Origin of the sequence: Burkholderia sp. Ax-1719 (assembly GCF_011753055.1) — a bacterium.
GTDB lineage: Bacteria > Pseudomonadota > Gammaproteobacteria > Burkholderiales > Burkholderiaceae > Paraburkholderia.
Genome location: NZ_VWWJ01000009.1, coordinates 1 through 56976, shown reverse-complemented (window position 1 = coordinate 56976; position 56976 = coordinate 1). Strand labels below are relative to the sequence as shown.

General features: G+C 62.7%; 51 protein-coding genes and 1 pseudogene (1 of these 52 only partly in view). 22 read left to right on the top strand and 30 right to left on the bottom strand.

Annotated features, from left to right (window positions below; translation table 11 throughout):
• From F3J17_RS17850 to F3J17_RS17835, 4 genes are all read right to left on the bottom strand, one after another.
• Positions 1–413, bottom strand: partial view of a type VI secretion system tube protein Hcp gene (locus tag F3J17_RS17850; RefSeq protein ID WP_027815282.1) — the 5' portion only. Its footprint begins 91 nt before the window's first position; only the first 413 of its 504 coding nucleotides appear in the window; it begins with the start codon at positions 411–413; the stop codon falls past the left edge of the window.
• A 237-nt stretch (positions 414–650) separates the two neighbouring features.
• Positions 651–2150: a type VI secretion system contractile sheath large subunit gene (gene tssC / locus F3J17_RS17845; RefSeq protein ID WP_167061332.1), complete on the bottom strand. Its 1500-nt coding sequence runs from the start codon at positions 2148–2150 to the stop codon at positions 651–653.
• A 12-nt stretch (positions 2151–2162) separates the two neighbouring features.
• Complete coding sequence (gene tssB, locus F3J17_RS17840; RefSeq protein WP_167061329.1) at positions 2163–2720, bottom strand: type VI secretion system contractile sheath small subunit; 558 nt, start codon at positions 2718–2720, stop codon at positions 2163–2165.
• A gap of 63 nt (positions 2721–2783) precedes the next feature.
• Complete coding sequence (locus tag F3J17_RS17835; RefSeq protein WP_167061326.1) at positions 2784–3464, bottom strand: hypothetical protein; 681 nt, start codon at positions 3462–3464, stop codon at positions 2784–2786.
• A gap of 357 nt (positions 3465–3821) precedes the next feature.
• Here F3J17_RS17835 and tssJ point away from each other — a divergent pair, with 357 nt between their 5' ends.
• The 3 genes from tssJ to icmH all read left to right on the top strand — a co-directional run bounded on the left by tssJ (position 3822) and on the right by icmH (position 6780).
• The gene (gene tssJ, locus F3J17_RS17830) at positions 3822–4448 is read left to right on the top strand and encodes a type VI secretion system lipoprotein TssJ (protein WP_167061323.1); all 627 of its coding nucleotides are present in this window, start codon (positions 3822–3824) and stop codon (positions 4446–4448) included.
• A 203-nt stretch (positions 4449–4651) separates the two neighbouring features.
• Positions 4652–5998: a type VI secretion system baseplate subunit TssK gene (gene tssK / locus F3J17_RS17825; RefSeq protein WP_167061320.1), complete on the top strand. Its 1347-nt coding sequence runs from the start codon at positions 4652–4654 to the stop codon at positions 5996–5998.
• Entirely contained in the window at positions 5995–6780 is a 786-nt protein-coding gene (icmH, locus tag F3J17_RS17820; protein WP_167061317.1) for a type IVB secretion system protein IcmH/DotU, read from the top strand. Before tssK ends, icmH begins: the two co-directional genes overlap by 4 nt.
• 75 nt (positions 6781–6855) lie before the next feature.
• Here icmH and F3J17_RS17815 read toward each other — a convergent pair whose 3' ends face one another.
• Positions 6856–7902, bottom strand: a complete 1047-nt coding sequence (locus F3J17_RS17815) for a diguanylate cyclase (RefSeq protein ID WP_240161042.1) — start codon at positions 7900–7902, stop codon at positions 6856–6858.
• A gap of 379 nt (positions 7903–8281) precedes the next feature.
• On the opposite strand from F3J17_RS17815, the gene F3J17_RS17810 reads away from it, so the two are divergent.
• Positions 8282–8836, top strand: coding sequence for a DUF4142 domain-containing protein (locus F3J17_RS17810; protein ID WP_167061314.1), 555 nt, complete (start codon positions 8282–8284; stop codon positions 8834–8836).
• Positions 8837–8897: 61 nt separating this feature from the next.
• Here F3J17_RS17810 and F3J17_RS17805 read toward each other — a convergent pair whose 3' ends face one another.
• Positions 8898–9497, bottom strand: a complete 600-nt coding sequence (locus F3J17_RS17805) for a TMEM175 family protein (protein WP_167061311.1) — start codon at positions 9495–9497, stop codon at positions 8898–8900.
• A gap of 138 nt (positions 9498–9635) precedes the next feature.
• Between F3J17_RS17805 and F3J17_RS17800 the strand changes: the two genes are divergently transcribed.
• Complete coding sequence (locus F3J17_RS17800) at positions 9636–10334, top strand: cytochrome b/b6 domain-containing protein (RefSeq protein WP_167061308.1); 699 nt, start codon at positions 9636–9638, stop codon at positions 10332–10334.
• Between the two features lie 6 nt (positions 10335–10340).
• Here the strand turns inward: F3J17_RS17800 and F3J17_RS17795 are convergent, their stop codons facing one another.
• Positions 10341–11339, bottom strand: coding sequence for a hypothetical protein (locus F3J17_RS17795; protein ID WP_240161041.1), 999 nt, complete (start codon positions 11337–11339; stop codon positions 10341–10343).
• Between the two features lie 245 nt (positions 11340–11584).
• Between F3J17_RS17795 and F3J17_RS17790 the strand changes: the two genes are divergently transcribed.
• The gene (locus tag F3J17_RS17790) at positions 11585–11839 is read left to right on the top strand and encodes an H-NS family nucleoid-associated regulatory protein (protein ID WP_167061305.1); all 255 of its coding nucleotides are present in this window, start codon (positions 11585–11587) and stop codon (positions 11837–11839) included.
• Positions 11840–11917: 78 nt separating this feature from the next.
• On the opposite strand, the gene kdgD is transcribed toward F3J17_RS17790, so the two are convergent.
• The 4 genes from kdgD to F3J17_RS17770 form a co-directional block, all read right to left on the bottom strand.
• Entirely contained in the window at positions 11918–12835 is a 918-nt protein-coding gene (gene kdgD / locus F3J17_RS17785; RefSeq protein WP_167061301.1) for a 5-dehydro-4-deoxyglucarate dehydratase, read from the bottom strand.
• Between the two features lie 77 nt (positions 12836–12912).
• A complete protein-coding gene (gene gudD / locus F3J17_RS17780; RefSeq protein WP_167061298.1) occupies positions 12913–14262 on the bottom strand; it encodes a glucarate dehydratase in 1350 nt (449 codons plus the stop codon).
• Positions 14263–14328: 66 nt separating this feature from the next.
• Positions 14329–15402 carry a beta-propeller fold lactonase family protein gene (locus tag F3J17_RS17775; protein WP_167061296.1) on the bottom strand — a complete coding sequence of 358 codons (1074 nt, stop codon included), beginning with the start codon at positions 15400–15402 and terminating at the stop codon, positions 14329–14331.
• A gap of 50 nt (positions 15403–15452) precedes the next feature.
• Positions 15453–16790, bottom strand: a complete 1338-nt coding sequence (locus tag F3J17_RS17770) for an MFS transporter (protein ID WP_167061293.1) — start codon at positions 16788–16790, stop codon at positions 15453–15455.
• A 203-nt stretch (positions 16791–16993) separates the two neighbouring features.
• Between F3J17_RS17770 and F3J17_RS17765 the strand changes: the two genes are divergently transcribed.
• Complete coding sequence (locus F3J17_RS17765) at positions 16994–18577, top strand: aldehyde dehydrogenase (NADP(+)) (protein WP_167061290.1); 1584 nt, start codon at positions 16994–16996, stop codon at positions 18575–18577.
• A gap of 98 nt (positions 18578–18675) precedes the next feature.
• Here the strand turns inward: F3J17_RS17765 and F3J17_RS17760 are convergent, their stop codons facing one another.
• Complete coding sequence (locus F3J17_RS17760; RefSeq protein WP_167061287.1) at positions 18676–19425, bottom strand: FadR/GntR family transcriptional regulator; 750 nt, start codon at positions 19423–19425, stop codon at positions 18676–18678.
• 543 nt (positions 19426–19968) lie between these two features.
• Here F3J17_RS17760 and F3J17_RS17755 point away from each other — a divergent pair.
• From F3J17_RS17755 to F3J17_RS17720, 8 genes are all read left to right on the top strand, one after another.
• The gene (locus F3J17_RS17755; RefSeq protein WP_167061829.1) at positions 19969–20574 is read left to right on the top strand and encodes a c-type cytochrome; all 606 of its coding nucleotides are present in this window, start codon (positions 19969–19971) and stop codon (positions 20572–20574) included.
• Between the two features lie 196 nt (positions 20575–20770).
• Complete coding sequence (locus F3J17_RS17750) at positions 20771–21937, top strand: cytochrome c (protein ID WP_205194854.1); 1167 nt, start codon at positions 20771–20773, stop codon at positions 21935–21937.
• A 22-nt stretch (positions 21938–21959) separates the two neighbouring features.
• Positions 21960–22142 (top strand): hypothetical protein, encoded by a 183-nt coding sequence (locus F3J17_RS17745; RefSeq protein ID WP_167061828.1) that lies wholly within the window; start codon positions 21960–21962, stop codon positions 22140–22142.
• A gap of 4 nt (positions 22143–22146) precedes the next feature.
• A complete protein-coding gene (locus F3J17_RS17740) occupies positions 22147–22734 on the top strand; it encodes a cytochrome C oxidase subunit II (protein WP_167061281.1) in 588 nt (195 codons plus the stop codon).
• Positions 22724–24349: a b(o/a)3-type cytochrome-c oxidase subunit 1 gene (locus F3J17_RS17735; RefSeq protein ID WP_167061278.1), complete on the top strand. Its 1626-nt coding sequence runs from the start codon at positions 22724–22726 to the stop codon at positions 24347–24349. The genes F3J17_RS17740 and F3J17_RS17735 overlap by 11 nt, the downstream gene beginning before the upstream one ends.
• Positions 24346–25137, top strand: a complete 792-nt coding sequence (locus tag F3J17_RS17730) for a c-type cytochrome (RefSeq protein ID WP_167061275.1) — start codon at positions 24346–24348, stop codon at positions 25135–25137. Before F3J17_RS17735 ends, F3J17_RS17730 begins: the two co-directional genes overlap by 4 nt.
• 88 nt (positions 25138–25225) lie before the next feature.
• Entirely contained in the window at positions 25226–25657 is a 432-nt protein-coding gene (locus F3J17_RS17725) for an OsmC family protein (RefSeq protein ID WP_167061272.1), read from the top strand.
• 105 nt (positions 25658–25762) lie between these two features.
• Complete coding sequence (locus F3J17_RS17720; protein WP_167061269.1) at positions 25763–26113, top strand: cupin domain-containing protein; 351 nt, start codon at positions 25763–25765, stop codon at positions 26111–26113.
• A gap of 21 nt (positions 26114–26134) precedes the next feature.
• Here the strand turns inward: F3J17_RS17720 and F3J17_RS17715 are convergent, their stop codons facing one another.
• The 6 genes from F3J17_RS17715 to F3J17_RS17690 form a co-directional block, all read right to left on the bottom strand.
• Entirely contained in the window at positions 26135–26596 is a 462-nt protein-coding gene (locus F3J17_RS17715) for a DUF805 domain-containing protein (RefSeq protein WP_345891214.1), read from the bottom strand.
• Between the two features lie 276 nt (positions 26597–26872).
• A complete protein-coding gene (locus F3J17_RS17710) occupies positions 26873–27295 on the bottom strand; it encodes a lytic transglycosylase domain-containing protein (RefSeq protein ID WP_240161047.1) in 423 nt (140 codons plus the stop codon).
• A gap of 94 nt (positions 27296–27389) precedes the next feature.
• Positions 27390–27749 (bottom strand): hypothetical protein, encoded by a 360-nt coding sequence (locus F3J17_RS17705; RefSeq protein WP_167061263.1) that lies wholly within the window; start codon positions 27747–27749, stop codon positions 27390–27392.
• 4 nt (positions 27750–27753) lie between these two features.
• Positions 27754–28095: a hypothetical protein gene (locus tag F3J17_RS17700; protein WP_167061825.1), complete on the bottom strand. Its 342-nt coding sequence runs from the start codon at positions 28093–28095 to the stop codon at positions 27754–27756.
• A gap of 403 nt (positions 28096–28498) precedes the next feature.
• Positions 28499–29926 (bottom strand): cytochrome c peroxidase, encoded by a 1428-nt coding sequence (locus F3J17_RS17695; RefSeq protein ID WP_167061260.1) that lies wholly within the window; start codon positions 29924–29926, stop codon positions 28499–28501.
• 216 nt (positions 29927–30142) lie between these two features.
• Positions 30143–31828 (bottom strand): alkaline phosphatase family protein, encoded by a 1686-nt coding sequence (locus tag F3J17_RS17690; RefSeq protein ID WP_167061822.1) that lies wholly within the window; start codon positions 31826–31828, stop codon positions 30143–30145.
• Between the two features lie 513 nt (positions 31829–32341).
• Here F3J17_RS17690 and F3J17_RS17685 point away from each other — a divergent pair.
• On the top strand, positions 32342–32599 hold the full coding sequence (locus F3J17_RS17685; RefSeq protein WP_167061257.1) for a hypothetical protein: 258 nt from the start codon (positions 32342–32344) through the stop codon (positions 32597–32599).
• 157 nt (positions 32600–32756) lie between these two features.
• On the opposite strand, the gene F3J17_RS17680 is transcribed toward F3J17_RS17685, so the two are convergent.
• The 5 genes from F3J17_RS17680 to gtdA form a co-directional block, all read right to left on the bottom strand.
• Positions 32757–33164, bottom strand: a complete 408-nt coding sequence (locus tag F3J17_RS17680) for a DUF302 domain-containing protein (RefSeq protein WP_167061255.1) — start codon at positions 33162–33164, stop codon at positions 32757–32759.
• A 129-nt stretch (positions 33165–33293) separates the two neighbouring features.
• Positions 33294–34502 carry a 3-hydroxybenzoate 6-monooxygenase gene (locus F3J17_RS17675; RefSeq protein ID WP_167061252.1) on the bottom strand — a complete coding sequence of 403 codons (1209 nt, stop codon included), beginning with the start codon at positions 34500–34502 and terminating at the stop codon, positions 33294–33296.
• Between the two features lie 23 nt (positions 34503–34525).
• On the bottom strand, positions 34526–35182 hold the full coding sequence (gene maiA, locus F3J17_RS17670; protein WP_167061249.1) for a maleylacetoacetate isomerase: 657 nt from the start codon (positions 35180–35182) through the stop codon (positions 34526–34528).
• A 19-nt stretch (positions 35183–35201) separates the two neighbouring features.
• The gene (locus F3J17_RS17665) at positions 35202–35900 is read right to left on the bottom strand and encodes a fumarylacetoacetate hydrolase family protein (RefSeq protein ID WP_167061246.1); all 699 of its coding nucleotides are present in this window, start codon (positions 35898–35900) and stop codon (positions 35202–35204) included.
• 71 nt (positions 35901–35971) lie between these two features.
• Positions 35972–37015, bottom strand: a complete 1044-nt coding sequence (gene gtdA, locus F3J17_RS17660; protein WP_167061243.1) for a gentisate 1,2-dioxygenase — start codon at positions 37013–37015, stop codon at positions 35972–35974.
• Between the two features lie 165 nt (positions 37016–37180).
• On the opposite strand from gtdA, the gene F3J17_RS17655 reads away from it, so the two are divergent.
• Positions 37181–38239, top strand: coding sequence for a LysR substrate-binding domain-containing protein (locus F3J17_RS17655; RefSeq protein WP_167061241.1), 1059 nt, complete (start codon positions 37181–37183; stop codon positions 38237–38239).
• An 18-nt stretch (positions 38240–38257) separates the two neighbouring features.
• Here the strand turns inward: F3J17_RS17655 and F3J17_RS17650 are convergent, their stop codons facing one another.
• A complete protein-coding gene (locus F3J17_RS17650; protein WP_205194844.1) occupies positions 38258–39199 on the bottom strand; it encodes a M23 family metallopeptidase in 942 nt (313 codons plus the stop codon).
• Between the two features lie 323 nt (positions 39200–39522).
• Complete coding sequence (locus F3J17_RS36600; protein WP_167061235.1) at positions 39523–40227, bottom strand: 4'-phosphopantetheinyl transferase superfamily protein; 705 nt, start codon at positions 40225–40227, stop codon at positions 39523–39525.
• A gap of 152 nt (positions 40228–40379) precedes the next feature.
• Here F3J17_RS36600 and F3J17_RS17640 point away from each other — a divergent pair, with 152 nt between their 5' ends.
• The 4 genes and pseudogenes from F3J17_RS17640 to F3J17_RS17625 all read left to right on the top strand — a co-directional run bounded on the left by F3J17_RS17640 (position 40380) and on the right by F3J17_RS17625 (position 47483).
• Complete coding sequence (locus F3J17_RS17640; RefSeq protein WP_167061819.1) at positions 40380–41009, top strand: nitroreductase; 630 nt, start codon at positions 40380–40382, stop codon at positions 41007–41009.
• Between the two features lie 80 nt (positions 41010–41089).
• Positions 41090–41836, top strand: coding sequence for a hypothetical protein (locus F3J17_RS17635; protein ID WP_167061233.1), 747 nt, complete (start codon positions 41090–41092; stop codon positions 41834–41836).
• Between the two features lie 564 nt (positions 41837–42400).
• A pseudogene (gene vgrG, locus F3J17_RS17630) lies at positions 42401–44629 on the top strand (type VI secretion system tip protein VgrG); the annotation flags it as partial.
• A gap of 1435 nt (positions 44630–46064) precedes the next feature.
• Positions 46065–47483 (top strand): hypothetical protein, encoded by a 1419-nt coding sequence (locus tag F3J17_RS17625; RefSeq protein WP_167061230.1) that lies wholly within the window; start codon positions 46065–46067, stop codon positions 47481–47483.
• Positions 47484–47756: 273 nt separating this feature from the next.
• On the opposite strand, the gene F3J17_RS17620 is transcribed toward F3J17_RS17625, so the two are convergent.
• The 5 genes from F3J17_RS17620 to F3J17_RS17600 all read right to left on the bottom strand — a co-directional run bounded on the left by F3J17_RS17620 (position 47757) and on the right by F3J17_RS17600 (position 55704).
• Positions 47757–49481 (bottom strand): cyclic peptide export ABC transporter, encoded by a 1725-nt coding sequence (locus F3J17_RS17620; protein WP_167061227.1) that lies wholly within the window; start codon positions 49479–49481, stop codon positions 47757–47759.
• Positions 49482–49539: 58 nt separating this feature from the next.
• On the bottom strand, positions 49540–51552 hold the full coding sequence (gene fhuB / locus F3J17_RS17615; protein WP_240161040.1) for a Fe(3+)-hydroxamate ABC transporter permease FhuB: 2013 nt from the start codon (positions 51550–51552) through the stop codon (positions 49540–49542).
• A complete protein-coding gene (locus F3J17_RS17610) occupies positions 51545–52459 on the bottom strand; it encodes an ABC transporter substrate-binding protein (protein ID WP_167061224.1) in 915 nt (304 codons plus the stop codon). The genes fhuB and F3J17_RS17610 overlap by 8 nt, the downstream gene beginning before the upstream one ends.
• Before the next feature lie 11 nt (positions 52460–52470).
• Positions 52471–53280, bottom strand: a complete 810-nt coding sequence (locus F3J17_RS17605) for an ATP-binding cassette domain-containing protein (RefSeq protein WP_167061813.1) — start codon at positions 53278–53280, stop codon at positions 52471–52473.
• Positions 53281–53466: 186 nt separating this feature from the next.
• Entirely contained in the window at positions 53467–55704 is a 2238-nt protein-coding gene (locus F3J17_RS17600; protein ID WP_240161039.1) for a TonB-dependent siderophore receptor, read from the bottom strand.
• Positions 55705–55997: 293 nt separating this feature from the next.
• Between F3J17_RS17600 and F3J17_RS17595 the strand changes: the two genes are divergently transcribed.
• Positions 55998–56801, top strand: coding sequence for a helix-turn-helix transcriptional regulator (locus F3J17_RS17595; RefSeq protein ID WP_167061221.1), 804 nt, complete (start codon positions 55998–56000; stop codon positions 56799–56801).
• The last annotated feature ends 175 nt before the right edge of the window (positions 56802–56976 follow it).

The window sequence follows — 56976 nt, the reverse complement described above, 5'->3', positions numbered from 1 at the left end:
TTCCACTGCACGGCAGCATACTTGAGCGAGAACTCTTCGCTCGGCAGGCCTTCGCCCACCACGGACGGCGTGATGCTCGAAATGATCACGTACTTGAGCTTGACTTCGAGGTACTTGATGCGATTGCCTTCACCGTCCGAACGCATGAAGTCGATGGTGACTTCGTCGAACGTCGTGCCGCCCGAAGCGTGCTGATACAGCAGCGGGCTGACAACGTCGATGTCCTTGGTGAAACGCATGTCGGCGTGTTCGCAACGCTCGGACGTGTGGCCGCCGGCCGTCGAAGCCGTTGCCGAACGCGGCTGGAGAATCGAGTGATTCCACGAATCGATTTCGATCCAGTTCGCGTGGTCTTTGTCCTGCGACTCGCCCTTGATCGCAGGATTACCAAATTTTAGGTAGATGTCCTTCATTTCGTATCGCTCCCCATAAAGGTGGTGTGTACGGCGGTGACAGGCGCGATGACTGCCCGCCAGATGGACCGCAACTCAAGTGCCAGGCCCGAATACCGTCGGAGCCCGCACCGGATGCGTCAGGCGGCGTGAGTCACGACGGTTGACCCACGCGGCCTGTCTGTGCAGCTCCAGGGTGTTGCCGTACCACGCAACGCCCCGCTGCAACGAGTTTTTTACGGCGTCATGCCGATGTCTTTACGATCCGGCCTGCTTCGGCAGATCCGCCACGAGACGCAGCGAGATCGACAGTTCGTCGAGCTGGAAGTGCGGGCGCAGGAACGCAACCGAACGGTACGAACCCGGACGACCCGGAATTTCCGCAACCTGAATCGAGGCCTCACGCAGCGGAAACTGCGCTTTCTGTTCCTGGCTCGCGTTATCGTCCAGCAGCACGTATTGCGAGATCCAGCGGTTCAGGAACACCTCGACGTTCTGCGCCGAAGCAAAGCTGCCGATCTTGTCGCGCATCATCGCCTTCAGGTAATGCGCCACGCGCGAAACCGAGAAGATGTACTGCAGTTGCGCGGAAAGCACGGCGTTCGCATTGGCGCTGTCGGTGCTGTATTTCTTGGCCTTTTGCACCGATTGCGCGGCGAAGAACGCGGCGTAGTCGGAATTCTTGCAATGCACGAGCGGAATAAAGCCAAGGTCGCTCAATTCCTTTTCACGCCGATCCGTAATGGCGATTTCGGTCGGGCACTTGAGCGCGATTTCGCCATCGTCGGTCTTGAAGGTGTGCGTCGGCAGATCTTCCACCAGACCACCGCCTTCCACGCCGCGAATCGCTGCGCACCAGCCGAAGTCGTCGAAGGCTGCCGTGAGACGCGCAGCGAAAGCCCATGCAGCATTGCACCAAAGGTACTTGCTGTGATCGGTACCGTCGACGTCTTCGACGAAATTGAAGCTTTCCACCGTCTGGCCGTCTTTCGGATTGAACGGCAGGCGACCGAGGAAGCGCGGCAGCGTGAGGCCCACGTAGCGCGAATCTTCCGAATCGCGGAACGACTTCCACTTCGCGTATTCAACGGTGTCGAACACCTTGCCCAGATCGCGCGGCTTGCCGAGATCGGCGAACGATTCGAGGCCCATCAGTTCCGGCGAAGCCGAAGCGATGAACGGCGCGTGTGCGGCTGCGGCGACATGCGACATCTGTTCGATGAAGTACATGTCTTCGGGCTGACGCGTGATTTCGTAATCGCCGATCAGCGTGCCGAACGGCGCGCCGCCGAAGGTGCCGAATTCTTCTTCATAGACTTTCTTGAAGAGCGCGCTTTGATCAAATTCGACCGCGTTCTTGAAGTCGCGCACGACATCGCGCTTGGGCGCGTGCAGTGCCTTGATCTTGATGGTCTGGCCGGTATTGCTTTCCTTGACCAGATAATCGAGCCCGCGCCAGGTCCCTTCCAGACGCTGGAATTCCGGTGCGTGCATCACCGCGCTGAGCTGGTCCGAGATCAGTCGATCGAGTTCAGCCACACGCGCATCGATGGTGGCGGAAAGATTGTTCGACACGATCACGGTGCCGTCGAGCACCTGATTCACGAGTTCGCCGATCAAATCCTTGGCGCGCGCGTGTTCCGAATCGGATTTCGCGACCTTGCTCTTTTCGACGATATCGTCGAGCAGCGAGGACGAAGCTTCGGTTTGCGTGTCGTCGAACGCCGCGCCGTGCGCGGCTGCAGTTTGCTGGTTCATGTGGTGCCCGCCTCAGTCGCCCTTGGGTTCATCGTCAGACTGATGTGCAGCCGGCGCATCCGCGGACGATTCCGTGCGCGTGCCGCCCGCGAGCGTCTGCAGGTGCTGCGTATTCGACAGCACTTCGCTCAGCAGGTCTTCGAGCTTGTCGTTGCCCGCGAGCTTGTTGCGCAGGTCGGCGAGCTTGGAGCGCGCTTCCAGCAAACGGCGCAGCGGCTCGACCTGAGCCACCACTTCGTCCGGGTTGAAATCGGCCATCGACTTGAAGCGCAGATCGACCGCGAATTTGCCGCCTTCCGGGCTCAGGCGGTTTTCCACCTGAAACGCGGCGCGCGGCTCGATGCCTTTCATCACGTCGTCCAGGTTATCGCGATCGATATTGATGAACTTGCGGTCGCGCAGCTTGGGCTGCTCGATTTCCGATTGACCGGCCAGATCGCCCATCACCCCGACGACGAACGGCAGTTCTTTCACTTCGATCGCATCGCCGCGCTCGACCTCATAGGTCAGCTGGACACGCGGCGGCCGCACTTTCTGCAAGCGCTTCTGGATGCTTTCTTTCTTTGCCATCGTCGGCTCCCTGCTTCTTGTTATCGACTGGTGCTACGTAGCGGTGTGGTTGCTCGCCGCTGTTTAACGCAGCGCGCTGAACGGGTCAGCAGCGTTGCCGGTGGCCTTGCCCGACGTCGCGGTCGCGGTCGATCCCGTCGGCGGCGTAGCCGTGGTCGGCGTCGTTGCCGTGGTTGCTGCGGTATCCGCGGCTTCCTGCGGCTTCGTGGACGACTTCGCGATGCGCTTGATCGGGCGACGCTTGGGCTGCACACGCGCCCTCTGCTCAGGCGGGAACAGCGAATCTTCGCCGAGCGTATCGCGCAGTTGCTTCGCGAGCGTCTGTGCGTCCGACTTGGCATCGCCTTGCAGCGAAGCGTCCTGACGCAGTTCGCCGAGCGATTCCGTCGCTACACGCAGACCCGCCACCGCGAGCACGCTCTTCGCGCCGCGATCGGTCTGGTCGCGCTGCAGCGCTTCCTGCGCTGCGACGATCGCCTGACCATAGTGTTGCTGCTGGAACTGCACCTGCGCGATGCGCGACCACGGTTCTTCACGCGTCGGGTCGGCAGCCGCGAGTTTCTGATAGGCCTCAAGCGCGTCGTTCTGATTACCCGCCTTCGACAGCGCGTCCGCGTCGGCGAGCGCCTTATTGAATGCGTCGGGCGATGCAGCGAGAGGATTGGTCGGGGTCGTGGTACAGCCTGCCATTACGCCGCAAGCGATCGCAGCCCCCGTGAGCATCGAAAAGACCCGCTTTTTCATCGTTCTTTCACCGCCGTTTGATTTTTAATTCAAGGAGAGAAGCCAGAGTTTTACTTATCCCCCAGCGCGCGGGTATAGTACAGGCCAATTTTCTATAATTCAACTGGGTTTGAAAAGACAAAGAAAGAAAAAAGGCGGCTGAGTGGAAGCGTAGAAGCCACAGGCAAGCGTTTGAACGGGAAATAAGGCAATTATTTCCGGAATACCTGATTGAAGCTGCATTCAGAGAAGCAAAGTTTTCCGCATTTTATTAAAGCGAGCTTCACGGGGATAATGCTCACGCAATGCACTTCGCATTACCCGTGACCATGCGTATTTAACAAAGCTGGAGAGTCGGGCTTGAGGCCCGTGATAAAAATGACTGCGCGCATTATTCAAATTGCATCGACCACGGTCACGCTTTGCGTTGCTGCCGTCTTGCTGGGCGGTTGCGCTGCGGCAGTGCCCGCACTCGGCAGCGCGGCATCGGCCGCCCTGCAAGTCGTGGGTATCGGCAAGCCCGATGTACCGGACGCGCAAAAGCCGCCGCGCAATCTGGGCGTCACGCTATACGCCGCACGCAATCTCAACGCCGCCACGGATAACAAGCCGCTCGCATTAGTGGTGCGCCTCTACGCGCTCAAGGACCCAACCTCATTCCAGCAGGCGCCGTTCGACACATTTACGGATCCAGCCAAGGAAAAAACTACGCTGGGTGCAGACCTGCTGAGCGTGCGCGAAATCACCCTGATCCCGGGGCAACGTTATAACGCCACCGAAAAAGTCTCGCGTGAAGCGCAGGCATTCGGTATCGTCGCGCTATTCAGAGACCCGGCAATGCAGCGCTGGAAGTTCGCTTTCGATCCTGCGAAATCGGAGAAATCCGGCATAATGGTTGGGCTGCACAACTGCGCCATGACCGTGACGAGCGGCACGGTGATCCCGGTCGATTCGGCGCAAATGGTACAGCCGCTCAATCTGCTTTCGTCGGTATCGTGCGGGTGAATGGCCCGTCTATGTCCGTGTTCTATCAGGAATATAAAGCGGGCCAGAAGCAACGCAATACAGATGCAATAGAAAGTAAGTAAAGCAGAATCAGGCAGTAAAAAGTCGAAGTAGAAACGGCAGTCAACCGGACCACTTCAACCAACAATCCAGTCCGCCGGCATGCATGGCGAGACACGATCGACGCATAACGCTGAATCATCATGAGCTATTCCTCGAAAGTGCTTTGGGGGGAAGGCCTGTTCCTCAGGCCTCAGCACTTCCAGCGGCAGGACGCCTATCACGAAGCCCGGCTCTTCGAATCGATCCAGGCGATCCAGCCATATAACTGGGGCGTGCGTTCGATCCGCATCGATCACGATTCGCTCGGCAGCAATATCTTGCGCCTGAGCGAACTGTCGCTGGTGTTTCCCGACGGCACGCTCTACTCCGCACCGCAAGCCGACGAACTGCCGCCGCCGGTCGCGCTCGACGCGCTGCCCGAAGGCATCAACGAATTCACGTTCTATCTCGCGCTGCATCAGGTGCGTGAGAGCGGTTCGAATTACGCGGCCGATCGCAACGAAGGCTTCGTTGCGCGCTACGTGAGCGAACAGGCGAGCGTGGCCGACCACTACACGGATGCCGCGCAAGCCGACGTCACGTTCCTCAAGAACAACGTGAAACTGGTGGCGCACACCGAACCGCGCGATCAATTGCTTTCAGTGCCGGTCGTGCGCGTGCGCCGCACCGCGTCCTCGGGTTTCGAGGCCGATGAAAGTTTCGTGCCGCCGAGCCTCGCCATCGAGGCTTCGCCGCTGCTGCACCAGCGCCTGCGCCGCCTGATCGACGCCTTGCAGGCGAAGGTCAACGCGCTCTACGGCTTCCATCGCGAGCCGACCAAGAACATCATCGAATTCCGCTCGGGCGACATCGCCTCGTTCTGGCTGCTGCATACGGCCAGCGGCGCATTCGCAACGCTTGCGCATCTGTATCAGCATTCGGCGCTGCATCCCGAACGCCTCTATCAGGAACTGCTGCGCCTCGCGGGCCAGTTGCTGACGTTCTCGAAGAATCACACGCTCGCCGACCTGCCCGCCTATCGCCATGACGATCCGGGTCCCGGCTTCGCGCGTCTGGACGCCATTCTGCGCGACTTGCTGGAGACGGTGATTTCCACGCAGTACTTCGCGATCGCGCTGGAAGAAGTGCGGGCGTCGTTCCATATTGGCCGGCTCGATTCCGGCAAGATCGACGACAAGACCACCTTCTATCTGGCCGTATCCGCCGACATGCAGGCCGTCGATCTGGTCGAAGCCGTGCCCGCGCGCTTCAAGGTGGGTGCGCCCGACGATGTGGACAAGCTCGTGCTTTCCGCCATGCCGGGCGTGCGCCTCGTCTACACGCCGCAAGTGCCGCCGGCCATTCCGGTGCGTCCTGGCGCGTGCTATTTCGCGCTCGAATCGCGCAGCGCGCTCTACGAGCGCATGATTCAGGCGCAATCGGCGATGGTGTACACGCCCTCGGGCATTAACGATCTCAAACTCGAACTGATTGCGGTGACGTCATGAGCAACGCGCCTTCCCTCTTTGGCGACGCACCGCCGCCTTCCGTCGCGCCGCAGATGCCGGCGAGCGATCCCGCCTATCAGGTGCGTTCGCTGCTCGATCTGCTCTACGACGGCTTCTTCATGCTGTTTTTGTTGAAGAACGGCCGCGAGCCCGGCGAAGCCGCTGAATTCAGCGCACGCGTGCAGCAGTTCCTCGGCGATTTCGAACGCGGCGCGAAGAAGCTCAATGCTTCCGCCGAAGACGTCTATGCGGCGAAGTTCGCGTTTTGCGCGGCGGTGGACGAATCGGTGCTGTCCTCGCAGTTCAAGATCCGCTCGGACTGGGAACGCCGGCCGTTGCAGCTCGCCCTCTTTGGCGAACAACTCGCGGGCGAGAAGTTTTTCCAGTACCTGGAAGATTGCCGCGCACGCGGCGCGGCGCGTCTGCAATCGCTCGAAGTTTTTCACATGTGCCTGTTGCTGGGTTTCCAGGGCAAGTACATGCTCGAAGGACCGGAAAAGCTTGCCTACCTCACGGCGCGCGTGGGCGACGAAATCTCCCATATCAAGGGCAAACGTGCGCCGTTCGCACCGAACTGGCCACTGCCGGATCAGGTCGCACACCGCCTCAAGCGCGAAGTGCCGCTCTGGACCATCGGCGCGGTATTTGCACTGGTGGGCATTCTCGCGTGGACGGGACTCAACGCCTGGCTGCGCGACAGCACGGTGCGCACGCTCGCGCCGTACACGAATATCGTGAAGCTCGGCCCGCAGTCGGCGAACCTCACGATCTCGCTGCCGTAATTGCCGGGCTTGCGCCAATAGTTCGTTAAGCTAATCGATCGGATGAGCGCGTCGTCACGCGTTTTTACTTCGCGCTCATCCTGTCACTACGCGGTCACGCCCCGTCATTTTCGCGCGATACAAACTGGCGTCCGCCAGCTTGAGCCAGGCCGCGTGATCCATCATCGATTCGTCGCATTGCGCTACGCCCACGCTGACCGTGCATGGGCATTGACCGCCCGCTTCCCTGTTTTTCTCCCGCACCGTCGCGACGAAACGCTCCGCAACCGAACGCGCTTCCGCCAGCGTTGCGCCCGGCAGCACGATGCCGAACTCCTCGCCGCCATACCGCCCGATGCAGTCGCTCACGCGAAAATGCTCGCGTAACAGCATTGCAAATGCGCACAGCACGGCGTCGCCTGCCTGGTGGCCGCGCGTATCGTTGACCACCTTGAAGTGATCCAGATCGACCAGCAGCAACGACGACGCATAGCGCGTCGCACGGCAACGCTCGAATTCGTCAGCGAGCAGGATTTCCCATTGGCGGCGGTTGAGCAGTCCCGTGAGGCCGTCGGTGCGGCTCAGGCCTTCGAGCGTACGCGTCTGTTCCGCCAGCTTCTTTGAAATGCGATACGTGCTCCAGCCAAGCGCAATCGGATAAACGATCAGAAACGGCAGACAGGCGACGAGCGTCGCCATGCGCGTCTCGGGCTCGACTACGAAACCGAGTGTGAGCCAGCCAACCGCCAGCCCGAGAAGGTGCGCCGCCACCCCGCGCGAAAACAGTTTGAGGCCGCCCGCCGCGATGTCGTTCATGCTCAGCATCACGAGGATCAGAACGCTGGGCAGCAGATTGAAACGCATCGCGACGACCCAGAAGCCGCCCATTGCCGCGTCGATCATCAGATTGAAGCGCTCGCCGCGATACGGCACCACGCAGGCGTGCGCCGCGCGCCGCGCCACGTGCGGCCAGATAAAGCCATGAAAGACCAGCAGCGCCCACAGGATCGCACCGCGTTGCTGCTGCAGGAACACCGGCGCGACGCAGAAGAAACCCAACGCCAGCCCGACCATGCGCAAACGCCAGATGCGTTCGACAAAACGCCTGCCTTTGCCGGCCATGGGATGCGTGCTCGGTTTCATTACTCGGATCGAATCCTGCCGGGAAGTTGTTCTGATGCGCCGTAAGGCTTCGTAATGTGTAGTCCTGCTCATCCTGCCGCACCCACTGCGCGGGATGAAGGCGGGAAAGCGGCCATTGTGCCATTGCATGCGCCATGCGTAGAGGCGTTTTCAGACGGTTTTTCGCCGCGTATGACATCGCGATGAAATCGCCCGATTCCGCACGCCATGTCCCGCCTTCTTACCAACCGTTACAGAAGCGACGCCGTCGTTGCACCTGTACGCGCGCTGACTTCCTAGAATTCCTCAGACCGTTGCGCGGCAAACCTGCCGAACGGTCGTGCCGTTGTTGAAACATCGATACCAATCGCGTGGAATATCACGCAGAACAGGAGTTCCTATGATTCGCCTCTCGCTTGCAACGCTTGCCAGTGCATCCGCCGTTGGTCTCCTCGCGCTCTCGATGAGCGCCCAGGCACAAACCACCGCACCGGCTGCCGGCGCATCCTCGCCGGAACTGCACGCCGCCGACAAAACCTTCATCTCGGACGGCACGCAAACCGTCGCGACCCAGCGCGACGCCGCCCGCATCGCCGACTCGCGCTCGACCGACCGCGAAGTAAAGGCCTTCGCGGAACAGCTCGTCGCCGATTATTCGAAGCTTTCTGATTCGATGCGCGCCGCCAGCCCGCGCGGCGTCGACGTGCCGCGCAACGATCCCGACACCGCGGTAATCGACGGCATCAAGAACCTGCGCGGCGCCGATTTCGACAAGGCCTATATCGAACAGGTCGCGCTGGGCGGCCAGCAAAAGACGTTGTCGGCGTTCCAGGCGGAAATCGCTTCGGGCCGCGACGCGGACCTCAAGAAGGCCGCCAGCGCCGGCTTGCCGGTGATCCAGGCCGATATCGCCAAGGCAAAGGAACTGGCCCAGCGCAAGCATCTCGCGGGCTGAATCCAGCGCTAGACCATTCGCGACAGGCGCGGTGCTTTCACAGCCCGCGCCTTTTTCGTGCTTACTCCTCGGTATGCTCCCCGCTCGCAGTGACAAGCCGCTCCATGCGGCGGTCCGGAATCAGCCACAGCAGCGCGACCAGCACGAAGAACAGAGCGCCGATATGCGGCCAGTCCAGCGCCGCCAGCACGATCCCCAACAGATATCCGGCCACCGACGCCTTGCCCTTGATATCGCGCCCCAACGCACGCGCCAGCGGACTTTGCAGCCCGTGATAATGAACCAGCGTCGCCTGCAGCACGACGTACGCGATCGCACAGAGCAGCAGGTTGAAGCCGTACAGCATGGTAGGCCAGCGTCCGAAATGGTTTTCGCCCATCCAGCCCGTGGTAAACGGCAGCAGCGAAAGCCAGAACAGCAGGTGCAGATTGGCCCACAGCACCGACCCGTTGACGCTGCGCGCGGCATGCATCATGTGATGATGGTTGTTCCAGTAAATGCCCACGTAGACGAAGCTGAGCACATAGCTCAGGTAAGTCGGCCACAACGGCGCGAGCGCCGTGATGTCGTCGCCGTGCGGCACCTTGAGTTCCAGCACCATGATAGTGATGATGATGGCGAGCACGCCATCGCTGAATGCTTCGAGCCGGTTCTTGTTCATTTGCTTCGCTTGAGGCAGAGGGTGACGTCCTGACGGCGCCAGGTTCGCGCACGCCAGGAAAGGCAGCCGAAAGTATGGCCGAAAGCGCGCGTGCACGCCATTAAGCGCCGAACGCGCGCACAGGAAAAAAGGAATCGCATGGATATCGAACCATCCTCGCCCGCCCGCTCCGGCCCTGCCGGCGAGTGGCGTCGCGTGCGGGTCTGGGATCTGCCTGTGCGGCTGTTTCACTGGCTCGCGGTCGGGCTGGTGGCGCTTGCGTGGCTCTCGCAGCACATGAACTGGATGCAGCTACATGTCCGCGCGGGCGAAACGCTGCTCGCGCTGGTGCTGTTCCGACTGCTATGGGGTTGCTGCGGCAGCGAGACCGCGCGCTTTTCGCGCTTTCTCGCTTCCCCGGCGGCGGCGTGGCGGCATCTGCGCCAACTGGCGCGCCGCGAACCCGACGCCCAGGTGGGGCACAACGCGGCGGGCGGCTGGATGGTGGCGTTGCTGCTCGCGCTGCTTTTCATCGAAACGCTCAGCGGCCTCTACGTCAACAACGATATCGCCGATGAAGGCCCGCTTTCGGAGATCGTGCCCGCCGTCATTGCCAATGCGATATCGGCCATTCACGCGTATGGCTGGGACGTGCTGGCCGCGGCTGTCGTGCTGCATGTCTGCGCCATCGCGCTTTACGCCTTACTGAAGGGGCACAACCTCGTGCGGCCGATGTTGACGGGTGTGAAGCCCCTGCCCGCCACGGTACGCGCGCCGCGCAGAGCCTCGCTCTGGCTTGCCGCGCTGTTGATGGCGTTTTCCGCGCTGGTGACGGCGCTGCTCGCTTTCTATCTCTAGGCGGCTTTAGCCCGCGGGCACCGTCAGGATCGGCGCCTTCTGGTCCTGGTTGGCCTGCGAGAGCGCGATCAGATTCTGCAGCACCGTGAGCGCGTATTTCGAATCGAAATCGTCGTCGTCGATCCAGTAAGTCGCGCCGTGATAATCGATGCTTGCGTAAGCATCCGCAGGGGCTTTCTTGCCCACGTGCACGACGATGGTGGGCCGCGTCTCACCGCCCACGAGATGCACAGTCGGCATGGTCGCGCCGCGCGAGACGTCGTCTTCGGGCACGGCAATCTGCGCGCCCAGATTGCTCAGAATCCCCATCAGCGAGCGCGTGACCATATTGATCGTGTGGCCGTTGCCGCCCGCAGCCGGACCGTAGACCACCTGATATTCGCGCACCACGGGCGACAGATGCAGCAGGCGGCGCACTTCGGCGAGATCGGCGGATGATTCGGGCGGCGCGCCGTCCGCGCCCAGACTCATCGTCACGTGAGCCTGATGATCTTTCTCGTCCTGCTTGTAGCTGATGGTGAGCTGCCCCGCCAGCTGCAGACGGCGCAACGCGCGCAGCAATTCGAAAAACGCGGGATTGCCATCGCTGGTCGGCCCGCCCAGCGGCGCGGCATTCTGCAGGCCGCCCACCGATTGCACCGAAAGCCGCAGCAGCAAATCGACGGGCACGCCGCTATCCGCAAGCGGCAGCACCAGTTCGGGCGGCAAGGGATGGATATAGCCGGTCGCGAGCGCGTCGCCCGTGGTCGGCGTGAAGGTGAAGGTCGGGTGATTCGAATACGACGCGCCCACGCTCGCCTGGCCGTAGCTCGTGCCCGCGTTGCGCGAACCGCCTTCGGCAAGCGCGGCGGCGTTGGCCTCGAAGGTGTACGAGGCGATGATCTGGCTCACCGCCACGAACGAAGGCGAATCACCGTAACGCAGGCCCACGATGGTCGCGAGCATTTCGCGCTTCTTGGCGTCGCCGAGCGCGCGTTCGTAATCGACCTGATCGGTGCGCAACATATGCGGACCAAACCAGGCACAACCAGACATCATGAGGAGCGGACAGAGCGCGGCGACAATCAGGCGACGACGAGGCAGCAGGCGAAATGAAATCATGGGAGGCCGTGAGGAAGAGTGCGCACAGCCGTCGCATGTAGCAAGTGCTATACCCCGCAATGCCCCGCCATCCCTACCACACCACGCGAGCCGCGCCGCATGGCGTAAAATCGGCGGCTCCCCTTCACTCGACTCGACAAGACGCGCAGATGGCTACCTACCTCGAATTGCTCGCCGAAAAACGCGCCCTCGATGCGCGCATCGAAGCGGCGCGTGCCGAGGCGGCTCAGGAAGCGCTTGCCACGGCCCGCGCCGCCATCGCCGAATTCGGCTTCACGCCGGAGGATCTGTTCGGCAAGCCGCGCCAGGCCAAAGCGATAAAAGGCACGCGAGGCAAGCGCAAGACCGCGCAGGACGCCAACGCCAACGCAGGCAACAGCAATTTCGACCTGTTCGGAAACTGAGCGGAAGCACGCCCCAGGCGCAACAGGCCCGCGAGCCATCCCAGCTCGCGGGCCTGTTGCCTTGTTACCTGCCCTGCCTTACTGCGCGCCCAGCTTCTTGATGAGCGCGTCGAGCTGCGCCAGTTCTTCTTCGTTCAGATCGGTCAGCGGCGCACGCACCGGGCCCGCGTCGTGGCCCACCAGCTTCGCGCCCGCCTTGACGATGCTCACCGCGTAACCGGCGCGACGATTGCGGATCGCCAGATACGGCAGGAAGAATTCGTCGATCAGCTTGCCGACCGTTGCGTGGTCATCGGCGGCAATCGCGCGGTAGAAGTCCATCGCCGTCTTCGGAATGAAGTTGAACACCGCCGACGAGTACACCGGCACGCCCAGCGCCTTGTACGCCGCCGCGTAGACTTCCGCCGTGGGCAGACCGCCCAGGTACGAGAAGCGGTCGCCCAGACGACGGCGGATCGTCACCATCGCTTCGATCTCGCCCACGCCATCCTTGAATCCGATCAGGTTCGGGCAACGGTCGGCGAGCTGTTCGAGCATGTCGGCGTTGAGCTTCGAATTGGCGCGATTGTAGATGATCACGCCCATGTTCGGCACGGCCTTGCAGACCTCTTCCGCGTGCTTCGCGATGCCTTCCTGCGACGCTTCGGTCAGGTAGTGCGGCATCAGCAGAATGCCCTGCGCGCCGTTGCGCTCCGCTTCCTGGGCGTACTCGATGGCCACGCGCGTCGCGCCGCCCGCGCCTGCCAGGATCGGCACCTTGCCCTTGCAGGTTTCCGTCGCGGTCTTGATGACCTGCGAGTATTCACTCTTCGTCAGCGAGAAAAATTCGCCCGTGCCGCCCGCCGCGAACAGCGCGCTCGCGCCGTACGGCGCCAGCCATTCGAGGCGCTCGGCGTAGGTGTCGGCGCGGAAGTTGCCCTGCGCGTCGAAGTCGGTGACGGGAAACGAAAGCAGGCCTTCGGAGACGATTTGCTTGAGTTCTTGCGGAGTGGTCATGGTGGTGATCCTTTGAATCTGTCGATTAATCGGTAAATGTGTTTTGTCGCAACGTTCAGCGCGGACTTAGCGCGCGTTCAACGCACCAGGCACGGACGCTTGTTGTCGAATTTCCAGTCGGGAATCAGGTATTGCATGGCGACGGCGTCGTCGCGCGCGCCCAACCCATGCTGCTGATACAGCGCATGCGCCTTTTCCAGTTCGTCGAGATCGATCTCGATGCCGAGTCCTGGCTTCTGCGGCACCTGCACCTTGCCGCCGACGATCTGCAACGGATCGCGCGTGAGGCGCTGGCCGTCCTGCCAGATCCAGTGCGTGTCGATCGCGGTGATCTTGCCGGGCGCGGCGGCGGCCACATGCGTGAACATCGCCAGCGAAATATCGAAGTGATTATTCGAGTGTGAACCCCACGTGAGGCCCCAGTCGTTGCACATCTGCGCGACGCGCACCGATCCCTGCATGGTCCAGAAGTGCGGGTCCGCCAGCGGAATATCGACCGACTGCAACTGGATCGCGTGACCCATCTGACGCCAGTCGGTGGCGATCATGTTGGTGGCCGTCGGCAGGCCAGTCGCACGGCGGAATTCGGCCATCACTTCGCGGCCCGAGTAGCCGTTTTCCGCGCCGCACGGGTCTTCCGCGTAAGCGAGCACATCGTGCTTGTCGCGGCACAGGCGGATTGCTTCCGCCAGCGACCACGCGCCGTTCGGATCGAGCGTCACGCGCGCTTCCGGGAAACGTTCGGCCAGCGCCGTCGCCGCTTCCATTTCCGCGTCGCCCGCCAGCACGCCGCCCTTGAGCTTGAAATCGTTGAAGCCGTAACGCGCCTTCGCGGCTTCGGCCAGACGAACCACGGCTTCCGGCGTCATCGCCACTTCCGTGCGCAGGCGCTCCCAGTCGTCACGGCCATCGGCGCCGCTCGCGTACTCCAGATCCGTTTTGTTGCGATCACCGATAAAGAACAGATAACCGAGCATCTCCACTTCGCTGCGCTGCTGCCCTTCGCCCAGCAGCGCGGCAACCGGCACGCCCAGATGCTGGCCGAGCAGATCGAGCAGCGCGGCTTCAAGCGCCGTCACCGCGTGAATCGTGGTGCGCAGATCGAAGGTCTGCAGGCCGCGGCCGCCCGAATCGCGGTCCGCGAACTGCTTGCGCACCGTGTTGAGCACCGCCTGGAGATTGCCGATCGACTGGCCGACCACGAACGCTCGCGCGTCGTCGAGCGTCTTGCGGATCGCCTCGCCGCCCGGCACTTCGCCGATGCCCGTATTGCCCGCGCTGTCGCGCAGCAGCACGACGTTGCGCGTGAAGAACGGACCGTGCGCACCGGAGAGGTTCATCAGCATGCTGTCGCGGCCCGCGACGGGCACGACGCGCAGTTCGGTCACGACGGGAGTCGCATTCGGCTGGACGTTTTGTGTGGTCATGAAAGCATTACCTGTCTAAAAGCGGCGCGAGCGAAACACCAGCGCCAGTCGATCAATCGAATCAATTCAAGGTGCGGCGACGATTTCCACCCAGTTCGCGCCATGCCCGCCCGCGCAACGCGCAGCGAGCGTGAGCGCGCCGCTTTGTGCATCGACGCGATACAGCGAGACATGCGGAGACTTCTCCCCGCACGCCACCGCGAAGCGGCCCGACGGGTCGAGGCGGAAACCGCGCGGCTGGGTTTCGGTATCGACAAAACCCGCGTAGTCGAGCGAGCCGTCCGGCTGCACGGCGTAGGTCAGCAGACGGCTGGTGGTGCGCTCCGACGCGTAGACAAAGCGGCCATCGGGCGAGACGTGGATGTCGGCGGCCCAGACCAGCTTTGCCAGTTCGGCGGGATCGGGCTGGACCGGGTCCGACGAACTGGGACGCGCAAAGCCGTCGTTCAGATGCGCGAGGTCGGCGGCACGCGGCGAGACATGTCGCAGCGTGAGTTCGCCGCTTTGCGCGTCGCGCGCCAGCACGACCACGGTCGCGCGGAATTCGCTCAGTACGTAAAGCGTGTTGCCATCGGGCGACAGACACAGATGACGCGGCCCGAAGCCCTTGCCCAGATCCACCGTGCCGATCTCGCGTAGACGTCCTTCGTCTTCCAGCGCGAAGCAGAACACGCGGTCGCTACCCAGCGACGAGGCATAGGCGAAGCGGCCATCGGGCGAGACGATCACGGCGTGCGCGTTCTGGATGCCTTCGACGGTTTGCAGCGGCGCGCCCAGACCGTTTTCAAGGTCCTTCACGCGATACAGACAGACGCGATGCTCGCCATACGACGCGCCCAGCACGAAGCGGCCCAGCGGATCGGCGCACAGATAGGCGAAGCTCGAATCGAGCGGCGCGCGCCCGAGCGTGGTCAGCGTGCCGCTCTGCGCGTCAATGGCGTAGCGATACAGATGCAGATCCGTGCCGCGCGTGACGGCGTAGAGATGCTGGCGATCCGGCGTAAGCGCCATCGGCATGACGGTGGGCGCGATAGCCGTGCGCGCATGCGGCGTGAGCCCGGCGGCGTTGGCGTCCAGATGCAGCACGTCGATCTCGCCGTCATTGGCGTTCGAAACGTAGACGAAGTAGCGGTCTTGCATGAGTCGTGTCCTTTTCAGTTCAGTCGTGGGCCAGATGCAGCATAAAGGCATCAGTGTGCGCCACGATGGACCGATTCCGCTTCGTCGGTGAACGCGCGCCGCGACGGTTTGTTGCGCGCAAGGAAGGCGGCCGCGGCGGCAATCAGCGACGTCACGCCCAACCCATACAGCCCGCCCGTAATCGAACCGGTGTGCTGCTGCAGATAACCGAAAGTGGCCGGTGCGAAGAAACCGCCCAGATTGCCCAGCGAATTGATCAGCGCGATCACGCCAGCGGCGACGCGGGCATCCAGATAGCCCTGCGGCAGCGGCCAGAACAGCGACGAAGCCGCCTTGAAACCGATCGCCGAAAAACAGATCGCGACAAACGAGAACACCGGATCCGCCGAGGTCGACGCAAACAGCCCGCACGCGGCGATCACCAGCGTAAGCGCCAGCCAGCGTTGCTGATGGCGATACTTCGCGGAAAGCAGCGCGAAGCAGTACATCGCAACGATGGCGATCATCCACGGAATCGCGTTGTAGAGGCCCACCTGGAAGTCCGTCAGGCCGCCCATCTTGCGGATGATGGTGGGCAGCCAGAAGGTGGCCGCGTAGATCGTCAGCTGGATCGCAAAATAGAGGAAACAGAACAGCACGATCTGCGGATCGCGCAGCAGACGCATGACCGGCACATGGGCGCCCGTGGCGGCTTCACGCTCGGCCTGCTCGCGGGCCATATAGGTTTCGAGCGCGCCCTGCTCGTCGCCCGTGAGCCAGTGAGCGTCACGGATGCGCGACTTGAGGATCAGCCAGCTCGCCGCACACAGCACGATGGAAAACGCGCCTTCGATCAGGAACATCCACTGCCAGCCAGCGAAACCCAGACCGCGCACCGAAAGCAGCGCGCCCGTGACCGGCCCCGACAGCACCGAGGCGAACGCCGATCCCGCGAGGAACACCGCCACGGCCTTGCCGCGCTCCTTCTGCGGCAGCCACTGCGCGAAGTAATAGACCACGCCCGGAAAGAAGCCCGCTTCCGCAATGCCCAGCAGGAAACGCAGCAGATAGAACGAGGTGTCGTTTCGCACGAAGGCCATGGACGCCGCGACGATGCCCCACGTCCCCATGATCCGGGTGAGCCAGGCGCGCGCGCCGAACTTCTGCATCAGCATGTTCGACGGCACTTCGAACAGCGCGTAACCGATGAAAAACAACCCGCTGCCCAGCCCATACGCCGCCGCCGACAGCCCCAGATCGGCTTCCATGTGGGTATTGGCGAAACCGACGTTCACACGGTCGATATAGTTCGCGATGAACATGATCAGAAACAGCGGCAGGACATGCCGCATGACCTTGGCGCTGGCTGAATCCAGCAGCTCGTCATAGCGGGTGGCGTTAGCGGACATCGAGGTTGTCTCCTGTCGGTGTCGAGCACCGTGGTACGTTGTCTGATGACATCATAGCCAAGCCATCCGACAACTCCAACGTGGTGTTTACCCTTTATTTGCTGATTTTATGCGCCGTACGGGGCTTTCAGGCGTCGAGATTGTATCGCGCCATGCTTATGTTGTACGATGACATAACTCAACTCACTGCGTCAGGAGACGACATGCAGATCACCGGCGAAATGCTTATTGGCGGCCGTGCCGTACGCGGTTCGAACGCGCCCCTGCTGGCCTTCAACCCCGCCACTGGCGAAGACATCGCCAAGCCTTCCTTCGGCGCCGGCAACGCCGACGATGTCGCGCTGGCCTGCGAACTGGCCGCCGCGGCGTTCGACCCGTATCGCAAGCTGCCGCTCGCCACGCGCGCGGCCTTCCTCGAACGCATCGCGGACGGCATTGCCGCGCTCGGCGACGCACTCACCGAGCGCGCGCACGCGGAAACCGGCCTGCCCAAAGCGCGCCTCGAAGGCGAGCGCGGCCGCACCGTCGGTCAGCTGAAACTGTTCGCGCAGGAAGTGCGTCAAGGTCTGTGGCTCACGCCGACGCTCGATTCCGCCCTGCCCGATCGCAAGCCGCTGCCGCGCTCCGATCTGCGTCTGCAAAAGATCGCCGTTGGCCCGGTTGCGGTGTTCGGCGCGAGCAATTTCCCGCTGGCGTTTTCCGTGGCGGGCGGCGATACGGCTGCGGCGCTGGCGGCGGGCTGCCCGGTGGTCGTGAAGGCGCACGGCGCGCATCTGGGTACCTCGGAAATGGTGGGGCGCGTGATCCAGCAGGCCGTCAAGGAGATGCGCCTGCCCGAAGGCGTGTTCTCGCTGATCGTCGGCGCGGGCCGCACCGTGGGCGAAGCGCTGGTTGCGCATCCGGCCATCAAGGCGGTGGGCTTCACAGGCTCGCGCGCGGGCGGCACGGCGCTCATGCGCATTGCCGCGCAGCGCCCCGAGCCCATTCCCGTCTACGCGGAGATGAGCAGCATCAACCCGGTGTTCCTGCTGCCGCAGGCGCTCGCGGCGCGCGGTGCGGCCATCGCGCAAGGTTTCGTCGATTCGCTGGTGCTGGGCGCGGGGCAGTTCTGCACGAATCCCGGTCTCGCGATTGCCATCGACAGCCCGGCGCTCGCGCAATTCGTCGACACGGCAACTGGCGCGCTCGGCGGCAAGCCCGCGCAGACCATGCTCACGGCTGGCATCCACGCGGCGTACGAACAAGGCGCCCAGCGCCTCGCGCGAACGCCCGGTGTGAGCGCGATCGCGCAAGGCCAGCCGGAAAGCGGCCCGAACCAGGCATGCGCCGCCCTGTTCGTCACCGATGCGCAGACCTTCCTCGCCCAGCCCGCGCTCGAAGACGAAGTGTTCGGCCCGGCTTCGACGCTGGTGCGCTGCAAGGACGAAGCGGAACTGCTGGCGGTGGCGGAACACTTCGCGGGCCAGTTGACCGCGACGATCCAGATGGACAACGACGACCTGCCCGTTGCACAGCGCCTCGTTACCATCCTGGAGCGCAAGGCGGGCCGACTGCTCGTCAACGGTTTCCCGACCGGCGTCGAGGTCACGCACGCGATGGTGCACGGCGGGCCGTTCCCGGCAACGTCCGATAGCCGCGCGACCTCGGTCGGCACGAGCGCGATCGAGCGCTTCCTGCGTCCGGTGTGCTATCAGGACTTCCCGGCGGGCCTGCTGCCCGAGGCGCTCGCCGATAGCAATCCGCTTGAACTGTGGCGGCGCAAGAACGGCGAACTCGTGCGCGGCTAAGCCGTCACGCGGCGCGCAAACGAAATCGGCGGCCGGATGCTTACCATCCGGCCGCCGATTTTTTATAGGCGCTTGTGCTTTCTACGCGCTTGTACGCTTCAGGCCGTTTCGCCCGCCGCTGCCGCCGCGCGGCGCAGCCGCTCGCGGCTGCTCGACAGATGCATGCGCATCGCGGCGCGCGCGCCTTCAGGATCCTGACGCGCGATCGCTTCGAAAATGCTCTCGTGCTCGCGATTGACGAGTTCGGCGTAGGCCTTCGGATCGCTGTGCGCAATGCCCGCCGAGTCGATGCGATGACGCGGAATCAGCGCCGCGCCCATTTGCGTGAGGATATCGACGAAATATCGGTTGCCGGTGGCGCGCGCCACGGAAACGTGAAACTGCAGATCCGCACCCGCGCTATCACCACCCGCGCGCGTGGCCGACGAAATCGCGTCGAGCGCCGTGCGGATATTCGCGAGATCGCGCTCGCTCGCGCGCTGCGCGGCAAGCCCCGCGCATTCGGTTTCGAGGCTGATGCGCAATTCGAGCACCGAAAGCAGATCGTTGAGCGTGCTCGCGGGCACGACGTCGAGATCGAGCGGTTCGCGGCGCGGCTCCAGCACGAAGCTGCCGATGCCATGACGCGTCTCAATCACCGACATGGCCTGCAGGCGTGAAATGGCTTCGCGCACGACAGTGCGGCTCACGCCCAGCAAGGTCATGAGCGAGCTTTCGGTCGGCAGCTTGTCGCCGGGTTTGAGTGAGCGCGAAGCGATCTGCTCGTTGACGTAGTTGACGACGTGTTCGGCGAGATTGCGATTGCGGGGTGGACGGTTGAGCATGGGCGCGGCGAGCGGATCGGCCATCGTCCTCTCCTTGGTATGCGGGTTTCGCACCATTATACGTCGTCGGACAACTCCGTGAGCGGGGACGCTGCGGCTGGGTCGTTCAAGGCGAAAGACATCGGACAACTTGCGCTGCGGCCTATGCTGCTGCGAGCGCCTCCTCGCCGCGTCGCTTATCCATCACGGTTCGGTCAGATAATTAGGAATCCATGTCAATCGATATCGATCATCTATCACACATTCAACCTTCGCGTTAGCAAACGTCTATTTTCAAGGGCTAAATGTAAAGAATCGCTCAAACGCCCTTGCACACCTTCGTCTCGACAGATCGTCTTTTTGCCCATAATCTGCCACCAGAGGATGCGCGCCAGGTTCCCCACACCCACCGGACGACGCCTCAACTGATACCGAATCGCATTGCGTTTGTGCCCGCCACATTCCGCCACGAGGGAATCATTGAGAAATCGCATCGTCCGCGTTGTCCTCAGCGCCCTCACCCTGGCGACTGTGCTGCCCGGCGTGGCATCCCATGCCGCGCCGCCCGCCGAGCGCGCGCCCGACACCATGCAGGCCCGCGTGATGGGCTGCGCCGCATGCCACGGCGCACATGGCGAAGGCACCGACAACGACTACTTCCCGCGCCTCTCGGGCAAGCCCGCGGGCTATCTCTACAACCAGCTCATCGCGTTCCGTGACGGCGGCCGCAGCTATCCGCCGATGAACTATCTACTCGCGTATCTGCCCGACGCCTACCTCAAGCAGATCGCCGAATTCTTCGCGCAGCAGCATCCGCCCTATCCGCTGCCCGCCACGCCCAAGGTCGACGCCGCCACGCTCGCGCTCGGCAAATCGCTCGTGACCAACGGCGCGCCCGAGCGCAACGTGCCCGCCTGCGCGGCCTGCCACGGCGCGTCGCTGACCGGCATGCAGCCTGCGATTCCAGGCCTGCTGGGGTTGCACGCGGAGTACATCAGCGCGCAACTGGGCGCATTCCGCTACGGCACGCGCCGCGCCGCCAGCCCGGACTGCATGCACGACATCGCCTCGCATCTGGCCGAGCACGACATCACGGCCATCGCCGCCTGGCTTGCCGCGCAGCCCGCGCCCGCAGATCCGACGCCTGCTGCGCCCGCGCCGCTGCCGCTCGCGTGCGGCAGCGTTCCCCACTAGCCGAGGCCTCGTCGTGCGAAAAGTGCGAAAACTTCGATCCCTCATCGTTTCGCTGATTGCGCCGCTGGCCGTGTGCTTTGCCGTAACGCTGAACGCGCATGCACAAACCGCCGCGCCTACGGCCAACGCCGCCGATGCCGCCAGCGCAGCAGCCGCCGCCGCAACCGCCAACGCCAAACCCACAGCGGCGGGCGCCATGCAGATCGCGCGCGGCGAATACCTCGCACGCGCGGGCGATTGCATCGCTTGCCATACGGTGCCGTCGCAGCAGATGTTCGGCGGCGGGCGGCCGATGGAAACGCCGTTCGGCACGCTCTACACGCCGAATATCTCTTCGGACAAGACCTACGGCATCGGCGCATGGAACGCGGACGAGTTCTTCCGCATGCTGCACGAAGGCAAATCGCGCGACGGCACGCTGCTCTATCCCGCGATGCCGTTCGCCTCGTACACCAAAGTCACGCGCGCCGACTCCGATGCGATCTATGCGTATCTGATGTCCACGCAGCCCGTACATCAGCCCAATCGCGCGCATACGCTGCGCTTTCCATATAACCAGCGTTCGCTGCTGATCGGCTGGCGCGCGCTGTTCTTCCGCGCGGGCGAATTCAAGCCTGATCCGAAACAATCGGTCGAATGGAATCGCGGCGCGTATCTGGTCGAAGGCCTCGGACACTGCACGATGTGCCACACGGAAATCAACGCGCTGGGCGGCAATTCCGCCTCGAAGGAATTCCAGGGCGGCCTGATTCCGCTGCAGAACTGGTACGCGCCCTCGCTCACCTCGAACAAGGAAGCGGGTCTGGGCGACTGGAGCATCGACGATATCGTCGATCTGCTGCACGCGGGTGTGTCGAATCGCGGCGCGGTGTACGGCCCGATGGCCGAAGTGGTCTACGACAGCTTCCAGTACCTCACCGAAGACGACGTGCGCGCGGTAGCCGTCTATCTGAAATCGCTGCCGGGCCATTCGAACGAAGTCGATAAATCGCCCAAGAGCCAGTTCGTCAACGAAGAAGCGAACCGGCTCGCGCCGCTCGGCAAGAAAATTTACGAGGCGCAGTGCGCCGTCTGCCACGCGACCGAAGGTCAGGGCAAGCTGCCGCATTTCCCGCCGCTGGCGAACAACCAGTCGATCCAGATGAATTCGGCGGTCAATCCCATTCGCATGGTGCTCAACGGCGGCTATGCGCCAGGCACCAGAAAGAATCCGATGCCCTACGGCATGCCGCCATTCGCGCAATCGCTCTCGGATGAAGAAGTGGCCGCCGTGGTCACCTATATCCGCACGGCGTGGGGCAATCACGGCGCGCCGGTGTCGGTGAAGGAAGTCAATGCGCTGCGCTCCGCGCCGCTGTTCTGATCTGCATTGAAGCGAGGCCGTGATGATCGAAACCCCCGTTCCCGAGCAGCCCGGTGAGCGCCCGCAACACGAGCAGGTCGACGAGATCGTGCGCCAGGGGCCGAGCGGCGCACTCGCGCTTGCCAGCATCGCCACCGCGATCGTGGCGGCGATCTGGTTTGCGTTCTACTTCCTCGTCTTTCTGCCTCGCGGCGTGATCCAGTAAAGCCATGTCCACGCATCCAACCGATCCCCACGGCAGTCATGCCAGCGCCGAAGTCGCCGCGCGCGTGGAGCGCCGCTGGGCCATGTTCATAGTGGCGCTCGTTCTCGTGCTGGTGGCGATGGTGATTTTCACCGGCCTGCACTGGGCGATGATGCCGCCCTCGCGCGTCGAAACCATCAATCCGGAAACGCTGCACGTCTCGGGCGAATTCGTCGAAACCAATCTGGGCAGCGCGCTCGAACCCGACGGCTCCGTCACGGTGCGCGTGCTCGCGCAGCAGTATTCGTTCACGCCGCAATGCATCGTCGTGCCCGCAGGCGTTCCCATCACCTTCCGCGCCACCAGCGCGGACGTCGTGCACGGTTTTCTCGTCACCGACACCAACCTCAATTCGATGGTCGAACCGGGCTATGTCTCCACCTTCCGCACGACCTTCGCCCAGCCCGGCGATCATCTGATGCCCTGCCACGAGTATTGCGGCGCGGGTCATCAGGGCATGTGGGCGCATGTGAAAGTCGTCGAGCGCGACGCTTTCATGCAGATGGCGGCGCTGCCGGAGAACCATTCGGGGAGACTGAGCTGTGTTAAATAACAAGCGACTCGTGCTCGCCCATTTCTGGCTCGCCTTCATTCTGTTTGGCGTGGCGCTATTGCTGGGCGCATGGCAGATGCTCGTGCGCAGCCCGCTGCATCCGTGGCTTAAGGACCCCGAACTTTATTATCGATCCGTCACGGAACACGGCACGGTAATGGGCTACGCGTTTCCCACGCTGATCGCCATGGGCTTCGGTTATGCGGTGAGCGAACTCGCGCTCAAGCGCGCGCTGGTGGGTGTGCGCTTTGCGTGGCTCGGCTTTGTTCTGCTCGCGCTGGGTGCGGTCACGGCTTCGGTGCCGGTTGCGCTCGGACGCGCGTCGGTGCTCTATACGTTTTATCCGCCGATGATCGGCAACGTGTTTTATTACATCGGCGTGGTGCTGGTGGTGGTGGGGTCGTGGGTGTGGGTCGCGCTGATGAGCGTGAATCTCGCTGCCTGGAAGCGCGAGAATCGCGGCAAGCCCGTGCCACTGGCGATGTTCGCCACCACGGCAGGCGCGTACCTGTGGGGCTGGACCGCGGTAGGCGCAGCCATCGAAGTGCTGTTCCAGATCCTGCCGGTAGCGTTCGGCTGGCGCAACACCATCGACGCGGGCCTCGCACGCGTGTTCTTCTCATGGACGCTGCACGCCATCGTCTACTTCTGGCTGATGCCCGCTTATATCGCCTACTACACCATCATTCCGCGTGCGATTGGCGGGCGGCTCTATAGCGATTCGATGGCGCGCATCTCGTTCATCCTGTTTCTGGTGGTGGCGATGCCGATCGGCCTGCATCACCTGTTCACCGATCCTCAGGTGGGCGCGGGCTTCAAATTCCTGCAATCGGTATTCACGGCGCTGGTGGCGGTGCCTACGCTCCTCACTGTGTTCACCATCTGCGCATCGGTCGAAATCGCGGGGCGGCTGCGCGGCGGCAAGGGCACGTTCGGCTGGATCGCGAAGCTGCCGTGGCACAACCCGCAGATGCTCGCGCTGGCGTTTTCGTTCGTGATGCTGGGCTTCGGCGGCGCGGGCGGCCTCATCAACATGAGTTACCAGCTCGACCAGCCGATTCACAATACGCAGTGGATCACGGGCCATTTCCATCTGATTTATGGCGGCGCGATCGTCATCATGTATTTCGCCATCGCCTACGATCTGTGGCCGCAGCTTACCGGCCGCACACTGGCCAACTGGCGGTTGATGCGCTGGCAGTTGTGGCTGTGGTTTATCGGCATGATCGTGACGACGTTTCCGTGGCATCTGGTCGGTCTGATGGGCATGCCGCGCCGCATGGCGTATTTCGATTACAGCGATCCCGCGCTGGCTGCGCAGGCGAGTCTCGTGACGATCTCGGCGATTGGCGGTTTTATTCTCGTGATTTCGGTGGTGCTGTTTTTTGTGGTGCTTTTACAGGGCCATCGCAGCGCCGCGCAACCCGCCGAAGATTATCGCTTCAGCACGCCGGTGCACGAATCGCCCACGCTGCCCGTGGCGCTCAATAGCTTCGCCCTGTGGATCGTGCTGATGATCGCGCTCACGGTCGCGAACTACGGCTACCCAATCGCGCAACTCCTTGCGACGCCGGATACGGCCGTGCCCGCGATCCCGATCGGAGCACCGCGATGAGCGACGAACGCCTGTTCTCGTTAAGCAACGTCTGGTTCCGCGTCAGTGTGGGCGCGACGATACTCGTGCTGGTGGTGTCGGCGCTGATTGGCTTCGTCTGGCTGCCTTCGGCACAGACCGACCCGCAATTTCAGGGCCTCTGGAACGCGATCTGCAGCGCGGCGGGCGTGCCGCGCCAGTGGTATCAGGCGAGCTCGACCGTGTCGCCCGGCTACAAGGTCAGCACGGTCGAACTCGCGCCACATATGCTCGACGATGCGACGGCGCTCTCGGTCGGACGCGGCGCAACGCTCTCCTTGCGCTGCACGATGTGCCACGGCCCACAGGGCATGAGCGACGCGAATTCGCCGAATCTCGCCGGGCAATATGCGAGCGTGGTCTACAAGGAACTGCTCGACTTCCAGAGCGGCGCGCGCCAGAGCGCCGTGATGTCGCCGATGGCGCAACATCTATCCGATCAGGATATGCGCGATCTGGCGGCTTATTACGCATCGCTCGCGCCGTTTGCTCACCTGCGCGGCGACTCGCCCGCGATCGTCGCGCATGGCGCGCCGCTGCGCAATATTCCCGTCTGCGCGGCCTGCCATGGCGGTGTGGACAGCAAAGTCGGCAGTCCGTGGCTCGACGGCCTGCCGGCCGCTTACACGAAAGCGCAACTCGCAGCATTCGCGAACGGCACGCGTCACAACGACATATCCGGGCAGATGCGCAATATCGCGCGCAACATGACCGCCGAGGAAATCGACGCGGCCGCAGCCTGGTATGCGGGCAACGCGAACTCACAGTAATTCACGCTCGATCCGGCAGACAAAACCCTTTCCTCGCGCGGCACGCGGCTTGCGCGCGCTTTCACTCCACCCATCGCGGAGAGACATCATGCAAAAAACGGCAAGCGCCAAATGGCACGGCGGCATCAAGGACGGCCAGGGCAGCATTTCGACCCAGACAGGCGTGCTGCGCGACGCACCGTATGGATTCGCTTCACGCTTCGAAGGCGGCCCCGGCACCAATCCGGAAGAACTGATCGGCGCCGCGCATGCGGGTTGCTTCACGATGGCGTTTTCGCTGTTCCTCACCGAAGCCGGTTTCAAGGCCGACAGCATCGAAACGAAATCGACGGTCACGCTGGAAAAAGTGGGCGAAGGCTTTTCGATCACCGCCTGCCAGCTCGACATGACCGCGAAGATTCCCGGCATCGATCAAGCGACGTTCGAAAAGCTCGCCACGGGCGCGAAAGAAAATTGCCCGGTTTCGAAGCTGTTTGCGAACAACGCCAAAATCACGCTGAATGCGAAGCTGGCGAGTTAGATTGAATGGATTTGCTGCACATTGCTTTGAGTCGTCAAGCGGCGGACTGGCGCCGATCACCCGCGCCAGTCTGGCCGCTCTGGTGAATTGAGTGGAGAAACCGTCATGGCCATTCCTCATGCCGCACCGGGCGAGGTCTTCGACGTCCGCCCGCTTGGCGCCGCGCTCAAGAACGCGAAAACCATCACCCTGATTCGCGCTTCCCATCTGGAAGTCATGCGTATCGTGCTGCCCGCAGGCAAGCACATTCCGGAGCATCGCGCGCCGGGCGAAATCACGGTTTTATGTGTGGAAGGCGTGATCCGTTTCTTCATCAATGGCGAATCCCGCACGATGCATGCGGGCGACATGCTGCTGCTGAACACGGGCGAGGCGCACGCGCTCGAAGCACTCGACGACGCTTCGATTATCGTGACGATTCACCTCACCCGCGAGCATCCCGTGATAAATCACTAGACCTACAAAAACAGGCACCAATCACAGGTATTTGGGATCTTCGCCGTATTTGTTGGGACCATCATCGCCGTCAAAGCAGAGGAACAGCAGATTGACGAGCGGCAAAAGCAACCACCAGCCGCTGCGCCCCGTGTCGTGCATGCGCCGCACGCCCAGGGCAATGCTCGGCACCAGCACGCCCAGACTGTAGAGATCGCTCAAGATACCCATCTCGCCAAGCGCGAAGTCGATAATGGCGAGACTCATTGCAATCAGCGTGCTAAACAGCGTGAAGTACCAATACTCCTTGCGCCGCGCGCGACCGCTAAACGTCGCGTATTTCTTGAGCGGCTCAAGATACCAGTTCTTCGAAGTCTCGACGCCGCCAGCCGCGGACGCGCTGGAAAGCGCGGGCGCACCCTGCTGAAGCGCGCCGCACCCCGGGCAGCTCGACGCCGTTTTATGCACCTGCTTGCCGCAGCCATAGCAAAAAATCATATCCATCGATTCGCTCCTTGATTTGCTTTCGTTATTTAAGCATTCTGAATACGCTGGTCTCGATACAATTCAAATCGTGCGACATGATGCCTTAATTATTCGATTTATCAAAATCGACTCAATTGGCATTTATTTAATCGACGAGACACGAATTTAAAATCAGACCGCGCAGTACAACGAAGGAAATAACTTGAGGAGAGGTGAACGACGGAGTGTCTTGCGACTATGCGGAAATGAATGATGCGGGAGACGATAGCCAAGATGCGTCTCCCGCGTACCTGATTACTGCCCGGCCTGCAACTGCCCCCAGCTTACGAGAATTTTCTGGATGCTTCGCGCGTAAGAATCGCGCTCGCCCGGCGATTCCGAGTGATATGCGCCGATCGCGCGCCACGTATTGCCGTAACGCACCATCTTTTGCTTCAACAGCCACGCGGCCACGAAAATATTGACGCACGGATCGGTGAGCGCGCGATGCGGAATGCCCTGCCGCGCGAGCTCAGGAAAATGAATCGAATTGATCTGCGCCTGGCCGACGTCGATCGAACCGTTGGTATTGCGATTCACCGCAGCGGCATCGCCTTTCGATTCGCGCCACGCGACTGCACGCAACACAAGCGGATTGACGCCTTGATACGCGCCCGCTTTTTCGAAGCAGTCATTTTCCGATGTTGCGGCCTGGGCCGAAGTCGCGCCAAACGCCATTGCAGCGAAAGCCAGCGCAGCGATTGCGCCGATGCCTGCGCGGCGCGCGCCACGTGAGTTGTATTCAACCATCGATCAATCTCCCGGACCGGCGTCAGCGCGCCAATGCGACGTCGAGCTGGTGCTCGATGTCCTTGAGGTAGGTGCGCGATGTATCGGACACCACGAGACGCGCCGTCGGGCCAACCGGACGCACATCATGCGTGTGCAGCTTCTTCTTGCGCGACGACGTGTGCGGCGCGGGCACGTCATCGTCGTCACTGCCCGCGCTACCCGAGGGCGGCAGCATGGCGAGTGAAGGCAACGGCGGATAAACCTTATCCGTGGCAGGCGAGGCGGAAAACCCCGTCGAGGCCTGCAGGCTCGCGCCGGCTGCATCCGCCTGACCTGCCCAGGCCGCCGTGGCGGCAGTGGAAAGGAGCCACGCGGCTCCTGCGAAAGCGATCATGCGCATGACGTCAGCCTCCCGATTGCAGCGGCTCGATCGACACGCTGTACGTCTGGTTCGCGCCGGCCGTGAGGTTTTCCAGCACCGGCTTGTTGGCCTGATGCACCGGCACGCCGCGCCAGATCGCCTCGTTGATATAGCGCAGGTCCGGGCCGAGCGCGGTCACGCGAATCAGCGCCGGACGCTTTTGCGCAGCGGCCAGCGCCCCTGCCTTGGCGAGCACGGCGCTCAGTTGCGGATCGCGCGCACCGAGCGCGTCAGCGGGAATATCGAAGCGCAGGATTGCATTCGACACGGTGGCTTTGCCAGCCTGCGCCGTATCGGCCGGATGCAACTGCGCGCAGCCAGTCATGGCAATGACGGCGAGTACGGTGAGTAAGAAGACAACGCGCTTCACGTCCCAATCTCCAGAGTTGCATGGCTACATGCGCGTTTTCGGCCATTTTTACGTCGACTTGATAGTCGGACGGCAAACGTTTGGCAAAAAGGGAAAACTCGCTCGCGATGCGCGCGGAGGGGGAAATTTGCTGCGTGGAGAAGGCGGTCCGTGCAGAGAACTGCTTCGTCTATCGGCGGGATGTGACTGTCGCGTGTGAGCGACGCCAGCGCTGAGGCGGTAAAAATGACTTGAACCTGGTGAAGCGGCGTGGTGGGCGACCAAGCCATCTCGCCCCGCACTATTTGTCTAATCAAAACACAACGGCCCGCGTTTTTAAAGCGCGGGCCGTTTTATATAGCGTATCAACCTGTACCGCTTAATTCGATGCCGGCGGTTCGTCGTTGAGCGTCTTCAGGAACGCCTCGATATCGCGGATATCGCTGGCAGTCATCGCGGGTTTGTCGCCAAACTTGCGATCGAACGGTGCATCGGTGATGTCGACGTTCTTCTGGAACTGCGCCGGAATATCGTTGTATTTGTCGATCTTGCCGTTAGCGCCGTGCGGATAGAACTTGCCCGGATCGGTATTGCGCTCGTTATAGAACGCCATCACGTCGTCGAGATTGTGATAAATGCCGTTGTGGAAGAACACCGTGCGCGTGGTCGTGTTGCGCAGCGTCGGCGTCAGGAACATGCCGCAATATTGCGTCTGGTCCTTGAAATCCGCACGGAACGGCCCGCACACGCCCATATCGAAGAACTTCGGATCCTGGTTCTGCGCGAGCTTGGTGTTGCGCGGCACACCCAGCGCCTCGTACTGGTAATCGGTAAACATCGGCGGCAGACCGTCCTTGCCCGGCTTGGACAAGTGGCAACCGGCGCAATTCGCCTTGTCCGGATCGTTGAAGAGACGCAGCCCGTGCAGTTCGGCCTGACTCAAATGCGCCTTACCCTCAAGCCAGCGGTCGTACTTGCTGTTATACGGATGGAACGACGGATCTTCCACTTGATAGCGCGAAATCGCAAACATCGCTTCAGAGACGGCCAGCTTGCGATCGTCGAAAATTCGTGATCCGAACAATTCATTGAAACGCTTCGCGTACGGCGCGTTCTTGAGTTTCTCGGCCACCGTATCGATGTTCGTGTTGGCCATTTCCACCGGATTGAGCAGCGGGCCATAAGCCTGTTGCTGCAGCGTATCGGCGCGGCCATCCCAGAACAGGCCGCCCTGCGGCACCATTTCCACCGAAGTCGAAGGACCGCCCGCCGTCTTCTGTGATTTCACCACGTTGGCCGAGGCGCTCGCCTGCTGCGCAACCGTGGGCGCGTCATCGTTCTCGCCCGCATCCGGGCCGATGCTGAAATTCGGCTGGCGATACAGATACATCAGCGAAGGCGGCGGACGATAACCCTGCTGCGTCATCGCCAGACCGCCCTTCTGCACGTCGAGCCCATTGGGCGGCCCGTAAGCGTGGTCGGGGCTATGACACGAGGCGCACGACTGCTTGCCCGAGGCCGAAAGCGACGGGTCGAAAAAGAGTTGCTTGCCGAGCTGCGCCATCGCCGACAGCGGCGCGACGGCCGGACGCTGCAGCACGACCGGATGCGGATTCGCGCCGGTCAGATTCTCGACGACCTCGCCCACTTTCTCGGGCACATCGGCGGGAAACGCGGCGGCATAGGCACAGAAACCCAGCGCGGCGATCACCACGGCAGCGGCGGCGCGCAGCACGAGGCGCGCGGGCTTCGCGCTCGCGCGCGGCGAGGGAGAAGACGGAGTGGGCGATGCGGAAAGCTCGGACATGAAGCGTTCTTCCTGGCGGGACAAAAATGCCGAAAGCCGTGGGCGCCCGGCGTTGACCGGTGGCGCACGACACGGCGTCGGACTCTACCTGTGCCGGTTCGATTTGCCAGAACCGGCCTGAAAAAACGGCGAAAACCCGGCGCGAGAACCGGGTTCGCACACGCAGCGGATCATGTTGATCGATGCGTGCGCAACCAGTCTCGCGCCGGGCAGCGATTAGTTCGCCGGTGCGGAGCTCACTTGCGTGCCGAGCGTTTCGTCGAGGTACAGCGGCGTGGTGACCGGCGTACCCGTCAGGTTCAGCATGCCGCGCAGATCGCCAGCCGTGGCGTCGAACGAGCCGCCACCCAGACGTGCGCCGCCGAGCCAGTTGTCTTCGATGAAGCGAACCACCGAAGCCTGGTCGATGAACGTGTGATCGACGTAGTTCGTCTTGGCGTACGGCGAGATCACCACAAACGGGATACGCGTGCCCGGACCGCAACGGCCGTTGACCGGCGCGCCCGTCACACCCAGCGGCTGCGTGCCCGAACCGCACACGCCGTTACCGCCGAGCTGGTCAGCTGCAGCCGCCGACGAGCGGACCGGCGCCATGTACTGGTGGTCGTACCAGCCGTCCGAATCGTCATAGGTCACGACGACGAGCGTGTTCTTCCAGTCCGGCTGTTGCATCAGGAAGTTCACGACCTTCGTAACGAAAGCCTGTTCGTCGAGCGGGTCAGAGTAGCCAGCGTGCGCATCCTGAGCAGCCGGAGCCTTCAGGAAGTTCACCGACGGATAGTTGCCGGCCTTCACAGCGGCAAAGAAGTCATCCGTGTCGTACTGGTGGTTCGCCGGCTCAGCCGTCTTGCCGTCGGTTTCGAGGCTCGAACCGATTGCAGCCGTCGAGCTCGGACGCGTGTGCTGCGGGTTCGACGTCGACTTGAAGTACTGGAACCAGTTGTGGTGCGGGATGTAGTCGGCCGTTGCAGCGTTGACCGCCGTTGCCGTCGTGCTGCGCTTGCAACCCGTCGTGCCGTTGGCGTTCACGGTCTGCAGGTTGAAGCCGCCCATGAAGCCGCCCCAGGTGATCTTCTGGCCGTTCAGCAGATCGCCGATGTTGAGCGCGTTGATCATGCCCGAATCGGTCGTGCTGGAGCAGGTGTCGTAGCCCGGATCGACGTCGTTGATCATCGTGAGGCCGCCCGCGCCGTCCTGGATGTAGTAGGACGAGGTCGTGGCCGTAGCCGGCTGCTTCGACGTGTTGACGAGTTCGAGACCGTTGGTCTGACCCGACACCACTTCAAGCGCGCCCGGCGTCGACGGACCGTAGGTCGCCGTCCACGCGTTGTCGCTCATGGCGTACTTTTGCGCGTAGTTCCACAGCGCCGTGACGGTGTTGCCGTCGTAGTAGCCCATCACCTGGCCCTTCGTGCCGAAGGCGCCTGCGCCGCCGCTCGTCGCGCTACCCGTGTACTTCGGGAACAGGTCGAGTGCCCCGTTGTCGCCGGCTTGCTGCTCGGCCGTGTAGGCGTGGTTCTGGTCGGCCGTGGCAGCCTGCGAACGGTCCAGACGGAAGGGATTGGCTGCGCCCGTGCCGTTAGCCGTGTTCGTGAAGTTCGGGTTCGACGTCAGCAGCGAACCCGTCAGGCCGTTGACGCTCGGCGTGCCCGAAGCGGCCGAGAATGCCGGCTCGCCCGACGGGTTCGTCGAGTTCGGGTAGGTGGCGAAGTAGTGGTCGAACGAGACGTTCTCACCGTAGATCACCACGAGATGCTTGATCGGCGTGTTGGTCGTGAGAGCGTCTTGCGCGGACACCGCCGCGGTAGCCGACCCAGGGTTCGAGTTGTTGCTGCTACCGCACGCGAACAGTGCGGCGGCAAGGCCAGCGCACGGCACGGCGAGTAATGCTCGGCGATACATGTTGTTGGGCTCCATCGATTCTTCGAGTTGGTTTTAGAGTCCTGGACGCGTCAAAAAGACGTGTGGGCTGCCTTTCGTATTGAGCGCGCTTCAGGTAATGCGCCAGACATCAGGGCGAGCGAATTACAACATCGCAACATGACTACACGGCGACCATTCCATTTCCTTAAGCTTTCGCTACATTTCAGATTCGAAAGAAATGGGAAGGAATAACAACATGTGGGAAGACGCGTTTTGCACTCGCGTTTCGCGCGAGCTATAACTGGAAATGCAGCGTGGACGTTCTCTGCGCGCCCGCTCCATCCCTTCTTTCTTGCGCCGCGCCTCGCTGCGCCGCCTCCCGATCCGGCGGAGGCGCGCCGACTGTGTAAGGCCTTTGGTAAGGCTTTAACTAACACGTTGAGCGCCGGCATTCCGGCCTTCCTCTCGAACTCGCACGGCGCGGCAACGCGCGCCGTGCGTGCGTCGGGGCGCGTCTTTCGACGGCCCTGGCGTTCAAGAAGGAGTGTGGAGATGAAGATCCGATTGGCGTTTATCGCCGCCTTCGTGACGGTCGCAACCGCAACCGCGCCGGGCACCGCCCAGGCGAAAGACGAGCCCATTTCGCAGGAGCGCGCCCATCAGTCGATGACCAACGATGCGAACGCGTCCGCCCAGGCGGGCACCGATATGTCGTACGGCGGCGTGCCCGATACGGGCAGCGCGTCGGGACACCGCATCGGCAAATCCTGCTGGCCGCGTTCGGACTGCGATATTTATTTCGGGCAGTAAGCGCTATGCGATGAAGGTCCGCCGCGAGAACGCGAAAGGCCTTCAAACAAGGGGTTTTCTCGCCGCACGGGCATGCGGCGAAGAGGGTCGCGCCTTGCTCAAGTCAGGCGCGGGTTGAGTGCGCGCCTTTGATTTCATCGTGATCGTTGGCTCGCGCTCATTGCACCGTGTTCTGCAACAACCCGGCCATCCGTTGCAGCGGCGCGAGCAATTCGGGCGCGATGGCGTAGAGCGGCCCGAGCGTCTGCGACACATCGCGATAATCGACGTGGATGTGGCCGGTGTCGTCCTCCCAGACCACCAGACGCAGCGGCAACTCCAGTGCGGAATGCGGATTGGCCGCCATGATCGGCGTGCCCGCCTTCGGATTGCCGAACAGGATCAGGCGCGTGCGCCGCAGATCGAGGCCTGCGAGCCCGGCGGCCTCGCGCTGGTCCACGTCTGCGAACACGATCGCGCCCACGCCATCCAGCGCGGCTTTGATACGGGTGATGGTCGTGTCGAAGTCGTGGGCGCTCTTGAGCGTCACGACGGATGAGGGGTGTTGCCCGTGCCCGATCGTCATGGCTTGTGCTCCGAAATGGATGTCACGCATGCATGCGTGCTCTCGCACTGTAGTCCATAAAGCGGCGCACTGAAGACCGAAACGGCGCTTTGCCATTGACGACGCGAATCGATTCGCGTCGTCACGGGCTTAAACCGCGCCCTGCAGACAGTTGTCCTCGCGCCAGCCGTAAAGCCACTGCAAGGCGTCGTAGAACTGATCCTGCGTGCGTCCCACCCACAGCGAATTGCGCACTAGCCGCTCGACGCCCTTCGCGTGATAGATGCGGCCCATTTCGCGCGCCGAATACAACACGCGCGCCGCACGCGGAATACGCGCCTTTTCGTAGATCGCGAAAGCCTTTTCGAAGTTGCCGTCAGCCGCTTCGAAGGCAGCGCCCAAGGCCACCGCATCTTCGAGCGCCTGGCAAGCGCCCTGGGCGATGTATTGCGTCATCGGATGCGCGGCGTCGCCCAGCAGCGTGGCGCGGCCGAAGCTCCAGCGCTCGACCGGATCGCGGTCGGCCGTCGCCCAGCGCCGCCACGATGTCGGACGATCGAGCATCTGACGCGGCTTCGCATGCACGCCTTCGAAATAGGACAGCACCTCTTCCTTGCTGCCGTCGCGCACGCCCCACTCCTCCTGTTCGCGGCTATGGAACGTCACGACGAGGTTGTACTGCCGCCCGCCGCGCAGCGGATAGTGCACCAGATGGCAATGCGGGCCGGCCCACACCACCGGCGCGTTGATGCGCAGGTCTTCGGGCATGTTGTCGGTTTCCACCACAGCGCGATAGACCACATGGCCCGTCACGCGCGCGGCGTCGCCAATCAGCTTCGCGCGAATCGCCGATTTCACGCCGTCGCAGCCAATCACCGCATCGGCGCGATAACGCTCGCCGTGCTGGTCCGTGAGCGTCACGCCCTTTTCGTCCTGTTCGAGCGTCTGCACCTGTGTGCTGGTGCGAAACTGGATCAGCGGATTGTTCTGCACTGCTTCGAGAATCGACAGGTGAATATCCGCGCGATGGATCACCGCATACGGATTGCCGAATCGCTCGCGAAAGCGCGTGCCGGTTTCAATGCGCGCGACTTCGCTCGCATCGGTGGCGTCCATCAGATTGAGCCAGTCGGTATAGACGGCACGCCCGCGCGCCGCTTCGCCCGCGCCCAGCGCATCGAGCGCATGAAACGCATTGGGGCCGAGCTGGATACCCGCGCCAATTTCGCCGATCTTCTCTGCCTGCTCCAGCAGCAGCACGCGCACGTTGCGGCGCGCCAGCGCAAGCGCCGCCGCCAGACCGCCAATGCCGCCGCCAACCACGATCACGCGCGGTCCGGTTTGATTCGTTGTACTCATGGTGAATGTCTCCTCTGACCGGATCACGCGATATAGTCGGGTTGCCGTTGCGGCTGTGCTTGAATGAAGGCCGGATGCGTCTGCGCATGTTCGTAGATCGCAAGCGACTTCGGATACGCGCTCAACTCGCAGCCCATACGCAAGGCATTGCCGATCTGCGGAATCAGGCAGCAATCCGCCAGCGTGGGCTGCGCGCCGAAGCACCACGGCCCTTCGCTGCGCGCACGCACGAGCAGGCGCTCGACGCCCGCCATGCCTTCGGCGATCCAGTGGCGATACCAGTCGTCCTTCTGCGCGGGCGTGATCTTCAACACGTCCTGCAAATAGCGCAGCACGCGCAGATTGTTGACCGGGTGAATATCGCAGGCGATCAGATTCGCCAGTTCGAGCACGCGAGCGCGCATCAGCGGCTCGGTGGGAATCAGACGCGGCTCGGGATGCCGTGCGTCGAGCCAGTCGATGATCGCCAGCGACTGGCCGAGCGGGCCGCCGGCGCCCAACGCGTCGTCCGCCAGCGCGGGCACGGCCGCCGAGGCATTCACCTCGCTCACATATTGCGTGCCGCGATGCGCGAGCGTGCGGATATTCACCGGCAACGTGGCGTAGTCGAGTCCCTTGAGTGCGAACGCAATACGCACGCGCCAGGACGTCGAGCTATTGAAAAAACTATAAAGCTCCACGATCGATACTCCTGCGGCCTCAGACCACGCGAACGGTGAGTTCACCCAGACGCTCGACGCCCACTTTCATGGTCTCGCCCGCCTTGACCGGCCCCACACCTTCGGGCGTGCCCGTGAAAATCACGTCGCCCGGTTCGAGGCGGAAGAGTTTCGACAGATACGCCACCGTTTCCGCCACCGACCAGATCAGATGCGAGACATCGCTCTTCTGTTTCGTTGCGCCATCAACGCTCAGCCACAAACCGGCTTTTTCGAAGTGGCCCACATCGCTTGCGCGGTGGATCGGGCCCATCGGCGCGGAACGGTCAAAAGCCTTGCCGATTTCCCACGGACGGCCCATCTCGCGCATTTTCATTTGCAGGTCGCGGCGCGTCATATCGAGGCCAACGGCGTAGCCCCAGACGTAGTCGAGCGCATTGTCGACCGCGATATCCGCACCGCTCTTGCCGATCACCGCCACCAGTTCGGCTTCGTAGTGGTAGTTGGCAGTTTGCGTTGGATACGCGAGTTCAAGCGTTTCGCCATCCGCGACGGGCACAATCGAATCGCCGGGCTTGCAGAAGAAGAACGGCGGTTCGCGGTCAGGATCGAAGCCCATTTCGCGTGCATGGGCGGCGTAATTGCGGCCCACGCAATAGACGCGGCGCACCGCGAACTGATCATTGGAACCGGCAACGGGAACGGCAACAGGTGCTTCGGGAGTAAAGACGAAAGCCATGATTCTTTGAATACTCGTTTAAATTGAGGAAGGGCGCGACGGCGCCTGAACAATGCGAATCTGCCCGCAAATCAAACACGCGCTTCGCGCAGCAGATTCAGCGCCGTCATCACCGGGCGATCCGAATAGCTGAACAGCACGCTGTCGTCATCGGCGTCGAGACGCACCGGGACCCACGAAGGCGCGACGAATACATCGTGCGGCGCGAATTCGAACGCCGTGTCGCCGATATGCGCGGTGCCCCGCCCTTCGACCACGCAATAAACCGTGGCGTCGGTGCTGCGGTACGTGCGGCCGCGAAAGCCTTTCGGCAGGAATTGCATGAAGGTGGCGATGGTCGGCATCGGCCAGCCACCCGTGGCGGGGTTCACGTAGCGCAGCTTCACGCCATCCCAGGCGTCGAGATCGCCGTGACGATAAAGCGTGTCTAGCGCTTCGCGGCTGCGTTCATACGGATAACTAAAGATAGGCGAAGTCGGATCACTCACCTGATGGCGCACCGGCAGCATATTGCTGCCGAAACGCGCAAAGCTGTCGCCTTCAGGGCGCGTGACCGGCTGGGTATCTTCGGGGAAATTTTCGGCGAAGCTGGCGTCCAGATGCGCGACCAGCGGAATATCCAGGCCGTCGAGCCAGATCACCGGTTCGCCGCCCTCGTCGAGCGAAGGATTACCGTGGTCATGCCACGTCCATGACGGCGTGATGATGAAATCGCCCGGATGCATGGTGGTGCGCTCGCCATTCACGGCCGTCCATGCGCCCTTGCCTTCCACGATGAAGCGCAGCGCCGATTGCGTGTGCCGATGGCTCGGCGCGATCTCGCCAGGCAGCATCAACTGCAGGCCAGCGTAAAGATTCGGCGTGACAGCCGATTTGCCGGGCAGGCCCGGGTTCTCCATCACCAGCACGCGGCGCACGGCTTCGGCGGCGCTGATCACGCTGCCCGCCTGCATCACCAGTTCGCGGATCTGCGCGTAGCGCCAATGCGCCGGCTGCGCCTTCGGTTGCGGCAACGCCGAAACGAGCGTGTGCAGCGACTCCCACAGCGGCGAGAGTTGCTGGCGAGCAATACGCTCGTAATAGGCAGCGCGGGATTCGTTTTGAACCGTCGACATCGGTGTCTCCATTTTTTTGGCGGCGCGCGTCGTATGCGCGTCAGCTTCTGCGCGCGGCCGGATTCGATCTGCAACGAGTGAATTTATAGTTCCGCAAGGCATACCCTGTAAAATGACAAATTCATCTCATCCATATACTTCTGGATATACCTCGGAACGCGCGACATGACGGACTGGACCCATAGGCTGCGGCTGCGGCACCTGGAATTGCTGCTCAAGGTTGGCGAAACCGGCAACCTGAGCCAGTCGGCGGCGGCGCTCAACACCACGCAGCCGGCGCTGTCAAAATGGCTCAAGGAACTGGAGGAGGACATCGGCCTGCCGCTGTTCGAGCGGCACGCGCGCGGGCTGCGGCCTACTTCGTACGGCGAGGCGCTGATCGCGCACGCGCGGCGGATCGCCGGGCATCTGGACAGCGCGCGCGACGATCTCGCCGCGCAGCGCGACGGCGGCAGCGGGCTGGTGGCGATTGGGACTTCGGGGGTTTCAGCGGCGGATACGGTGCCGATGGCGGTCGCGCGGCTCGTGAAGGAACTGCCGCGCGCGCAAGTGCGTCTGGTCGAAAGCACCATGAATCTGATGATGCCGCAGCTCGCGCGCGGCGAACTCGATATCGTGGTCGGGCGGACTTCCAGCGAAGAAGTCGATCCGTTGCTGGACGGCGAAGTGCTCTACCGCGAGCGCATCAATTTCGTTTCGGGCCTGGAGCACCCGCTCGCCTCACGCCGCTCGGTCGGCTGGGACGATGCGTTCGCGTATGCGTGGATCATCTGGCCCGAGGGCACGCCGGTGCGCAAGGCGCTGGAAACCGCGCTCGCGGCGGCGGGACGCGGCTTGCCGCGGCATTGCGTGGAATCGAATTCGTCGATCCTCAATGTCACGCTGCTCAACCAGACCGAGCTGCTAGGTGTGGCGTCGCATCGCGCGGCCATGCGCTTCGCGCGGCTCAACGCCCTGCACGTGCTGCCGATGAGGCTGACGGGATTTGGATCGGTATCGATGTACTGGCGCGCGGACAGCGTGAATCGCGTCGCCGTGGCGCTTGCGCTGGAGCATTTGCGTGCGTGTGCACGCATCGGCGCGGCGGATCCGGACGGCGATGGGGATATCGATGACGAAGAGGAAGAAGGCGCGCGCATTGCACCGCGCCCGAAGCGAACCCGCCAGCAAACGGCGCAAAAGCCGCCAGCAGGCCGACGCGCGCGACCAGCCGATCAGCGCTGACGCGCTCGCCCTGGCTGCTTAAAGCATCGGCGCGAGTTGCTGGACCTGCTGCGCAAAATGCTGCTTGTCGTCGCCGTCCAGCGCGGTGCGCACGGGCAGATCGACGGTTAGCGGGTCTTGCGGCACGTTGTCCACGTGCACCTCGTAATGCAGGTGCGGGCCGGTCGCCCAGCCGGTCTTGCCGACATAGCCGATCACCTGGCCCTGCTTCACCTGCTGCCCCGCGCGCAGCGACTTCGCGAAACGCGAAAGATGCGCGAAGGTCGTCGAATAGTCGCCGAAATTCTTGATCTTGATCACGCGTCCGTAGCCGATTTCCCAGCCTGCGAACGTGACCGTGCCCTCCGCGCTCGCGTGCACGGGCGTGCCGATCGGCGCGGCCAGATCGACGCCTTCATGCGCCTGCCAGCGATGCGTGACGGGGTCCAGGCGCAGCGGCGAAAACTCCGACGACACGCGCGTGAAGTTCACCGGATAGCGCAGGAAGGTCGGCGCGGCGGGCGTGCCGTCGGCGCTGTAGTAGAAGGCCTTGCCGTCGAGCTTGCGGAACAGGAACAGGTCGTGCGATTCCTTGCCCGTGGAGATGCGCATCGCGACTGGCGTGGCGCTGGCGTCCGGGGCGGCCGCAGACGCCGCCGATGCCGATGCCGCTGTCGTCGCGTTGCCTGCCTTGTCGCGGAACACGAAGCGCACTTCGCTGCCCGGGCGCAGATCGCGGCGGAAATCCAGCCGCCCTTCCAGCGCGTGAGCGAGCTTCGCGGTGATCGCGGCGTCGATACCCAACTGGTCGGCGGCTTCCGAGAAGCTGTGCGTGACCTTCACGGTCTCCACATGGTAGACGGGCGCGGCAGGCACGGGCGCGGGAACAGAAGCGGCTACGGGTGCTGAGGCACGGCGCGCCAGTTGTTCGGGCATGTCGTCGGATGCGTGCAGCGAGACATCGACGGACTGGCTCGGCATCTGGTGCGAAAGCCATGCTGTGCAGGCCGTGCTGAGAGCGGCGACGATGAACGCTTTGCCCGCGACTCCCGAAGATGTCGTCGATACGAGCTTGGGCATCTACTGGGTACGGATTACTTGGCAGAAAGCCGCGCGCGACGCGCCGCTTTCAAAGAGACACCGACGCCATTGCAGCGTCGATGAGCGAAGGCACCGAGACTAAAGGACGATTCTTAAGCGAATCTTAAAAAAACGTCAAAAATGTTGAATCCCTGTTTTTAACAGATCGATCGCCGGAATTTGCAGAGGAATGACCGCTGTTGCAGCAACCCCAGCGATCTCCATTATGCGGGGCGGATCGGCTCGAATGCCAGGCAGCCGAAATAGCCGTCGATTTCCTCGATCCACCGATACTGCAACACCCGCGCGCCTGCGCAACCGTGCGTATCCCTGACCACCTGCGGCGGCGCGGGAAACGCGCCCGGCGTCTGCCCGCGCAGATCGACACGCAGCGCCAGCAAACCTTCGGTGATGCCCAGACCCAGCGTCTTCAACAACGCCTCCTTGGCAGTCCAGCAGCGGAAAAATTGCGCGGGCTGAAGCGGGTGCGGCGCGTCTTCAATCGCCTGCCTTTCCTCGGGAGTGCAAACCAGTCGCGCAAGTCCTCGCCAGTCGATCGATTCGTTGATGCGCTCGATATCGACGCCCACGCCGCGCCGCTGCGATAGCGCGATCAAGGCGTGATCGCCCGAATGCGACACGTTGAAAGACAGCGTATTGCCGAGCGAATCTGCCAGCATCGGCTTGCCCCGCTCCGAAACCACCAGCGGCACGTCGCGCGGATCCATGCCCAACGCCTCGCCCAGCAATGCGCGCAACGCCGAGCGCGTCGAGGCGAAGCGCACCTGATCGGGCAGCCGCATGTAACGCGCCGCTTTCGCCCGTTCGGCGGCGTCGAGAAAAGGCATCTCAGCCGGGCGCGCGTCCTGAAAATCGAAGCGCAGGCGCCATACGTCGACATCATCCGGCCAGCGGCCGTTCGCATTCACGCGCAGTCTTCGCGCAGAGTCATTCAAGGGATCGGTCATCGCAGCAGCATAAATTAATCGGATACGCCATTCAATGAATGAGAATCATTTGCAAATGAGCGAAATTTTCATCATCATAGGAAACGTTTCTCTCATTGGATCGTGCCATGGACATGCCTGTTACATCGACGCCGGAAACGGCCACCACGAACGCCGCAACGCCTGCCCAGGCGGCGTTTTTCGAAACGTTGCTCGCACGACAATCGGCATGGCCGCTGGTCGAACCCGGTCCCGGCGACGCCGAACTCGAACTGATCTTCGACGCCGCCTTGCGCGCCCCCGATCACGGCCGTCTGCGCCCCTGGCGCTTCACCTTCATTCGCGGCGAAGCGCGCGCCGAGCTAGGCGAGATTCTCGTCGATGTCGCCGCCGCGCGCGAACCCGGCACGCCGCGCTCCGCGCATGAACACCGCCGCGACAAAGCCTTCGCCGCGCCGCTCATCATCGCGCTGGGCGCGTCGGTGGCGCGCGACAGCTCGATCCCCGAACTGGAGCAGATTCTAAGCGTAGGCGCGGCCACCATGAACATGCTCAACGCCATTCACGCGCTGGGCTATGGCGGCTTCTGGGCAACTGGCCCCGACGCCTACGACGAAAAGCTCAAGCTCGCACTCGATTTCGAACCGGACGACAAACTGCTCGGCTTCCTGTTCGTTGGCACACCGAAGTCTGCGGAACGCGAAGCGGCCCGGCCGCCGCGCGCGCATTACTTCCGCGAATGGCTGGGCAGCTCGTCCATCTGATCGCTCGCCCACTCTTCACGTCATCGACGGGCGGCGCATGCAGAAGAGGATGCACGCCGCCCGTCAGCCAACGAGACGCCATGGCGCAATCTCACCGACACTCAGTGACCCACACGCCCGATCCCAGCTTTATCCCCTGGAAGTTCGACGACATCGAGCTTCGTCCTCAGCGCTTTCCCCACTCCACTGAATTGACGCTCTGGCGATTTCGCGCCGAGTGGGGTTCGGCCGCGCGCACCGCGCTGCCCTTCCATCTTTCCGCCGACGAGCAGAACCGTGCCGCGCGCAGCCCGAGTTCGGCGATCGCCAAGCGCTATCTGGTGTCGCGCGCGGTGCTGCGCAATATCCTGTCGCCGATGCTGGACTGCCCGCCGGAGCAAATCGATCTGGACGACGATGTGCATGCGCAACCGCAATTGATCGCGCCCGTGCCGCATCAGACGCTGCACATCCGCATGGCCTACGCCGGTATCTGGGTTTTGCTCGGCATGAGCGGACAGCATTTCGGCTTGAGCGTAGCGTTACCGGAGATGCGCTCGACTCAGGGCAACGCAGCGCCTGACGATGCCGGACTCGCTCTTGCGCGCGCGCAGTCGCGTCAGGACAGCGTGCTGGCGCTGACGTCGTCGCTTACGTCGTCGTTCAAGTCATCGGCCGGCGGCTTCGACCTGCAACGCGACGCCCTTCCGCACAGCCGCTGCGAACCCAGCCGCGCCAACATCATCGAACTGCCGATGCCGGGCCAGATTTGCGCCGCCGTCGCCACGCACGAGCCCTTGCATGCCATCAACGCCGTCGGCTGGCGTAGTTACGAACAGATTCTTTAGTGCCCGGTGAACCCTGACTCAAGGTTCATTGCTCAGTACGCCTCTTGCACAAACTCGGCGCCAGACTACCCGACCCGACGCGGCATCGCACCGATGCTCGCCGAGTGGGAATAGAGGTGGGCGGCGTTTGAGCGCGTTCGCCACGAGATCGAGACCCGACTCGCGCATGGGTCGAGCGTGAGGCCGAATACGGCCCGTATCATTTGCGGGCAACTCGCTAGCCGGCAGCGGACACCGAAGACGGCGGAGCATTCACAGACGACGGTCCGCCCGTCTAAAAGAGGAAAGGAGGCCACGCTGAACGGTGGTCGATCCAAGCCGTAGCCGCCACAAACACCTCAAAATCAAACCGTTCAGCCTCGTACCTGGTTAGGCAGCGCCCTACATTGCGGCCAGACAATGGTTGACGCATTTTCAGACTTTGCTCAATAGAATCAGGATGGCTTGCAGGGTAAAAGCCTCTTTCGAGGGCTGTGAACCGGCCCCGCATCGCGGCCTTCCGAACCATGCAGTCCTGTTGCACCGCAGGCCGCCTCTAAAAACAATCAGCAAGGAGGCCAGCCTATGGCGGACCTGCAAGACGTCCTGCGTACCATACCAGGCAGACAGGCGTATCACCTCCACGTGCCCGGTACGGACAGCGCGGCGACACTCTCGGTCGCGTCGTTCGATGCAACCGAGAAGATGGGCGCACCGACCGAGGTGCGTATCGTCCTCACCCATCCGTTACAGCTACCGCGCGCCGACTATCTGAGCCGTGACGCTTCGTTTTCCATCGTTGCAGACGATGGGACCAAGCGCCAGTTTTCCGGGTTCATCGCACGGTTTTCGACCGTACAAACCACGAAGGACTACACGAAATACGAAGCCGTTTTGAAGTCGCACTTCGCACGGCTCGAAGCGGTCACGAATACGGGCATCTATCAGCATCAAAGCACGCCGGACATCATCGCGGCGGTGCTTCGCCGTCACGGCCTGAGGGACCATCAATTCCGGTTCCGTCTGCGCGGACAGTACCCAAAGCACCTGTTCCGCATGCAATACCGCATGACCGATCTGGCGTATTGCCAGATGCTGATGCAGAAGGCGGGCATTTACAGCTATATCGTCGAGAGCGAATACGGCGACGAGGTTGTATTCGGCGACGATATCGACCACTACCTCTACGGCGAGCCGCAACGGATTGTGCCCTACCGAGAAGTGGCAGGACTTGAAGCTGGGGGCATCGAGGCAGTTACGGGGATCCAAACCCATGCCGTGACCGTGCCGCAGTCGTTCATCGTGGCTGACTACAACCCGGCCCAGGCCTGGGAGCGCTTTCGCGACGAGGTCAACATTGCCCCTCAGGACGAAACTACCTACGGGCGGGCGTATGTCTACGGCACGCACCACCTCGACCAGGCTGGTGCGAAATGTGAAGCGCAGCTTCGCCATGAAGCGGCCATCGCCCGCCAGGTCGTCTATGCAGGCGAAAGCAATGTACTCGCGTTGCAGTGCGCGAGCGTGCTTGAGATGGATACCACCCTGCCCGATGCGCCCAAAGGCCAGGTGATTGTCGAGGTGACACACAGCGGCGCGCGCGACGCCGCCTATTCGAACCGCTATACCGCCATCCCCGCCGACCGGCGATTCCGGCTCGAATTGAAGCCCGAGACCTGGGCAAAAGTGCCCGGCACACTTTCGGCACGCGTGACCAGCCCAGACAAATATTCTTACGCGTACATCACCGCAGAAGGCCACTATACGGTGCGCTTCGATGCGGACTTCGCGACGTGGCCGAACGGTGGCGAGAGCGTACCGCTACGTCTTGCGAAGCCGTTCGCGGGCAAGCTGCGAACAGGGATGCACTTCCCGGCGCTGGACGATGCCGAGGCCGTGATTACCTGCCGCGATGGTGATCCAGACAAGCCCGAAATTTCAGCCTTCCACCATCACAGCCAGGCGCGTGACCTGGTGACGAGCGACCGGCGCTGGCTCTCGCGCAACATGATCCGTACGCAGAAGAACAACAAGCTGCGTTTCGAGGACTGGTCCGGCCAGGAGGGGGCCAAACTTAGCACCGAACATTCGGGCAAGTCGCAACTGAGTCTCGGTTACCTGGTGAACAACAAGCTCGAATGCCGGGGCGAAGGCTTGGAGCTTCGGACATCGGGTTACGGGGTGAATCGCGCCGGCAAGGGCATGATGTTCACGGCCTACGACCGCCCCGGCGCGACCGGCAAGCAACTCGACATGCAGGAGACCATCGCGCAGCTTGAAACCGCACTGGCGACCGCGAAGGCGCTCGCCGCGTCCGCCAGCAGCGCCAAGGCCGAACCCGCCGACACCGACGCCCAGCAGCAGATCAAGGACGATCTGGACGGCCTGAAGAAGCCGGGGCTGCTGATGAGCACGCCTGCATCGGTGGCACTTGTCGCGGGCCAAGGCATGCAGTTCTCGGCACAAGAAAACATTAACGCCGTTGCCGGGAAGAATGCCGACTGGAGCGTGCTGAAGCGTTTCACGGTCGCGGCGGGCGAAAAGCTGTCGCTGTTCGCGCAGAAACACGGCATCAAGATATTTGCGGCCAAAGGTCCAGTCGAGTTTCAGGCTCAAAGCGGCCCGATGTCGCTCATTGCCGACAAGGATGTGAACGTCGCCAGCGTCAACGGCAAGGTGAACCTGTCCGCCGCGAAGGAAATCATCCTTGAGTGCGGCGGCGCATTCGTCCAGATCAAGGACGGCAGCATTACGCTCGGCGGCCCTGGCGATCTGTTTTTCAAGACCATCACGGTCCAGAAGAAGAGTAAAGCACAGATGCAACTGGCTGCATCTTCGTTTTCGTCGAAGATGGTGCCGTTCACATTTGCGTGCGACTCGTGGCGCCGTCCGATGACTTCTACTGGGACAGCATCACCACCATCAGCGCCCCAAGCCTCCGATTGGAATCAATTTGCCAATTCTGCGAGCGCCGAAGGCGAGCCCCCTGCACCGGCCGTGAAGCGTCCGTCAGCAAAAGCGCAGACTGCCGGAGCCAATACGCGGAACACTGGGTCTCCGACAGATGCATCCGGAGCTACGCCACAAGCTGCCAAATCTACGCCGCTGGCGACGACGCCTGATCTGTCAGCCGCTGATAGTGATCCGGCACACGAGCCGAAGCAGCTGCTCGCAGATGATCCAAGCACACCTATGAAGCTGACTGCGCCTGTCGCATGTGATTGGCACACTCCAGCGTTTACGACGGAGTGCAACGATACAACCGAAACGGGATCCTATTATGGATGGATAGATGAGGACACTCCGTGGCCTACTCCTGACATGCGCGGAACGCGATCGCTAAGCGGAAATCAATTCGATACAGCGTTCGAACTGTCATACGACGAAAAGAGCACCACACTCTACGCAACGGTCAGAGTCGTGCTCGCGCCCGTTGACATTGTCCGGTGCGATTCCTCAGGCAAGCCATTGTCCGGAAGTGATGGAAAGCCGCAATCCATACCGTACGATCATGATGCGCACTGGCAAGTGGCCGGCAACGGAGTCAACAATCCGCTGAATGGACTCGTTCTTCAATATCGCGATGGGGCCGGCGCAGATTTCAATGTAGCAGGGAGAAAGGCGCACATTGAAGCCGTATTGAACGGACATAGGAGCAAATTGATCCTGAATGGTTGTTCGAAAAATGCCGCTTGTGGATGCCGCGTGTCTGTTGTATTCAAGGTGGAAATCCTTTTAAGTATCAAGAACGCATCCGTCGGCAACAGAAAGAAAATTCACAAAAAAATTAATCTTTTCCCGCAAACTCAACGCGCCGATGGAGGCTCGTGGGGTGAAAACAATATGTATTGCGAGAAACAGCCGGACGACAGTGTCGTTTGGAAAGATATGCCATATGAGACCAACGTGATTGCGCACGAATGCGGTCATTTATTCAATTTCCCCGATGAATATTGGTCATACGGCGGCTGGGTACATCAGCAGTATATTGAAAATAAGCAGCTGAATTTCCCACTGGGAAACGTCAACAAGGATAAAGCGACGTGGCAGCTCCTTTCGCAGAGCAATCTGATGGGATACGGTGCGAATCAGCAGGTGCAGAACAGCGATAAAGCTAGTCCAAGTGCCACTGTGCACCCCTACTATCTAGAGTATGTCAGGCGACATTTCTGTGAATTGACTGGTGAACTCCCACAATACCTGAATAACGATAGAACCAAGCCTGTATGGCGAAAATGGAGAATTGGCTATGAAACATGAGTCAGACGAAATAAAAAATTTCTCCATTGTTAAATTATTAATAATAATTGGCTTTATTTTTGGAATATTCACAATGACGAAAATTTTGCTTGCAGACGAAACAGACACTCACGACAAATCGTTCGCAATCACTGCACGAGGCGATCACCACGCAGGCGCTAACGGCATTGGCGTCTGGCCGTTGACCGGTCAAATCCGCATCGGAATATCGAACGCGCTTTCAAGCACACTGAACAATAGCTATGATGGCGTGGGCCTCCTGGACGCGAACCTGTCTTCGGACGAGATTAGAATAGCGAAGGATATTCACGATCAGTTATGCCATGTATCTGAAGAGAAGCCAACTACAGATCTCCAGATAGACCCGATGATAGACTACTCAGTAGGCTGCGTTCGGGATGGAAAAGCAGTAAATTATCAAGGTCGCCTTGGTGATTTACCTAAAAAATTGGCTTTTCTTGTAGATGATTTCTACAAAAATTCAATAAGAAAATATACTCCCGATGGTCGAGCAATCGTCAAATTCGATGTAATCATTTCTGATGTTCAGCGACAGACGAATGGCTTTCTCGTCTCGGTAAAGTTTTTCAACAGTGGAAACTATTCAATAAAAATGAGAACGCCTGACCAATGGACAAAACTTGGTGGCGATCGACTTGATGTCAGCGGATTCCGCACAGACGGATATGGCGAATGGCGCGCCGATCTTGCTGGCGCTCCTGTAGTGAACAAGGGCGAGTATTCCGTTGATACCATCACACAACCGACGGGCGAATCGGGGACGTTTGTCACGATACCGGCGGGCGACTCCGTTACGTATAAGTTCCTGTCCGCGCCAGCAGCTAAAGTGCCCCAAGGAGCCTACGACTTTGGTGCTATTGTATTCGCGAGTATCAACGTCAAAGGCATCTTCGGTATAGGGGGGCGAGTCAACTTCGTTTCCGATCGGACAAAGCAGGCGCACGTAATGATTAACACTGACTATCCATCGACGCCGAAGGAATGGAAGGACTACGAAGCGCGCCAGCGGGAGAAAATGTCTTCTCATAGATTTCCCCCCGGTGCAGTGGTTGTCGAATCCGGTCACTACCGTAAAGTGGCGGTCAGCGGCGAACGAGGCCAATTTGTAGTGAGCTTGATGAGAGGTGAGCGAACGCCAGCACTCGACCAACCATTTAGCTATTGGGTATGGGACGCTGACTTGACGCTACCGGCAAGATGCAAGCCAGGTGAACCTTGTCCCCGCGACGGTCGCTGGATAGCACGAACCATGAGGATAGGGTCGACAGACGGAGATGTAGTACATCCAGAATTCGAGCGCGACATGGACACGGGCGAGATTGCTCCGGACCTTAGCAGTTTGGGTGGTATGGTGCCGTACCACTACTGGCAGTGGTACGGTGCTTGATCGGCGAATTACCCTGTGATAGATGAAGTGCTCCATGCAACAACCAGCCACTCGTCGAGGTAGCGAGCGATATCGAAAATCGCCTTGCCAATCGATGCCTTTTGCGGCCTCGTCGATTATCGCAAACCTGCGCCGCTCATGCTTCCATCATTGGTCATCGGTGTTCCATAAGATCAGTCCGATGATAGGTCGCTTCAACCTTGTTCGCGACCGTATGTACGAGCGCCCGCTCGGCGAGGATCCGGCAAAGCGCAGAACGAATTCAGGCTCCCCTCAAGCCGCCGAAGCCCGCATCTCCTCAACCGCCCCGCCCTGCTTGCCGTCCGTGATCGACACGATGTGCCCGTCGCTCACCCGCACGACGCGATCCGCCGCGTCGAAGAAGCGATCGTCGTGCGAAATCGCAATCACAGTGCGCCCCATGCGCTTCAATTCCGGCAGCAGCTCGCGATAGAACACGCGGCGGAAGGTCGGGTCCTGATCGGCGGCCCACTCGTCAAGCATGATGACGGGCCGCGCCTCCAGCATCGCCTGCACCAGCGCAAGGCGCTTGCGCTGTCCCGTCGAGAGATCGGTGGTCGTGAACGCGCCGTTTTCCACGCTGACCTTATGCGCGATTTCCAGCCGCGCCAGCGCGTCGCGCGCAAGCTGCATATTGGCGGCATCGTCGGAAACGAAGTCGTCGAACAGGAAGTAATCGGCGAATACCGCCGAAAACAGTTGCCGATACGCATCCGCGCCTTCATGCGTGACAGGCTGGCCGTTGAGCAGCAACTCGCCTTCCTGCGGCGCGTAGAGGCCGAGCAACAGCTTGATGAGCGTGGTCTTGCCGCAGCCGTTCTCGCCGACGATAAACACGATCTCGCCGCGCTTGACCTCCAGATCGACCGGCCCGAGCGCAAAGCCGCGCGCGCCCGACGGCGCCGGAAACGCGTACGAAGCGTGCCGCAGCGCGAGCGATTCGAACGCGGGCAACGGCGCATCGGGCGCGTCGATCAGCAGGTCAGGCTCATTGTTGCGGAATTCGGCGGACAGCTCGGCGATCCGCTTGAACGACACCTGCGCCTGGCCGAGCGCGGGCAACGCGCTCGACAGCTGCTGCACCGGCCCCTTCACGTACAGCAACGTGATGACGAAGCCGCTCACCACCGACGACGCCACGCCCAGCCGATGCTGCAACACCACCATCAGCCCGATCACCACGAAGAACAGCACCGACGACGTGCTCTCGTGCACCCAGAACAGACTCATCGCGCGCGTCTTGAGGCTGGCGATCAGATCGACCGCGCCGCCCAGTTGCGCCGCAAACACACGACGACGGCGACCGCGATTCATGCGCAGTTCCTTCGCGCCTTCCGTGATCGAGCGATATTGCTTCTGCAGATCGTCCTGCGCGTCGCGCACCTTGTCGTAGTAGCGGTTCCAGCCGCGCCGCGCCCAGCGCGCCATCAGCAGGCCCGCAAAAATCGCAAACGCCGCCAGCCCGAACAGCACCGGCGAAAGCACCAGCAGATAAACGATACAGCCCAGCGTCAAAGCGAGCGCAATCGCGTAGCTCGAAAAATTGAAGGTGAAGGCGCTGATGGTGTCGATGTCGCCATTGAGCGTGGCAAGCAGCCGATGTACGCGATAGTTTTCGATTGCCGCCAGCGGCGCGCACACGATGCGCGAAGAAATATCCTTGCGCAGCGCCGCAATCACCTTCTGGCCCACCACGCTATTGGCCAGCCCCGCCACCAGATTGCCGCCGACCGTCAGCACGCACAGCCCGACGAACGACCAGGCGGTGCGCTCGCTGACGCCGCCCGCCTCGTGCAGACCATCGTTGACGGCGGCCAGCAGCCAGGCCGTCGAAAAGCCGCCGATGCAACCCATCACCGTCGCGAACAGGGTGAGCGGCCAGAAGCGGCCGATCAGGCGCAGCGCATCGCGCATGACGTGCAGCGCGGGCGACGCCTGAGCGGCGCGCGCCGCGCCGTCGTGTTTCGTGTCACTCATTGGATTGCTCCTTATTGCGTGTAGTGCTCGTGATGCCTGTATTGCCTGTGCTGCGCATTCAGCGGCCCAGCGACCACATCAGATACAGACCGCCTGCGATCATCGCCAGCAGACCCGCGGGCATTTGCTGCGGAAACAGCACGTTGCGACTCAGCCAGTCCGACACCACCATCAGCAGCGCGCCCAGCAGCGCCGAAGCCAGCAGCTCGGTCGCCGCGCGCCGCAGGCCCATGCGGCGCACCACATGCGGCGCCATCAAGCCGATGAACGAAAGCGGCCCGACGATCATCGCCGCCGCCGCGCTCAAGAGCGCCGCCAGCAGCAGGATCAGAAAGCGTGCGCGGCGCACCGGCACGCCCAGCGTCGCCGCCACCGGCGCACCGAGCGGGAAGATGTCGAGCCAGCGCGTGCACAGCAGCGCCAGCACCAGCAGCACGACCGCCACGACCAGCGCGAGCGCGGCGAGCGGCGCGTCGATCATATAGGTCGAACCCATCAGCAGATTGCGCAGCATCGGCGCATAGGGACCGCTGCCCGCGATCACCAGCCCGAACACGGCCTGCGACAACGCCCCGACCGCAATGCCCGCGAGCAGCAACTGCTCGGTGGCGAAGCCGCTGCGGCGCGCCAGCGCCAGCATCGCCAGCAAGGTCGCGAACGCGCCTGCGCCGCAGGCCGCGAACATCAACGGCGCGCCGGGCGCATGCACCGCGAACAGCAGCACGATCATGCCGAGCATCCCGCCACCGCTGATGCCCAGCACCTCGGGACTCGCCATCGGATTGCCGGAGAGCCGTTGCAGCAGCGTGCCCGCCAGCGCGAGCAGCGCGCCGACCGCGAGCGCACTCTCGATGCGCGGCGCGCGCCAGTGCCACAGGCCGCGCCACTCATCGGCGGCAGCCCAGTGCCAGCCTTCGATGCCGCGCCCGAAACCCGCCGCGAGGATCACCGCCGCCAGCAACGCCAGGCCGCCGCCAATCAGCACGCGCCGCGCCGCATGAGGCGAACACGGCGTCTGTGCGCGGCCCAGCTCCGCATGCGGCGGCGCGGCGCGCGCCTTCAGGCGCGGCACCAGCCACAGCAGCAAGGGCCCGCCGAACAGCGCCGTGGCCGCGCCCGTGGGCAGCAGTTCGCCCGCGAGACCGCCCAGCTGCTGGATCGCCTGATCGGTGACCCAGAGCAGCAGCGCGCCGATCACGGGCGCCCACGTGAGCTGATCGCGCAGACGCCGTGCGCCGCAGGCGCGCGCAATGGCCGGCGCGGCAAGACCAATGAAGCCGATCACACCGACCGCCGCCACCACGAACGCCGTCAACGCCACCGCCGCGGCCAGCGCCAGAAAGCGCGTGCGCGTGAGCGAAAGACCCAGACTGCGCGCGCCCGCATCGTCGAGACCGGCCAGCGTGAGCGGGCGCACCAGCGCGCCGCACACCAGCGCGCAGACCAGCACGCGCGGCAACAGCCACAGCGTGGTGTGCCAGTCCTGCTGCGCAAGCGCGCCGCCGCCCCAGATGAACATCGCCGTGAGCGAGCGCTCGTAGATGATCGACAACGCCAGGCTGATCGCGCCGCAATACAGGTTGACGATCATGCCGCCCAGCACCAGCGTGACCGGCGCAAACGCACGCCGCCATGCCAGCGCGAACACGAACAGCATCGCCAGCGCACCGCCCGCGAGCGCCACGCCTTCGCGCCAGGCCGCGAGCCACGCGGGCGCCCAGAGCGTCGCGAGCAGCAGCGCCAGATAGGAGCCGGCGGACACGCCCACCGTCATCGGTTCGGCGAGCGGATTGCGCAGTACCTGCTGGAACACCACGCCTGCCAGCGCGAGCGCCGCGCCGCACAGCAGCGAAATCGCCAGTCGCGGCAACCAGCTGTAATGCACCACCATTTCGCGGATATCGCTGACATCGGGTGCGAATAGCGCATGCGTCCAGTCGGCGGCGGGCACATGCGCGGCCAGCCCGCGCATGGTGAATAGCACCGCGACGACCAGCAATCCGAACAATCCGAGCAGCGGCCGCCGTGCATGCCAGCTACCGCCGCCGCGCGTCATCGAAAGGTCATGCATGATGCGCCTCCTGCGAGAGCACCACATCCGCGAGTTGCCCCGCGAAACGCGCGCCGCTGTAGAGCGCGCCGCCCTGCGAAACCTTCGGCATGCTGGCCACGCGGCCCGCGCGCGCGAACGGCAGGCTGCGCCAGAGCACGCCTTGCGCGAGCGTGTCGCGCGCGGCGTCGGGCAGTGGATCGATATAGACGAGCCGCGCATCGGCCGCATCTTTTACATCGGCGAGGCGGGTGAAATCGGTCACGGCATAGCCGCGGGCGTTGTTCGGGCCGGTCCACGCGTTGCGCAGTCCCAGCCGTGTCATGACGTCGCCGAACAGGCTGCCCGGGCCGTAAGCCAGCAGATGGCGGTCATCGACGAATTCCACCACGAAGATCGGCGCAGTCGCCTTGTTGGCGACGGCCGCGGTGGCAATACGCGCACGCGCGGCGGCGAGCTTCGCATCGGCGTCGGCGATCGCGGCATTGGCCTGCGGTTCGCGTTCCAGCACGCGCGCGAGGCGCTGCGTCTCCTGCGCGATCTGCCGCCACGGTTCGACACCGGGCGCGGAGAGCGCCAGCGTGATGGTCGGCGCAATGCGTTCGAGTTGCGCGCGCATGGGCGCGTGGGCAGGTGTGAGCACCAGCAGATCGGGCCTCAGTTGTTCGAGCAGTTCGAAATTGGGCTGATACAGCAAGCCGATATCGATCACGCCCTCGGGCAGCGGCGGCGCGACATTGGTGCGCCGATACCAGTCGGGCACCGAGGTCGCGAGCGGCGTCACGCCCAGCATGAGCAACATTTCGGTGAGCCCGAAGTCCATCACGACAATGCGGTGCGGCACAGCGGAAGGCGCTTGCGCAAAAGACATGAGCGGCGCACACGCGAAGCCCGCGGCGGCCAGCCCGAGCAGACGGCGTCGATGCATGGCGGGCCCCTTCAACGCGGATAGCAGACCGGCACCCCGCCCTGCGGATGCGCCAGCGTATCCATCGGCACGCCGTAGATCGATTCGAGCACGTCGGAGCGGCAGATCTCGGCGGGCGTGCCGCGCACCAGCAGGCGGCCGCTGTGCAGCGCCACCAATTCGTCGCAAAAGCGTGCCGCCATATTGATGTCGTGCAGCACCACGATCACGCCCAGACCGCGCGTCGAGCTCAAACGCTGCACGAGACCGAGCACGTCGAGTTGATGCGAAATGTCGAGCGCGGAGATCGGCTCGTCGAGCAGCAGGCAGTTGCTGTCCTGCGCGACCAGCATGGCGAGCCAGACGCGCTGGCGCTCGCCGCCCGAAAGCTGATCGACGTAACGGTCCGCGAAACGCTGCACGTCGGTCAGTTCCATCGCATCGGCCACTTTCTGCGCGTCGTTCGCGGTAAAGCGCCCCAGCGCGCCATGCCACGGATAGCGGCCAAGCGCCACCAGTTCGCGCACCGTCATGCCATCGGCGGGCGGCGGCGTCTGCGGCAGATACGCAACCTTGCGGGCGAACGCGCGCGCGTCCCAGCTTTCGAGCGCCTCGCCTTCGAAGCGCACCGTGCCGCGCGTGACCGCCTGCTGGCGCGCGAGCACGCGCAGCAGCGTGGTCTTGCCCGAGCCGTTATGGCCGATCAGCCCGCACACGCGGCCCGGCGCGAGGCGCAGGCCCACATCGGCGAGCAAGGCACGCGAACCCACCTGCACGCCCAGACCTTCGACCGCGTAAAGCGGCGCCTCATCGCGCGGCGCATTCACGCGCGCGGCTTCCATCACTGGCGTTGCCAAAACCGTGTACTCCTACAGTTGCGCGGCGCATTCCCTGCGAACGTCCGCGCGCGATTCATGCGGATTATGTCTGCTTCAAGCACAATCAAGCGAAAAGCCGCGCGCCGCCAGATGCGACGCGCGGCCAGAGCAGCACGGCTCAACCACTCGCCGTGCGGCTGTTCCTCGCACTTACCACTGATACTTCGCCGTCCCCAGCACGCCGATCTTCGAACCGTAGTAACACGCGCCGCCCGAGCAGTACGCCACATACGTGCGGTTGGTCAGATTGGTCGCGTTGACCTGGAACTTCCAGTTGCGCCAGTCGTAATGCACGGCCGCATCGAGCAGCACCACGCTGCCGACATCGAAGGTATTGGCCGTATCGCCCGCCGACATGCCGATGTAGCGCACGCCGCCGCCGAAGCCCAGACCGCGCAGCGGGCCGGCGTGCAGCGTGTAGTCGGCCCACAGGTTCGCCATGTTGCGCGGCGCCATGGTCGGACGCTTGCCCACCTGGCTCGCCGTGTTCGACTCCAGCACCACCTGGTTCAGATAGGTGTACGAACCGAGCACGGACAGATCGTCGGTGAGCTGGATATGGCCTTCGAGTTCCAGGCCACGCGAACGCACTTCGCCGGTCTGCACCGAATAGCCCGGGTGATTCAGGTCGGTCGTCGCCACGTTGTGCTGCGTGAGATCGAAGATCGCCGCCGAGTAGAGCGCGTTATAGCTCTTCGGCTGATACTTCACGCCCACCTCGTATTCCTGGCCGGTCGTCGGCACCAGCGCCTGGCCCGCGAAATTCACGCCCGTGGTCGGCTGGAACGACTTTGCGTACGAGAAGTACGGCGCAATGCCGTTGTCGAACAGATACGACAGGCCGCCGCGCCACGTGAACGCATGCGGCGTCTGATTCTGCAGACCCGTGGACGAACCGCTCGTCTGGATGTTGGTCGAGGTCCAGTCGTTGCGGATGCCCAGCGTGAGCAGCCAGTGACGATATTCGACCTGATCCTGCAAATACACGCCGAGCTGGTCGGTGGCGGTATCGACGCGCTTGGTCGTGGTGGTGAGCGTGCCGAGCGAGCCGAAGTCCGGCGCGAACGGATTGAGCGTGCCGATCGAACCGGTGCCCGAATTCGTGCCGCTGAGCATGCGCAGATAATCGACGCCGAACAGCACCGTCTGCTTGACTTCGCCGGTCGAGAATTTCGCTTCGACCGAGTTGTCCATCGCGAACTGGCTCAGATGCTCGCGGTCGAGGAACGCGCCCATGGTCAGCACGGACTGATTCGTGCCCGCCTTCCAGGTGTTGAAGTACGACTGACGATAGTCGATATCGTCATGCATGTAGCGCGCGCTCGAATGGAACGTGAAGACGTTGTTGATCTTCTCTTCGAACTTGTAGCCAAACGCGTACTGCGTGCGATGGAAGTAATCGGTATTCGGATTGCCGATGTAGGTGCCGGGGCTGATCTGGCCGTTCGGGTTATAGGTCGCCGTGCCCTGCACCGGCAACGAATCGAACAGGCCGCCGGCCGGATCGCGCTGATACTGCGCGTAGACCGTCAGGCGCGTGTCGGCGTTCGGCTTGATCGTGACGCTGGGCGCGAAGGCAATGCGCTGATCCTTGACGCCGTCCACCTGGGTGTCGGCATCGCGCCCAAGGCCGACGATGCGCCACAGCACCGTGCCGTCCTTGTCGACCTTGCCGCCCACGTCGAAGGCCGCTTCATAGCGATCGTGATTGCCGATCTGCAACTGGACTTCGTTGACCTGGTCTTCCGTGGCGACCTTCGACACCAGGTTGACGATACCGGCCGGGCTGCCCGCGCCGTAGAGCACCGAAGCCGGACCGCGCAGCACGTCGATGCGCTCCAGCAGATACGGGTCGATACGCGGATTGGCGTAGTACTGGTTCTGCTGCAGCGCGAGGCCGTCGAGGTATTCCGAATAGTCGAAACCGCGCCCGCGCAGCTGATCGAAACGGAAATCGGTCGAGTCCTGCGAGTACACGCCCGGCGTGTAACGCAGCGCCTGGTCGACCGTGGTGGCGCCCTGCTGATCCATCTGCTCGCGCGTCACCACCGACACCGACTGCGGCACGCGCAGCAGCGGCGTGTCCGTCTTGGTGCCGGTCGCCGTGCGTTTGGCGACGATGCCCGCAGTCGGGCCGGTCGGCGACTCGCGCTGCGACTCCACGCTCACGGCGGGGAGTGTGCTGGACTGCGTGCTGGACTGCGTGCTCGATTGCGTCGCCCGCGTCGTCTGTCCGTTTTGCACGCCAGTGGTGCTGTCCGTGCTCGATTGCGCATGCGCGACCGCCGACATGGCCAGCGGCACGCCCAGCAAGGCCAGCCGCACGGGCGAGAGTTTGAAGTTGAGTCCGCGCTGCCCCGTCATCTTGTTTTTCTTACGTCCCTTCATCGGTGCTCTACCAGGTGAATGTTAATGATAATGAGTCTTATTACTTTTACAAAGGCTAAAACGCCCTGCGTCGATAAACGTCGCGGGCACAATGCGATTGTGCAGACAGGGGGACACTGTTTTTTGGCACGCAGGCGCTTCAGGATCGAACAGCGTTCGAGCGCGCGCCTGGCGAGTTCAGATGATACAAGCTACTCCACCGCAGAGGCGGACGACTTTGTCCGCCAGACGGACAATTTTTGTCCATTTTGAGCGTCATGATAGACTTTACGGCTAAAACAGACATCGACATCGTGAAGCCTTCTTCCACCGCCTCCCCCGCGCCGAAAAGCGAATTGCCGCCCGTCTTCGGCCAGGCCATCGAGTACGAATCGGGCGCGCGCGAGGTCGCGCACACGCACCCGCGTGCGCAACTGCTCTACGCCACCAGCGGCCTGATCCGCGTGCGCACGCCCGCCGCCAGCTGGGTCGTGACGCCCGATTGCGCGATGCTCGTGCCGCCGCGCGTCGAGCATGAACTGGAGATGGTCGGCAAGGTCGGCTTTCGCACGCTCTACGTCGATCCCTGTCCCGATTGCGGCGACGAAGGGCGTCTGTTGCCCGTCAACGGCCTGCTGCGCGAAGCGATTCTCGTGATGGTCCGCGAACCGGCGCGCCCGCGCGAACCGGGCAGTCTCGCCGACGTCCTCACCCAGCTGATCGTCAACCTGCTCGCCACGTCCGCGCCGGTGGACGAAATGCCGGGCCGCCTGCCCTTGCCGCAGCATCCGCGTCTGCAACGCATCTGCCAGGCGCTGATCGAGCAACCCGCCAACAGCGACTCGCTCGAACATTGGGCCGACCGCTTCGGCGCAAGCTCGCGCACGCTGGCGCGGCACTTCCAGCGCGAGACCGGCATGCCGTTCGCGAAATGGCGCGAGCAGATGCGCGTGTCCGAAGCCATGTGCCTGCTGTCGACCAATACGCCCATCGACGCGGTCGCCGCCTGGCTCGGTTACGCCGATACCAACTCCTTCGCGGTGATGTTCAAGCGCGTGCTGCATATGACTCCGCTGAAATACCAGTCGATGATGTGCGCCGCCACGCTCGTCGCGTAGCGGCGCGGTCTTACCTCAATCTGCGGCAGGCAAGGCCGCCAGCAACACGCTGCGCACTTCGTGGAGCACCTGCGGATGCCACGCGATCGCATCGTGCGCCGCTGCGACCTCGCGCGAATCGCGCAGCTGCGCGCCGGTTTCGCGCCAGCGCGCCGCGTCCTCAACGGCCGGACGG

What these genes read in the sequence shown, in the direction of transcription:
- icmH (WP_167061317.1), top strand. Translation starts at nt 5,995, where the DNA reads ATGAGCAACGCGCCTTCCCTCTTTGGCGACGCACCGCCGCCTTCCGTC.
- F3J17_RS17700 (WP_167061825.1), bottom strand. Translation starts at nt 28,095, where the DNA reads ATGACTGGCTGCGCGCAGTTGCATCCGGCCGATACGGCGCAGGCTGGC.
- F3J17_RS17800 (WP_167061308.1), top strand. Translation starts at nt 9,636, where the DNA reads ATGGATATCGAACCATCCTCGCCCGCCCGCTCCGGCCCTGCCGGCGAG.
- F3J17_RS17665 (WP_167061246.1), bottom strand. Translation starts at nt 35,900, where the DNA reads ATGGCTTTCGTCTTTACTCCCGAAGCACCTGTTGCCGTTCCCGTTGCC.
- F3J17_RS17705 (WP_167061263.1), bottom strand. Translation starts at nt 27,749, where the DNA reads ATGCGCATGATCGCTTTCGCAGGAGCCGCGTGGCTCCTTTCCACTGCC.
- F3J17_RS17765 (WP_167061290.1), top strand. Translation starts at nt 16,994, where the DNA reads ATGCAGATCACCGGCGAAATGCTTATTGGCGGCCGTGCCGTACGCGGT.
- gtdA (WP_167061243.1), bottom strand. Translation starts at nt 37,015, where the DNA reads ATGTCGACGGTTCAAAACGAATCCCGCGCTGCCTATTACGAGCGTATT.
- F3J17_RS17605 (WP_167061813.1), bottom strand. Translation starts at nt 53,280, where the DNA reads ATGGAAGCCGCGCGCGTGAATGCGCCGCGCGATGAGGCGCCGCTTTAC.
- tssJ (WP_167061323.1), top strand. Translation starts at nt 3,822, where the DNA reads ATGACTGCGCGCATTATTCAAATTGCATCGACCACGGTCACGCTTTGC.
- F3J17_RS17675 (WP_167061252.1), bottom strand. Translation starts at nt 34,502, where the DNA reads ATGAGTACAACGAATCAAACCGGACCGCGCGTGATCGTGGTTGGCGGC.
- tssB (WP_167061329.1), bottom strand. Translation starts at nt 2,720, where the DNA reads ATGGCAAAGAAAGAAAGCATCCAGAAGCGCTTGCAGAAAGTGCGGCCG.
- F3J17_RS17680 (WP_167061255.1), bottom strand. Translation starts at nt 33,164, where the DNA reads ATGACGATCGGGCACGGGCAACACCCCTCATCCGTCGTGACGCTCAAG.
- kdgD (WP_167061301.1), bottom strand. Translation starts at nt 12,835, where the DNA reads ATGACCACTCCGCAAGAACTCAAGCAAATCGTCTCCGAAGGCCTGCTT.
- F3J17_RS17685 (WP_167061257.1), top strand. Translation starts at nt 32,342, where the DNA reads ATGAAGATCCGATTGGCGTTTATCGCCGCCTTCGTGACGGTCGCAACC.
- F3J17_RS17835 (WP_167061326.1), bottom strand. Translation starts at nt 3,464, where the DNA reads ATGAAAAAGCGGGTCTTTTCGATGCTCACGGGGGCTGCGATCGCTTGC.
- F3J17_RS17640 (WP_167061819.1), top strand. Translation starts at nt 40,380, where the DNA reads ATGCCTGTTACATCGACGCCGGAAACGGCCACCACGAACGCCGCAACG.
- F3J17_RS17635 (WP_167061233.1), top strand. Translation starts at nt 41,090, where the DNA reads ATGGCGCAATCTCACCGACACTCAGTGACCCACACGCCCGATCCCAGC.
- fhuB (WP_240161040.1), bottom strand. Translation starts at nt 51,552, where the DNA reads ATGCATGACCTTTCGATGACGCGCGGCGGCGGTAGCTGGCATGCACGG.
- F3J17_RS17760 (WP_167061287.1), bottom strand. Translation starts at nt 19,425, where the DNA reads ATGGCCGATCCGCTCGCCGCGCCCATGCTCAACCGTCCACCCCGCAAT.
- F3J17_RS17795 (WP_240161041.1), bottom strand. Translation starts at nt 11,339, where the DNA reads ATGTTGCGCACCGATCAGGTCGATTACGAACGCGCGCTCGGCGACGCC.
- F3J17_RS17745 (WP_167061828.1), top strand. Translation starts at nt 21,960, where the DNA reads ATGATCGAAACCCCCGTTCCCGAGCAGCCCGGTGAGCGCCCGCAACAC.
- F3J17_RS17650 (WP_205194844.1), bottom strand. Translation starts at nt 39,199, where the DNA reads ATGCCGAGCCAGTCCGTCGATGTCTCGCTGCACGCATCCGACGACATG.
- gudD (WP_167061298.1), bottom strand. Translation starts at nt 14,262, where the DNA reads ATGACCACACAAAACGTCCAGCCGAATGCGACTCCCGTCGTGACCGAA.
- F3J17_RS17770 (WP_167061293.1), bottom strand. Translation starts at nt 16,790, where the DNA reads ATGTCCGCTAACGCCACCCGCTATGACGAGCTGCTGGATTCAGCCAGC.
- F3J17_RS17730 (WP_167061275.1), top strand. Translation starts at nt 24,346, where the DNA reads ATGAGCGACGAACGCCTGTTCTCGTTAAGCAACGTCTGGTTCCGCGTC.
- tssC (WP_167061332.1), bottom strand. Translation starts at nt 2,150, where the DNA reads ATGAACCAGCAAACTGCAGCCGCGCACGGCGCGGCGTTCGACGACACG.
- F3J17_RS17715 (WP_345891214.1), bottom strand. Translation starts at nt 26,596, where the DNA reads ATGGATATGATTTTTTGCTATGGCTGCGGCAAGCAGGTGCATAAAACG.
- F3J17_RS17740 (WP_167061281.1), top strand. Translation starts at nt 22,147, where the DNA reads ATGTCCACGCATCCAACCGATCCCCACGGCAGTCATGCCAGCGCCGAA.
- F3J17_RS17775 (WP_167061296.1), bottom strand. Translation starts at nt 15,402, where the DNA reads ATGCAAGACCGCTACTTCGTCTACGTTTCGAACGCCAATGACGGCGAG.
- F3J17_RS17690 (WP_167061822.1), bottom strand. Translation starts at nt 31,828, where the DNA reads ATGTATCGCCGAGCATTACTCGCCGTGCCGTGCGCTGGCCTTGCCGCC.
- F3J17_RS17625 (WP_167061230.1), top strand. Translation starts at nt 46,065, where the DNA reads ATGAAACATGAGTCAGACGAAATAAAAAATTTCTCCATTGTTAAATTA.
- F3J17_RS17790 (WP_167061305.1), top strand. Translation starts at nt 11,585, where the DNA reads ATGGCTACCTACCTCGAATTGCTCGCCGAAAAACGCGCCCTCGATGCG.
- tssK (WP_167061320.1), top strand. Translation starts at nt 4,652, where the DNA reads ATGAGCTATTCCTCGAAAGTGCTTTGGGGGGAAGGCCTGTTCCTCAGG.
- F3J17_RS17620 (WP_167061227.1), bottom strand. Translation starts at nt 49,481, where the DNA reads ATGAGTGACACGAAACACGACGGCGCGGCGCGCGCCGCTCAGGCGTCG.
- F3J17_RS17720 (WP_167061269.1), top strand. Translation starts at nt 25,763, where the DNA reads ATGGCCATTCCTCATGCCGCACCGGGCGAGGTCTTCGACGTCCGCCCG.
- F3J17_RS17600 (WP_240161039.1), bottom strand. Translation starts at nt 55,704, where the DNA reads ATGAAGGGACGTAAGAAAAACAAGATGACGGGGCAGCGCGGACTCAAC.
- F3J17_RS17610 (WP_167061224.1), bottom strand. Translation starts at nt 52,459, where the DNA reads ATGCATCGACGCCGTCTGCTCGGGCTGGCCGCCGCGGGCTTCGCGTGT.
- F3J17_RS17750 (WP_205194854.1), top strand. Translation starts at nt 20,771, where the DNA reads ATGCAGATCGCGCGCGGCGAATACCTCGCACGCGCGGGCGATTGCATC.
- F3J17_RS17815 (WP_240161042.1), bottom strand. Translation starts at nt 7,902, where the DNA reads ATGAAACCGAGCACGCATCCCATGGCCGGCAAAGGCAGGCGTTTTGTC.
- F3J17_RS17755 (WP_167061829.1), top strand. Translation starts at nt 19,969, where the DNA reads ATGCAGGCCCGCGTGATGGGCTGCGCCGCATGCCACGGCGCACATGGC.
- F3J17_RS17655 (WP_167061241.1), top strand. Translation starts at nt 37,181, where the DNA reads ATGACGGACTGGACCCATAGGCTGCGGCTGCGGCACCTGGAATTGCTG.
- F3J17_RS17805 (WP_167061311.1), bottom strand. Translation starts at nt 9,497, where the DNA reads ATGAACAAGAACCGGCTCGAAGCATTCAGCGATGGCGTGCTCGCCATC.
- F3J17_RS17695 (WP_167061260.1), bottom strand. Translation starts at nt 29,926, where the DNA reads ATGTCCGAGCTTTCCGCATCGCCCACTCCGTCTTCTCCCTCGCCGCGC.
- F3J17_RS17810 (WP_167061314.1), top strand. Translation starts at nt 8,282, where the DNA reads ATGATTCGCCTCTCGCTTGCAACGCTTGCCAGTGCATCCGCCGTTGGT.
- F3J17_RS17725 (WP_167061272.1), top strand. Translation starts at nt 25,226, where the DNA reads ATGCAAAAAACGGCAAGCGCCAAATGGCACGGCGGCATCAAGGACGGC.
- F3J17_RS17710 (WP_240161047.1), bottom strand. Translation starts at nt 27,295, where the DNA reads ATGGCGTTTGGCGCGACTTCGGCCCAGGCCGCAACATCGGAAAATGAC.